Genomic DNA, 53,277 nt, shown 5'->3' on the forward strand with positions numbered 1-53,277 from the left:
AGGCCGTCAACGTCGTCGTCTCCGCGCCGAGCTGGGCCAGCAGCAGGGTGACCGCGAGGGGGTGGGTGATGTACGGCTCGCCGCTCTTGCGCATCTGGCCCCGGTGCGAGGACTCGGCCAGCATGTAGGCCCTGCGCAGCGGCCGCAGGTCGGCCCGCGGGTGGTGTGCTCTGTGCACCTTCGCGACGTGTTCGATGGCATCCGGCAGGGAGTCGCGTGGCGTGGCGCCCAGCAGTGCCGCTCTGCTGAGCTTCCGCAGACTGCGCACCGCGCTCATGGCACCTCCCGCTCCTGCGCACCCCGGGCCGGGGGTGCGATGGTACCGACCCCATCACGTGCCGCCGACCGGGTCCTGTCGAGCGTGAGGGGGATCACCCCATCGTGCGACGCCGGGGCGGGCCGTCAGTACGGCCGGTGCGGTCAGGAGAGCAGTGCCGGGTCGATCGCGCCCGATGCGACGATCTCGGCCGGGCCGGCCATCTCGATCTCCCCGTCGGGCCGCTCGGTGATCTCCAGGCGGCCTCCGGGCACCTCCACCGTGTAGGTCACGGCCACGCCGTCCCGCCGCGGATCGGCACCGTCCCTGCGGGCTGCCGCGACCATCACCGCGCAGGCACCGGTGCCGCAGGACCGGGTCTCGCCCGCACCGCGCTCGTGCACCCGCAGCGCGACATGCCGGGGGCCCCGCGCGACCACGAACTCGACGTTGACGCCGTCCGGGTAGGCGGCGGCAGGCAGCACCTGCGGCGCCTCCTGCAGGGTGCCCGCCTCCGCCAGGTCCGGGACGAACACCACCGCGTGCGGATTCCCCATGCCGACCTTGCGGGCCGGCCAGGTGTGCCCGGGGACACTGACCGTGATCCCGCTCCCGTCGCCGCCCGCCTCGCCGGCCGGTGCCGCCAGTTCGGCCGCGCCCATGCCCACGGTGATGTCACCGCCGTCCTCGGCGATGTGCACCCTGCGCACCCCCGCGCGGGTCGCGACGGGGAGTTCGCCGCTTCCGGCGAGCCCGGCACGCTCCAGGTAGCGCGCGAAGACGCGGGTGCCGTTGCCGCACATCTCCGCGACGGATCCGTCGCCGTTGCGGTAGTCCATGAACCACTCCGCTTCGGCGGCCATGGACGCGGCTTCCGGGTGCGCCGCCGAGCGGACGACGCGCAGCAGGCCGTCCCCGCCGATGCCCGCACGCCGGTCGCACAGCCGGGCCACCGTCTCGGGCGGCAGGTCCAGCAGACCGTCCGGGTCCGGAATGATCACGAAGTCGTTCTCCGTGCCGTGCCCCTTGAGGAACGGCACTCCTGGTGTGCTGATCACGCTGCCGATCGTACGGGAGTCAGGGGCGCACCCCGTCTGCGGGCAGGTCACGGCGGCGGGCAGGTCAGCGGAGCCGGGCCACCCGCCAGACGGCCAGCGCCACGACGGTGCAGACCACCACGGCGTAGAGCAGGACGACCCGCCAGTCGGGGCGTCCGCCGGAGCCGCGGGCCGGGAGCCCCGGCCAGGTGTGCCCCACCCGGCGGGCCGCCATCACGCTCCAGCCGGCCGAGCAGCCGCACAGCAGCAGCCCGAGCATCGCGACCACCGCTCCGGCGCTGTCGCCGGGCTCGAAGGCGAGCGGGAAGGCGAACATCAGCGAGCCGAGAGCACCCAGCACCACGATCGGCGCGAGCTGCCACAGCCGGAGCTTGCGCTGCGGACGCAGCTCGTGCGGCTCCACCGGCGGCCCCTGCTCCGCTCCGGGCTCCTCGGCGACCGGCTCGTCCGGATCCGGGTCCGCCTCCGCGTCCGCCGCGAGCTCGTGCCCCGGGAGCGGCTCACGGTCCCCCGTGACCGCACGCCCCGGCAGCTCGCGCTCCGGCGAGAGCTCCGCGTCCGCGGGAGTGGAATCGTCCCGAGGGCTGGCCTCCATTGCCACGCGCCCTCCCAACTCCGGCTTCACGGCACCCGACGTTGCTCGATGATGGCACGCCGGGGGTGACGGGACGGTCGCTCAGGGCTTCCCGATGCCATCACGTGATCAGGCTGTAACCGCCTCCGTGAGCAACGCCAGCGCCGCCCCCGGCAGTTCCCGCCGGTCGGCGACCGCTCCGCTCAGCCAGTTCACCCGCGGATCGCGGCGGAACCAGGAGTCCTGACGGCGCGCGAAGCGCTTGGTCGCGCGGACGGTCGCCGTGCGGGCCTCGTCCAGCGTGCACTCCCCCGCGAGTGCGGCGAGGACCTGCTGGTATCCGAGGGCGCGGGGGGCCGTGCGCCCCTCCCGCAGCCCCTGCCGCTCCAGCTCCCGGACCTCCTCCACCAGGCCGCCCTCCCACATCCGGTCCACCCGGCGGGAGATCCGCTCGTCCAGTTCGGGCCGTGCCACGTCCACGCCGATCTGCACGGTCTCGTAGACGGCCTCGTGACCTGGCAGGTTCGCGGTGAAGGGCCGCCCCGTGATCTCGATGACCTCCAGGGCCCGTACGACGCGTCTGCCGTTGCTGGGGAGAATCGCCCGGGCCGCCTCCGGGTCGGCTGCCGCGAGCCGCGCGTGCAGCGGGCCGGGGCCGTGCTCCGCCAGCTCCGCCTCCAGCCGGGCGCGCACCTCGGGGTCGGTGCCGGGGAACTCCATGGCGTCCAGTGCGCCGCGGACGTACAGCCCGGAGCCGCCGACCAGTACGGGCACCCTGCCCAGCGCGCGCAGCCTGTCTATCTCCGCGCGGGCCAGCCGCTGGTACTCCGCGACGCTCGCGGCGACGGTGACGTCCCAGATGTCGAGCAGATGGTGCGGGACGCCCTGCCGCTCCTGGACGGTCAGCTTGGCCGTTCCGATGTCCATGCCCCGGTAGAGCTGCATCGAGTCGGCGTTGACGACTTCGCCGCCCAGCTCACGGGCGAGGAATACGCCCAGGTCCGACTTGCCGGCCGCGGTGGGGCCCACCACGGCGACGACCGGCGGGGAATCCGACGGGAGGGGCGGGGAGGCGGCTGCGTCATTCACGGGTCAAGTCTCGCAAACCCGTCGGCGCCTTCTCGAACGAGCGACGTGACGGGGCGCCCATGGGGTCGTTCCCCGTTGCGAGGTTCCGACAGCCGGTTTTCCGCCGGTGCCCAGGGGCGGCGCAATGGGACGCTCCGCGCGGCACGGGATTTCGCCCGCACGAGGAGGATCTGGAGTAATTATGGGCGTTTTTGCCAAACTTTTCGGTCGTTCGTCCAGCACGTCAACGCAGGAGGCCCGTGAGGCCACCCCCGCGGGGGATTCCGAAGCCCGGGAGCTGCCCACCGAGCCGGGCGGCGGATCCGCCGCGGTGCATCCCCAGGGCGGCGAACCGGAGAGCAGCGAACCGGAGGGCGTGGAATCGGGCGGAGCGGGCACCCGGGGCCGTGAGGATGTGTCCTCGGGGGAGGCTCGTGCGGCCGCAGAGGCTCCGGTGGATGCACATGGCTCCGAGGAATCCGAGGGGGCGGCCGACGCCGGGACCGCCGCGGCGGCCGGCAGCGGACCGGGCGAAGCAGGTGTCGGCATCCCCAAGCAACCGTCCGCGGACGAGGCCGCCGACAGCGAGACGGGAGAGAACGCCCGCAAGTAGGCCGTGCGGCGAGGTCCGCTCGGCGTGGGAGAAAGGTGAACCGCGATGGGCTTCATGGACAAGGTCAAGGGCATGCTCGGCCAGCACGGCGACAAGGTCCAGCAGGGTGTGGACAAGGCCGCGCAGGTAGCGGACTCCAAGACCAAGGGCAAGTACAGCGACAAGATCGATTCCGGCGCCCGGAAGGCCAAGGACACCGCTCGGAAGCTGGCCGACGAAGGCCGCGGAGGCAGCGGGTCGGGCGGCGGGCAGTCCGGGGCCGGCCCTGCCGGCGGCAGCGGCACCGGCTCCTGAGCCCTCCGGGCGGGACCGGCTGCCTCCCCCGCGCGGTGGGGCTCGGCCGGCCCCGGGGCAGGCGGCCCTGGGCCGCCGCGGCCGCGTGCCGGACAGCGGCCGGCACGGTCCCGTGACCTTCACCGTCGGACGGCCTCCGGCGGCCCTCCGAGGGCCCCCGGCAGGCGGGCATTCCGCGGCGGCCGCTCCGGCGCCCCGGGCTTTCATCCGGCATGTCCTCGGCGCCCCGCCCGGCAGCCCTGGAAGGCACTCAGTGGGGGTGTACGGCGCGCATCGGCGCCGGACGCCCCCACTGCCGTCCGCCGCAACGGGGGTACACCCGCGGCGCAGTCCGGACGTACGGTCAGGACCAGCTCGCGACCAGGTAGCCCACGCCGTAGGGCGCTTCGTCGTAGAGCAGCTTTCCGGCCAGGTCGCTGCCCTGCCCGGCACCCGCGAGCACCTGCCAGGAGGACCGTCCGGCGGCTTTCAGCTCGTACGCCAGCTCCTCGTCCAGCGCGAGCAGCGCGGCGGTGTCGGCCTCGGACAGCGCGCGGGCGGCCTCCGCGTCGAAGGCCGCGGCCCGCTCGTCGAAATAGCCGGGCGCCTTGAGAGTGCGGCAGTTGCTGCCGTCGCCCATCACCAGCAGCGCCACCCGGTCGGCGCGGGCCGCCAGCTCTCGGCCCGCCTCCTGGCAGCGGTCCCGCGAGAGGGGTTCCCCGATGCCCAGCCCCTCGACCGGGGAGCAGGTCCAGTCCGTGCGTTCCAGGAGCCAGGCGCCGACGGTCAGCGAGGGGGGCAGTTCGCGGCGGGCGGGCTCGCCCTTGCCGAGACTCACCTCGAGGGGCACGCCGAACCCGGCGAGCGTTCCCCGTGCTCCCTGCGAGTGGGGACCGCGTCCGGCCGGTTCCGCGGGGCCGAGCACGCACAACAGGTCCGGGCGGGCGGCCGCCAGGACACCGAGGGCGTCGTAGCAGGCGGCCCGCGCCTGGTCCATCTCGGCGGCGGCTCCGCCCGCGACCTCGGGCACGAGCAGCGGGGGGCAAGGGCATACGGCTGCGGCGACAAGCATGGCGCGCAGCTTAAGTGCCCCGCACGCCACTTCCCACCCTGCCCGCGCCGGGACTCACCCGCCCGTGCGAGATCGGCCGAAACAGGTGACGCCGTCCGGCGACCGCCCGGCCGGCCGGGGAGGGCCGGTGGTTTCCCGGCCCTCCCCGGCACTCGGTATTCGGTGTCCGCTCGGCGCGGGCCGCAGCAGCTCAGCCCAGGCCGCAGCCACCGGTGGCGACCGGAAGCGGATCGGGGGCGCCGACGGTGGGCAGCCCGAGCATGACGCCGTTGCCCTGCTGCTCCTGCGGCGCGGAGGTGCGCCGCTCCCAGGCGTCGCCCGCACGCGTGCGGCGCACGGCCCTGGCGGGTCCCTCGGCGAGCAGATGATGGGGGGCCGCGTAGGTGATGTCGACGGTCACGACGTCTCCGGGCCGCACCGGCTCCTCGGGCCGGGTGAAGTGCACCAGCCGGTTGTCGGGGGCACGTCCGGACAGCCGCCGGGTGGCGTCGTCCTTGCGGCCCTCGCCCTCGGCGACCATCAGCTCCAGCGTGCGGCCGACCTGCTTCTTGTTCTCCTCCCAGGAGATCTCCTCCTGGAGTGCCACCAGGCGCTCGTAGCGCTCCTGCACGACCTTCTTGGGGATCTGGTCGGGCATCTCGGCGGCGGGAGTGCCGGGGCGCTTGCTGTACTGGAAGGTGAACGCCTGCGCGAACCGGGCCTCGCGCACCACGTGCAGCGTCTCGGCGAAGTCCTCCTCGGTCTCGCCGGGGAAGCCGACGATGATGTCGGTCGAGAGCGCGGCCTCCGGAATGGCGGCGCGGACCTTCTCGATGATCCCGAGGAAGCGCTCCTGCCGGTAGGAGCGCCGCATCGCCTTGAGGACGCGGGAGGATCCGGACTGCAGGGGCATGTGCAACTGCGGCATCACGTTGGGCGTCTCCGCCATGGCGGCGATCACGTCGTCGGTGAAGTCGCGGGGGTGGGGCGAGGTGAAGCGGACGCGCTCGAGTCCGTCGATCCGGCCGCACGCGCGCAGCAGCTTGCTGAACGCCTCGCGGTCGCCGATGTCGGAGCCGTAGGCGTTGACGTTCTGGCCGAGCAGGGTGATCTCGCTGACGCCCTCGTCGACCAGCGCTTCGATCTCGGCGAGGATGTCGCCGGGGCGGCGGTCCTTCTCCTTGCCCCGCAGCTGCGGGACGATGCAGAAGGTGCAGGTGTTGTTGCAGCCCACCGAGACCGAGACCCACGCCGCGTAGGCGCTCTCGCGGCGGGTGGGCAGGGTGGAGGGGAATGCCTCCAGCGACTCGGCGATCTCGACCTGCGCCTCGTCCTGCAGCCTGGCGCGCTCCAGCAGCACGGGCAGCTTGCCGACGTTGTGGGTGCCGAAGACGACGTCGACCCAGGGAGCCTTCTCGACGATGGTGTCCCGGTCCTTCTGGGCCAGGCAGCCGCCGACCGCGATCTGCATCCCCGGGCGCGCGGCCTTCTTCGGGGCGAGCTGGCCGAGATTGCCGTAGAGCCGGTTGTCGGCGTTCTCGCGCACGGCGCAGGTGTTGAAGACGACGACGTCCGCCGCGTCGGTGCCCTGGGGGGCGCGGACATATCCGGCACCCTCCAGCAGTCCCGCCATCCGCTCGGAGTCGTGGACGTTCATCTGACACCCGAAGGTGCGTACCTCGTACGTCCCCTTGACGTCCGCTGCCTGACTCCGGTCGCTACTGCTCATGCGACAAGGGTAGGCGTTCGCACGGGCGGCCTCGGCCGCGTGAGGGCACGTCGCAGGCACTGGCCCAGGAGTGTGACGCACCTCACCCTGCGCCGGGTTCGGCAGGGAGGCGAAGCGTCGCCCACACCGCGTTGCCGCCGGTCGCGGACGAGGGCCGCACACCCCAGTCCGCCGCCAGGGCCGCCACGATGCACAGGCCCCGGCCGCCCTCGTCGGCCGCCTCGCTGTTCTTCAACCTCGGGCGGTCGTCACCCTCCGCGTGGTCGTGCACCTCGATCCGCAGCAGCGCGGCAGCGGGCGTCTCCCCGGACGCCAGAGTGGCCCGGCACAGGAGTTCGGCATCGGGCAGGCAGCGGGTGTGCACGACGGCGTTGGTGGTCAGCTCGGACAGCAGCAGCACGGCGTCGTCCGCGGCGTCGGCGGATATCGGCGGGTCCCCCCGCTCCCGCAGCCAGCCGGTGAAGGCCAGGCGCGCGCGGGCGATGTGCTGCTCCCGCGCGGGGAGACGCAACTGCCAGGTCGGATCCTCCACGTGACCGGGTGGCGCCACCGCGGAGGGACTGCCGGCGGACGCTGGAGACGCCGGCGTGGAGGCTGCTGCGGGATCCCTGCGAGCGGGGGCGGCGTACACGTGGAGGCGCCTTCCGTCGAGCTGGTCCCGGCCCCGCGGAAGGGCCGTGACGCGCGTGGTCTGACCGTCACTATGGCCCCTGCAGTTCCACTCAGCAAGCGACAGTGTGAAATTTGCAGTTCGCGAATCGGCGGGTTCGCACACGGCAGTTGGGCCGGGAGGCGGCCCGGGGTGACGCCCGCCACTCCCTTCCCGGCCGCGGGGCTGGCAGTATCCCCTTCCATGGCCAGCCTGCGTCCGCGAACGGTGTCCCGTCCGATGCGCCGCCCGGGCGGCTCCGGCACCGGTCGGCGACGCCTGCTGTGGGCCTCGGCAGCGGTGCTCGTGGTCTGCGGGCTGCTGGTGTGGTGGCTGCGGCCGTCGCCCTCGCCCGCACCCGGCGGAAAGATCACTTTCGCCACCGGGGTGCGCACCGGTGTGTACGAGCGCTACGGCACCCTGTTCAAGAAACGGCTGGACCGGGATCTGCCCCGGGTCGACCTGACGCTGCAGCACAGCGAGGGATCGGTGCAGAACCTCGGCCGGATCGTCTCCGGAGAGGCCGACTTCACGATCACCGCCTCCGACGCGCTCGCCGCCTACCAGGAGAAGGGCGGCAAGGACGCCTCTCACATCCGGGCCTGTGCCCGGCTCTACGACGACTACATGCACCTGGTCGTGCCCCGGGACTCGCCGGTCGACAGCGCCGAGGACCTCAAGGGGCTGCGCGTCGGAGTGGGTGAGAAGCGCTCCGGGGTCGCCCTGGTGACCCGCAGGCTGCTGAAGGCCGCGGGGCTCGACATGGACCACGACGTGCACGCCGTGCGCAAGGGCATCGACCGCATGCCCGACCTGCTCTCCGCGGGCGAGCTGGATGCGTTCTTCTGGTCGGGCGGGCTGCCCACGGGTGCGATCGAGCGCCTGGCGGAGCGGACGGACATCCGGCTGGTGCAGCTCGGCGACCTGCTCCCCCGGCTGCACGAGCAGCGCCCCGACATGCGCTACTACCGTGCGGCCGTGATGGCACCCGACGCCTATCCCACCGTGCAGCGCGGCCGGTCCGTCAAGACGGTGGCCATCGCCAACCTGCTGGTGACCATGGACCGCACCGACGCGGCGCTGACAGAGGGCATCACCCGCTCCGTCATCAAGAGCAGGGACCAGATCGGACGCGAGGTGCACGCGGCGCAGAAGGTCGACCTGCGCACCGCGATCTACACCGACCCCGTGCCGCTGCACGAGGGAGCCCGCCGCTACTACCGCTCGGCCAAACCCTGACCGGAAGTCGCCGCCGGCACCAGGCCCCGACCCCCACCGAGGAGCCGCCCGATGCATGACGACCACCGCACCGTCGAGGACCGGCTGCGCCGGGTGCTGGAGGAGCGCGTACGGCCCGCCGTCCACACCTCCGCACTGCCGCTGACCGTCGCACGCTGGGAGGCGCCGGGAGAGCCGGTGCCCGCGGCGGACGGCGTCTCGGCGCCCTACCGGCCGGCGGCGGTGGGCGAGACCTGGGGACCGGCCTGGGGCACGACATGGTTCCGGGTGACGGGCCGGGTGCCGCACACCTGGGCGGGCCGCACCGTGGAGGCCGTGCTGGATCTGGGCTTCGAGCGGGACATGCCGGGCTTCCAGTGCGAGGGACTGGTGCACCGGGCGGACGGCGAGCCCGTCAAGGGACTGCACCCGCGCAACTCCTGGGTGCGACTGGCGGAGCCGGCAGCCGGCGGTGAGGAGGTCGAGCTGTACATCGAGGCGGCCTCGAATCCGATCCTCAACACGCCGCAGACACCGACCCTCCAGGGCGACGTCCGCACAGCGGACAGCGCCCCGCTGTACCGGCTGGCGCGGATGGACCTCGCGGTCTTCGAGCCGCAGGTGTGGGAGCTGGCCCTGGACCTGGAGGTGGCGGACTCCCTGATGCGCGAGCTGCCGCCGGCGGACGCCCGCCGCTGGGAGCTGCTGCGCGCCCTGGAGCGGGCCCTGGACGCGCTGGACCTCGCCGACGTGCCCGGCAGCGCGGATCGGTCGCGGGAGCGGCTGGTGGCGGCGCTCAGCGCTCCCGCACGGGCCTCGGCGCACCGGATCAGCGCGGTGGGACACGCGCACATCGACTCGGCGTGGCTGTGGCCGCTGCGCGAGACGGTGCGCAAGGTGGCCCGGACCTCCTCCAACATGGTCGCGCTGATGGACGAGCATCCCGACTTCGTCTTCGCCATGTCGCAGGCCCAGCAGTTCGCCTGGCTCAAGGAACACCGGCCCGAGGTGTACGCCAAGGTCGCGCGCAAGGTCGCCGAGGGCCGGTTCGTCCCGGTGGGCGGTATGTGGGTCGAGTCGGACACCAACATGGTGGGCGGGGAGGCGATGGCGCGGCAGCTCGGCTACGGGAAGAAGTTCTTCCTGGAGGAGTTCGGCATCGAGACGAAGGAGGTGTGGCTGCCCGACTCCTTCGGATACACCGCCGCGCTGCCGCAACTGGTGAAGCTCTCCGGTTCCGACTGGTTCCTGACCCAGAAGATCTCCTGGAGCAGCACCAACCCCTTCCCGCACCACACCTTCTGGTGGGAGGGCATCGACGGCACCCGGGTCTTCACCCACTTCCCGCCGGTCGACACCTACAACGCGACGCTCAGCGGCGAGGAGCTGGCGCACGCGGCGCGCAACTTCCGCGAGAAGGGCGCCGCCTCGCGCTCCCTGGTCCCGTTCGGCCACGGCGACGGCGGCGGGGGCGCGACCCGCGAGATGCTGGGGCGCGCGGCGCGTACGCGTGATCTGGACGGCTCACCGCGGGTCACGGTCGAGAAGCCCGCCGCGTTCTTCGAGAAGGCGCGCGAGGAGTATCCGGACGCACCGGTGTGGCAGGGCGAGCTCTATCTGGAGCTGCACCGGGGCACCTACACCTCGCAGGCCGCCACCAAGCAGGGCAACCGGCGTGCGGAGTCCCTGCTGCACGAGGCCGAGCTGTGGGCGGCCACGGCCGCTGTGCGCACCGGGTACGTCTATCCGTACGCGCGGCTGGAGGAACTGTGGAAGACGGTGCTGCTGCACCAGTTCCACGACATCCTGCCGGGATCGTCCATCGCCTGGGTGCACCGCGAGGCCCGCCGGACGTATGCGCGGGTCGCCGGGGAGCTGACGGGGATCGTCGAGGAGGCCCAGCGGGCGCTCGCCGGGCGCGGGGAGCGCGGAGTCGTCTTCAACGGCTCCCCGCACGCCCGCCGCGGCGTCCCGGCGGGCGGCGCCCGGCCGGCCGCCGAGGACAGCGCCGCGCACCGGAACGGCGCCGGGGGCGAGGAGACCGTGACCGTGACCGAGCGGGGGCGCGGAGGCTGGACGCTGGACAACGGGCTGGTGCGGGTGGAGGTGGACGGCCGCGGACTGGTCGTCTCCGCGTACGACCGGCGCGCCCGGCGGGAGGCCGTGGCCCCCGGCTGCCCGGCCAACCTCCTCCAGCTCCACCCCGATCTGCCCAACCACTGGGACGCCTGGGATGTCGACGCGTTCTACCGGCACTCGGCCACCGATCTCACGCACGCCGACGACGTGACCCTCTCCGCGGCGGACGGCCGCAGCGCCACCGTCCGGGCCCGCCGCTCCTTCGGCAGCTCGACCGCGGTGCAGTCGGTGACGCTGCGCGCGGGCAGCCCCCTGCTGCTGATGGAGGCCGACATCGACTGGCACGAGAGCGAGAAGCTGCTCAAGGCGGCGTTCCCGCTGGATGTGAAGGCCGACCGGTCGGCTGCCGAGACCCAGTTCGGGCACGTCTTCCGGCCCACCCACACCAACACCACCTGGGAGGCGGCGAAGTTCGAGATCTGCGCCCACCGCTGGCTGCACGTGGAGGAGCCGGGCTGGGGCGCGGCGCTGGTCAACGACTCCACCTACGGGCACGACGTCACCCGGGACATCCGCGCCGACGGCGGGCAGACCACCACGGTGCGGCTGTCGCTGCTGCGCGCGCCCCGCTATCCGGACCCGGAGACGGACCAGGGGCGCCACCGGATGCGCTACGGGCTGGTGCCGGGCGCGACCCTGGGGGACGCGGTGCGCGAGGGGCACTGGCTCAACCTGCCCGAGCGGAGCGTGCCGGGGGGCGGGAGCCCCGTCGCGCCGCTGGTCGCGCTCGACGGCGGACAGAGCGACCAGATCGTCGCCGAGACGGTGAAACTGGCGGACGACGGCAGCGGCGACGTGGTCGTGCGGCTCTACGAGTCGCTGGGCGGCCGGGCGGCCACGCTGCTGGCGCCCGGCTTCCCCGTCACGTCGGTGACCGAGACGGACCTGCTGGAGCGGCCACTGGCCGAGCCGCGGGCGCACCACACGGTGGAGGAGGCAGGGGTCCGGGTGACACTGCGGCCCTTCCAGATCCTCACGCTGCGTCTGGGGCGTTCCGGGGAACGGTGATCAGCACCCGCAGCCCCCGCGGCTCGTGGTGCGCGAAGGACAGTCCGGCACCGCCCCCGGCGAGCAGGGCGCGGGTGATGGAGAGGCCCAGGCCCGAGCCGGAGACGTTCTGGTGGCGGCCGCTGCGCCAGAAGCGGTCGCCCACGCGCTCCAGCTCCTCGTCGGTCAGGCCGGGACCGCCGTCGGCCGTCTCCACCGTCACGCTGTCGCCCTCCGCGCGGACGGTGACCGTGACGGTGCCGCCTTCCGGGGTGAACTTCACCGCGTTGTCGACCACGGCGTCCAGCCCGCTGGAGAGCGCCACCGGATCGGCCCACCCGGTCGCCGCCGTCTGCCCCTCGAGCCGCAGTTCCACTCCGCTGTGCTCCGCGGTGGGCCGCCAGGCGGCGACCCGCTCGGCAGCGACCTCGGCGACGTCGGTGAGCTGGACATGCGCGCTGCCGGCGTGCTCGGCCAGTGCCAGGTCGAGCAGGTCGTCCAGCACCCGCGCCAGCCGCTTGCCCTCCGCCCGCACGGACGCCATCTCCTCGTTGCCCTCGGGAAGCTCCAGCGCGAGCAGCTCGATACGCAGCAGCAGCGCCGAGAGCGGATTGCGCAACTGGTGCGAGGCGTCGGCGACGAAGGCGCGCTGCTGCTCCAGCACGCTCTCCAGATTGCCGGCCATCTCGTTGAAGGAGTGCGCCAGTCTGCGCAGCTCCGGCGGTCCCACCGAGGCGACGACGCGCGAGGTGAGCTTTCCGGTGGCGATCTCGTGGGCGGCCCGGTCCAGGGTGCGTACCGGCTTGAGCACCCACCCGGTCAGCCGCAGCGCGGCACCGAGGGCCAGCAGCATGGCGGCCGCCTCCCCGACGGCGATGGCCAGCCACCCGCGCAGGGTCCGCGACCGCATCGGTCCGGTGGGCGAGTCGGTCAGCACCACCGCGGCCACGTCGCCGTCCCGGATGACGGGAGAGGCGACAGCGATCCGGCCGTCGCTCTGCCAGGGCCACACCTGCGGCGGGTCGTGGCTGCGGCGCCCGGCCAGTGCCTCGGCGAAGGCGCGTGCGCCGTCGGGTCGCCCCTCCGGCCCGGCCGCCTTGTCCTCGCCGGGTATCCGCCAGCCGGCGGGGGAAGCCGCCATGGTGCGGCCGTCGCGGTAGAAGACGCCGGCACGGATGCCGTAGAGGTCGTGGTAGCGGTCGAGTTCGTGCTGGAGGGTGGCGCGGCGCTCGTCCGGTGCGCTGGTCGCGGTGACGAACTGCGCGAGCGAGGCGAACCGTGCGGTGTCGTCGATCCGGTCGACCACCACCCGCTGCTGCTCGGCCTGCGCCTGGCTCAATGCCAGCGGGAAGCCCAGCGCCAGCAGGACGCCGGCCAGCAGGACGATGAGGAGCGGGAGGAGGCGGGTGCGCACGTCGGGGTTCCGGTCCGGCGGGTCAGTCGGCCCGGGCGGTCATGCGGTAGCCCACCCCGCGCACCGTCTCGATCAGGGTCGGCTGCCGCAGCTTCGAGCGGAGCGAGGCCACATGCACCTCCAGGGTGCGTCCGGTCCCCTCCCAGCTCGTCCGCCAGACCTCGCTGATGATCTGCTCGCGCCGGAAGACGACACCGGGGCGCTGGGCCAGCAGCGCCAGCAGGTCGAACTCCTTGCGGGTGAGCGGTACGGGTGCGCCGTCCACACTGACCTGCCGGGTGGGCAGCTCGATGGTCACCGCACCCAGTCGCAGCGTGCCGCCCGCGTCCGGGCCCTGGGAGACGGTCCGCTCGCCGGGCGGGGGTGCCTCCTCGGCTGCCGTACGGCGGCTGACGGCGTGGATCCGGGCCAGCAGCTCTCCCATGTCGTAGGGCTTGGTCACATAGTCGTCCGCGCCGAGGTTGAGGCCGTGTATGCGGGAGCGCACATCGGCCCGCGCGGTCACCATGATCACGGGAGTGGAGCTGGTCCGGCGGATGCGGCCGCACACCTCGAAGCCGTCCTGGTCGGGCAGGCCCAGGTCGAGCAGGACGACGGCGAAGCCCGGCCCCTCCTGACCGCCCACGAGGAGCTCCTGGAGCGCCTCGGCCCCGCTGCGTACATGGGTGACCTCGAAGCCGTGCCGCGCCAGCACGGCGGAGAGCGCCGCGGCGACGCGGTCGTCGTCCTCGACGAGCAGCAGTCTCACCGGGCACCTCCTGTTCTCCCACCGCCTCCGGCGAACGAGTCCAACAGTGCATCCACGCTGATCGGCGCGGGTGAGTCAAGGGCTCCCCGGGACCGCGCGGGCATCCGTTATACAGCCGGTACGACGACCGTCAGGCGGCCGTCATGCCGGCCGCCGCCGGGACCGCACACCGGCCCCACGCGGACCCGACCGGACCCGGGCGAGCCGCGGAGGGCAGCCGTGGCGAGGCCACGGGAGAACCGATCGGTCCCCCCTTGCCCTCTATACCCACTGTGCCGGGTTGCGGCCGGATCGTTATGCTCAATTTCAGCTCAGATGTAATGACGCTTCTCGCAGCCGCTCACTAAGGTCCTCGCAACCGACGAGGACGGAGCTGGACGTCGATGAGCGAAGTATCGGTGACCAAGGACGCAGGCGGTCCCGAGCCCGCGACCGACAAGCTGGTCGTACTGGACAACATCAACAAGCACTTCGGTGCGCTGCACGTCCTCCAGGACATTGACCTGACCATCGCGCGCGGCGAGGTCGTCGTCGTCATCGGCCCCTCGGGGTCGGGCAAGTCCACCCTGTGCCGCACCATCAACCGGCTGGAGACGGTCGACTCGGGCAGCATCACGATCGACGACAAGCCGCTGCCCGAGGAGGGCAGGGAACTGGCGAAGCTCCGTGCCGACGTCGGCATGGTCTTCCAGTCCTTCAACCTCTTCGCGCACAAGACGGTGCTGGAGAACGTCACGCTGGGCCAGACCAAGGTCCGCAGGACGGACAAGCAGACGGCGGAGCAGAAGGGCCGCGCACTGCTGGACCGGGTCGGCGTCGGCAACCAGGCCGACAAGTACCCCGCGCAGCTCTCCGGCGGCCAGCAGCAGCGCGTCGCGATCGCCCGGGCCCTGGCGATGGACCCGAAGGTCATGCTCTTCGACGAGCCGACCTCGGCCCTCGACCCCGAGATGATCAATGAAGTCCTGGAGGTCATGCAGCAACTGGCCCGGGACGGAATGACCATGGTCGTCGTCACCCATGAGATGGGCTTCGCGCGTTCGGCGGCGAACCGCGTGGTCTTCATGGCGGACGGCCGGATCGTGGAGGAAGCCACCCCGGAGCAGTTCTTCAGCAACCCGCGCAGCGACCGCGCCAAGGACTTCCTCTCGAAGATCCTGCACCACTGAGCTGTCACCGCTTGCCATGTGACCCCGTATGACCCCGTATGACCCTGTATCCACCGCCCGCTCCGGCAGCGCCGCGCAGCCGGACGGGCAGCGCCTCGGCACACCGGGCCAACGACTTCTCGAGCAAGGGATGTTCACCATGAAGTTCCACAAGACCGCCGCGGCCGCAGCCGCCGTCCTGGCCCTCGCCGCCACCGCGGCCTGCGGTGGCAAGGAGGGCTCCGCGGGCGACAAGCCCAAGGACCAGACGGACGAGAAGGCGCTCCCCACCTACGAGGTCGCCAAGGACGTCGACGTCGACTCGGCCGTCCTGAAGAAGGCCCAGAAGCGCGGGAAGATCGTCATCGGCGCCAAGGCCGACCAGCCCTACCTCGGCTTCCAGGACCAGTCGACCAAGAAGTACTCCGGCTTCGACATCGAGATGGCCAAGATGATCGCGGCCGACCTGGGCTTCACGCCCAAGCAGATCGAGTGGAAGACCGTCGACTCCGGCGCCCGCGAGACCACGGTCTCCAAGGGCGACGTCGATCTGATGATCGGCACCTACACGATCAACGACGAGCGCAAGAAGCAGATCGACTTCGCCGGCCCGTACTTCCACGCCGGCGCCTCGCTGCTCGTCCGCAAGGACGAGAAGGAGGTCACCGGACCGGAGTCGGTCAAGGACAAGAAGGTCTGCTCCATCGTCGGCTCGACGCCGCTGCAGGTCATCAAGAAGCCCAAGTACGGCGCCAAGGTCACCGAGCTGAGCAAGTACTCCGAGTGCGTCTCGCAGCTCCTCGACGGCCAGGTCGACGCGGTCACCACGGACGACGCGATCCTCATGGGCTACGCCGCGCAGAACTCCGGCAAGCTCAAGGTCGTCGGCAAGCCCTTCTCCGACGAGCCCTACGGCGTCGGCCTGAAGAAGGGCGACGCGGCACTCCGGAAGGCCGTCGCCGACTCGATCAAGAAGCACGAGGACAACGGCGACTACAAGAAGGCGTACGACGCGACGCTGGGCAAGTCCGGCTCCAAGTTCAAGACGCCGCCCGAGATCACCGAGAAGTGATGCCGCACGCCCCGCTCCCCGGCACCGGTGCCGCGTGGGGCGGGGCGTGGTGTTGCGGGCCCACCGCCCGCCCTTCCCGGTGCCTCGTACCCGGCGGGTGACCGCCGGGTGACCGGTCCGGCCCTTCCCGCCGTCCCTACGCGACTCCTCGCGGAGAATTCATGAACGTACTGCTCGACAACCTGGCGCTGTTCCGCGAGGGATTCCTCGGCACGCTGTGGCTGACGGTCGTCAGCGCGCTGCTCGCCGTGGTACTCGGACTGCTGATCGCGGGCTTCCGGGTCTCGCCGGTTCCTCCGCTGCGCATCTTCGGCACACTCTGGGTGAACGTGCTGCGCAACACCCCGCTGACGCTGTTGTTCCTGGTGGCGTTCTTCGTGGTGCCCAAGGTGCTCTTCCCCGGCGTCGACTCCTTCGTCCTCGCTGTCTGCGCCTGCGGCTTCTACACCTCGTCCTTCGTCGCCGAGGCCGTCCGCTCCGGCATCAACACCGTGCCGATGGGCCAGGCCGAGGCGGCCCGCGCCATCGGTATGACGTTCACCCAGACGATGCGGATCGTGGTGCTCCCCCAGGCCACGCGCTCGGTCATCCCCCCGCTGAGCAGCATATTCATCGCGTTGACGAAGAACACCGCGGTCGCCGGTGCCTTCGACAACGTCGACCTGTTCAACATCCAGAAGACCCTGAGCAACGACGGCTACGACATCGCCGTGATCTTCATCTGGATCACCCTCGGCTATCTGGTCATCACCTACGCCATCAACGGCCTCTTCCGGCTGCTGGAGAAGGGTCTGGAGGTCGCCCGATGAGCGCGAGCGTCCTGTTCGACGCGCCCGGCCCGAAGGCGCGGTTCCGCAACCTCGTCTACTCGGTCGTCGGCAGCATCGGTCTCGCCGCCCTGATCGCCTGGGTCTGCTACCGGCTCTACGACAAGGGGCAGTTCGCGGGCGAGCTGTGGGACATCTTCAACTACGCGGGCATCCGGGAGAACATCCTCGAGGCCCTGCTGTCCACCTTGAAGGTCTTCGCACTGGCGGGCGTCTTCTCCCTGGTCTTCGCGGTGCTGCTGTGCGTGGCCCGGCTTTCCGACCACAAGCCGGTGCGCTGGGTGGCGGTCGTCTTCATCGACCTGTTCCGGTCGATCCCCCTGCTCATCACGATCTTCGCACTGTGGGTGGGCATCCTCGGCCACATGACGCCCATGTGGGCGCTCGTGCTGGGCCTGACCATCTACAACGGCTGCGTCCAGGCCGAAGTGCTGCGGGCCGGAGTCAACTCGGTACCCAAGGGCCAGGTCGAGGCGGCCTACGCCCTGGGACTGCGCAAGACGCAGGTGACCGCCTCGGTGCTGTTCCCGCAGGCCGTACGCGCCATGCTGCCGTCCATCATCAGCCAGTTGGTGGTCACCCTCAAGGACACCTCGCTGGGCTACATCATCCTCTACCCGGAGCTGCTGTACTCGGCCCGGCTGATCGCCAACAACACCCCGGTCGGCGGCGTCTATCCGACGGTGCAGACAGTCATCGTCTTCGGCGCCATCTACATCTCACTGTGTCTCGCCCTGGCGTGGCTCGCGAAGTTCGTCGAGCGGCGCGGCAGCCGCTCCAAGGCGGGCATCGTGCCTGCCGGGGCGAAGGAGCTCGAGGAGGCCGCGGCCCCGGCAGCTCCCGAGACGAAGGGCCCGGGCGGCGCCGCACCGCCGTCGAAGTGACCCGAGGCGCGACCGGCTGATCCGCACGGCGCCGGCACCGGACGGCCTGTGGCAAGGGCACCCGCCCGTGCCACAGGCCGTCCCTGCGTCCCAGGGCCTCACTTGACGCATGCTCAGGCAATGGGTTGCATACCAGCGTGATCGCGCACCAGGCTCCACCATCGGAGAACCCCGGCCCCCGTCAGCACCACCAGGGCAGTGAGGTCTCCGCACCGTGGACCCGGTGATCGTCGTCGGGGCGGGTCCGGCCGGACTCGCCCTGTCCCTCGCCCTCGCCCGGCACGCCGTCCCCTCCGTGGTCCTGGACTCCACCGACGGCGTCCCTGCGGCCCGCGCGGCCCGCACCTGCCTGCTGCGTCCGGACACCGCCGCCGTCCTGCCCGCCCTGCCCGGACTGCGCTGGCGCTCCTGGCGCACCCGGCGCCGTGCGCAGCCGGTCGAGCGGATCGACCTGCCGCCGGAGCAGGCACCGCTGCACATCGAACAGCACGCGCTGGAGCGGACACTGCGCGGCGCGCTGGCGGACGAGAAGCTGGCCCGGATCGTCACCGGCAGCCATGTGGACCTGCTCGAACAGGATGCCGAGGGTGTCACCGCGCACACCCGGGGCCCCTCCGGCACCTGGTGGCGCGGCAGCTACGCCGTGGGCTGCGACGGCGCACGCTCGACCGTCCGCAAGCTGCTCGGGGTGCGCTTCCCAGGACGCACCTCGGTCGAACGGCACGCGGTCGCCGCACTGCGGGTACGACTGCCCTGGGAAGAAGGGACCTACGACGCGGACGGCCGACGCGGCGACGCCGATGTGGGCAGTGCCCTGCTGCACCGCGACCCGGACGGAGCGCCGGGAGAGGTGACCGCCCGCCCGCTCGCCGACGAGAGATGGCGGCTGGACTGGCTGCTGCCGCCGCGCGGCGACCTGGTCACCCCCGAGGAGATGCTGGAGCGGGTGGCGGAGACGCTCGCGATCTGGTCCGAGGAGTCGGTGAGCTCCGCGGCGCCGGCCCGCAGCGGGTCCGCGGGCGGGCGCGGACCCGGTTCCGGACCGCAGGAACCCGCCCCGCGCGGCGGTGTCGGACCGTACGAACTCGTGGACACCGGTGTGCACACCGTCCACCAGCGGCTGGCCCGGCACTGGCGCGTGCAGCGCGTCTTCCTCGCCGGGGACGCCGCCCACCTGACCGGCGCGCTGGGAGTGCAGTCCGTCGACGAGGGGCTGCGGGACGCGGCCAACCTCGCCTGGAAGCTCGCACTGGCCTGGCACCACGGTCACGGCGCGGCGGCGGACACCCTGCTGGACAGCTACGAGTCGGAGCGGCGGGGTGCCGTGGCCGCCCGGCTGCGCGCCGTCGATCAGACGCTGCCCGTGGTACGGCGCGGCGGCGGGCTGCGTGCGCTGCTCCCGGGCGGGGGTGCGCGCTCCCATCTGGGGCTGCTCACCGACGGCCACTTGGGGCGCGGACTGCTGGGCGCGCCCCCCACCTACGCCCGCACGCCGTTGACGTCTCCGCGCCTGAATGCTGAGACGGTGTCGGTCGGAACGGCCCCCGGGGCGCCCGTTTCCGACGTCCCGGTCACGGCCGCGGACGGTTCCCGCGGCGCGCTGCACGAATGGTTGGGCGGGCCCGGCGGCGAGCTGCTGGTGCTGCTGGTGGCCCCGGGCACCGGCGTATGGGACAGCAAGCACTGGCTGACGGCGGGCATGATGCCCGAACTGGCTTCCGCCGTGGCGGAGCTACCGTTGCGCGCGACGCTGCTGGTCGCCGAGAGCTACCCGGAGGCGGCGGCGCACACGGTGCTGGCGATCCGCGCGGACGGCCATCTCGCAGCGGCATTTCCCGCGGGACGCCCGCACGCGCTGCGGGCCTGCGCGGAGGCGGTGCGCGGAGGCGCGCACACCTGAGGCCACGGCCGCTCCTGCGGCGCGGCACCGTGTGGCGCGCGGTGTGCCGCCCGGGCCGGGTGCGGCAGGTTCGGCAGCGCCCGGTTGCGGCGGGCTGCCGGACCGCCGGCCAGGTTGCCGTCCGGCCCGCTCACCGCCGTCACAGGCCATGGAGATACTCGTCGAGCATCTCCGGGTCCTCGCCCTCCTCCTCGAGCGCCCGCCGGACCACCCGGAGCGCGAGGCCCTCGGAGTACCCCTTGCGGGCCAGCATGCCGACGAGCCGCCGAAGGCGCTTCTCCCGGTCGAGGCCCCTGGTGGAGCGCAGTTTGCGCGCCACCAGGGCGCGGGCGGTCTCCTCCTCGGAGTCGGAGTCGAGCCGGCCGACGGCCTCGTCGATCACGGTGGAGTCCACGCCCTTGGTGCGCAGTTCCCGGGCGAGCGCCCTGCGGGCCAGACCTCTGCTGTGGTGGCGGGAGTCCACCCAGGCGGTGGCGAACGCGGCGTCGTCGATGAGACCGACGTCCTCGAATCGGGCCAGCACCTCCTCCGCCGCCTCCTCGGGCACCTCCCGCTTGCGGAGCGCGTCGGCGAGCTGCCGTCGCGTCCGGGGGGTGCCGGTGAGGAGTCGGAGACAGATGGCCCTGGCCCGCTCCACCGGATCCTTCGGCTCGCCCTCCGCCCCGGGGCCCCGCCCCCCGTCCGGGCCCCGCCCCCGGTTCCGGGACGACGCACGCGATGGTCCCGCTTCGGCCCTCGACGGAGCGGGACCATCGCTGTCCTGGATATCCGCCGGCAGGCCGTCGCCCCAGCGGGCGGAGGCCGGCGGCGGCTCCGGGGAAGGCGTGTACTCCGGCCAGTCGCTGCGCCGTGTCACGAACTAGCTCTTGGCTGCGGCGGCCTTGGACGCCTTGCTCGTCCTGGCCGTCTTGGCCGCCGGCGCCGGGACGCTCTTGGCCGGATCCGTGCCGCTGTCCGCGACGGGGGCTGCCGCGCTGCTGTCCGCGGCATCGGTGCCGGGCTCGCCGGCCGGATCCTGCGGCTGCACGCCGATGCCCAGCTTCTCCTTGATCTTCTTTTCGATCTCGTTGGCGAGGTCGGGATTGTCCCGCAGGAAGTTGCGGGCGTTCTCCTTGCCCTGGCCGAGCTGATCGCCCTCGTAGGTGTACCAGGCTCCGGACTTGCGGATGAAGCCGTTCTCCACGCCCATGTCGATCAGGCCGCCCTCGCGGCTGATGCCCATGCCGTAGAGGATGTCGAACTCCGCCTGCTTGAAGGGCGGCGCGACCTTGTTCTTGACGACCTTGACGCGGGTGCGGTTGCCGACGGCGTCGGTGCCGTCCTTCAGGGTCTCGATGCGGCGGATGTCGAGCCGCACCGAGGCGTAGAACTTCAGGGCGCGGCCGCCCGTGGTGGTCTCCGGCGAGCCGAACATCACGCCGACCTTCTCGCGGAGCTGGTTGATGAAGATCGCGGTGGTCTTGGACTGGTTCAGCGCACCGGCGATCTTCCGCAGCGCCTGGCTCATCAGCCGGGCCTGGAGGCCCACGTGGGAGTCGCCCATCTCGCCCTCGATCTCGGCCCGGGGCACCAGTGCCGCGACCGAGTCGACGATGATCAGGTCCAGCGCGCCCGAGCGGATCAGCATGTCGGTGATCTCGAGGGCCTGCTCGCCGTTGTCCGGCTGCGAGAGGATCAGCGCGTCGGTGTCGACGCCGAGGCGCTTGGCGTATTCGGGGTCCAGCGCGTGCTCGGCGTCCACGAAGGCCACCGTGCCGCCTGCCTTCTGCGCATTGGCCACCGCGTGCAGGGTCAGGGTCGTCTTGCCGGAGGACTCCGGGCCGTAGACCTCGACCACACGACCGCGCGGCAGGCCGCCGACGCCGAGTGCCACGTCCAGGGCGGTCGACCCGGTGGGGATGACCTCGATCGGCTCGTTCGGCCGCTCGCCCATGCGCATCACGGCGCCCTTGCCGAATTGCCGTTCAATCTGTGCGAGCGCGGCGTCGAGCGCCTTCTCGCGGTCGGTTCCTGCCATGGGTGCCACCCGGTTGTTTGCTTGAGTCGATCGCTTCACGTCTCACGACGCTAGCGGCTGCCACTGACAATCGGTCCGGACCCGCGCTCACTGGGCCATGGCCTGAGCGGGCGTGCTCACCGGAGCCTCCATAAGAATCGATGTTCGATTTTTGCGTCAAGTCGCCCCGCACGCCTGTGGAAAACCCGCAGAACCGCAGATGAGGGCGCCGAAGCGACGGGGAAGCGGGCCCGGCGCCGCCGAGGATCCGTCTCGCTCACCGGCCGCGGCGCCACCACCGACTGCCCCCCTCGCCCCCCGCACGACCCTTGTGCCCCTCGTGCCTCTTACGTCCCCCACGTCCCCCACGGTCCTTCCGCCGCCGCGGAAGCGGCCCGTCCCCGTCACCCGGTACGTCGTAGCGCTTCACATACGCGCTGAGGAACCCCTGGAGCGTCGCCGTGGCGGGGATCGCGACCAGCGCGCCCACGACCCCCAGCAGCGAGGTCCCGGCGACCACCGAGCCGAAGGCGACGGCCGGGTGGATGTCCACCGTGCGCGCCGTGATGCGCGGCTGCAGGACGTAGTTCTCCAGTTGCTGGTAGAGCACGATGAACACCAGGACCCACAAGGCGGTCCAGGGGTCCACGGTGAACGCGATCAGCAGCGGCAGCGCCCCGCCGATGTAGGTACCGACGGTGGGCACGAACTGCGAGACCACTCCGACCCAGACCGCCAGCGCGGCGGCATAGGGCACGCCGAGCAGTTCGAGGAAGACGTAGTGCGCACCGCCGGAGATCAACGCCATCAGGGCCCGCGAGTAGAGATAGCCTCCGGTCTTGGCCACAGCGATCTCCCAGGCCCGCAGCACCTCCGCCTGCCGCGCGGGCGGCAGCACCGAGCACAGCGCCACCCGCAGGCGGGGCGCCTCGGCGGCGAAGTAGAAGGTGAACAGGGCGACCGTCAGGAGCTGGAAGACCCCGCCCAGCAGGGTGGCGGAGATCCCCCACACGTTCCGCGCCCCACTGCGCAGGAATCCGCGCGCCCAGTCGGAGTGGACGACCCGGGAGCGCAGCCTGTCGACGTCCAGGTCGGTGCGGAAGTGGGCGTTGCTCCAGCGGAGCACGTCGGAGACATAGCGGGGCAGGTTCTCCACGATGTGGCTGACCTGCTCGACGAAGAGCGAGCCGAGCGCCCCGAAGAACCCCGCCGCGACGGCCAGGAGGACGACGGAGACCAGCGCGGTGGCCGGGCCGCGCCGCACGCCGCGCCGGGACAGACCGGCGACGGCGGGTTCCATGGCCAGCGCCAGGAAGAACGCGATCAGCACGTTCAGCAGCAGACCGAGAACACGCAGGAAGGCCCAGCTGAGGATCTGGTAGGCGGCGAGGAGGCCGAGCGCGAGCACGAAGGCACGGGGCAGCCAGCCCGGCATACCGGAGGCCCGCGCTCTGGGGTGCGGTCCGGGCGGCTCCCCCGAGCCGGTCCCCCCGATCGCCGGGCCGCCGCTCCCGGCTCCGCTCCCGGCGCGACCGTCCCGCTGCCCCTCGTCGTCGCCCGGTGCACCCACCAGGCAAGTTTCGCGCCCGCGGAGACGGCGTCCGGTAAACGACTCACCTCTTGTGCGCGGGGACCTCCATGACGTCGCACACCACGCGCCAGATGTCCTTCGCGTCCCAGCCCGCGGCGAGCGCGTCGTGCACCGTCCGGCCGCCCAGACCGGACATCACATGGTCGTGCGCGAAGGAGTCGGCGTACGACTCGCCGAAGTGCTCCGCCATCCGCTGCCAGAAGTCCGTCAACCGCATGACTCCAGTATCCAGCCCTCAGGGGTCGGCTCTCCCCGACCGCCCGGCGCCCGGGGGCGCGCGGGCCTACCGTCGGGGAATGGCTCCCTGTGGATCGGTCCTCTCCCGTGCGGAGAACTTCATCTGGCTGACGGCGCGCGTCCTGGAGCAGCGCCGATTCGCGTACGACTTCCTGGACGGCGATCCGGGCGCCGTCGAGACGGCCCTCGACGCCTACCGCAACAGCGACGGCGGCTACGGCCACGCACTCGACCCCGATCTGCGCGGCCCGGTGAGCCAGCCGCTGCACACCGCCGCCGCCGTGCGGATCCTGGACAGCATCGGGCGCTGTGCCGGGCAGCGGGTGGAGCGCATCGGCCGCTATCTGACAGCGGTCTCCACCCCTGAGGGTGCGCTGCCCGCCGTGCACCCCTCGCTGCGCGGCTGTCCGGCAGCGCCCTGGTTCCCGGTCGTGGACACCCCGCCGGGCGACCTGCTGGCCACCGGCCCGGTGGTCGGCGCCCTGCACCGCAACAACGTGTGGCACGCGTGGCTGTTCCGCGCGACGGACTACTGCTGGAGCGCCGTCGAGTCCCTGGGCAAGACCCATCCGTACGAGGTACGAGCGGCGCTCGCCTTCCTGGAGGGTGTACCCGACCGGCCCCGTGCCGAGGCCGCCGCGGAGCGTCTGGGGACGCTGGTGCGCGAGCAGCGCCTCGTCGTGACCGACCCGGACCGCAGGGCGGACCTCCCGCTCCCCTCGGGGTATGCGCCGGGCGAGTACCACTATCCGACCGACTTCGCGCGTGCTCCCCGCTCGCCCGCCCGCCGCTGGTTCTCCGACGTGGAGCTGGAGCGGGCACTGGACCATCTGGTCGGCCGCCAGCGGGACGACGGCGGCTGGGACCTCGACCGGCACCACTGGGCACCGGGGACTGCGCTGGAGGGACGTCCACGGGTCACGCTGGAGGCGCTGCACACGCTGCGGGCCTACGGCCGGCTGTGAGCACACTCCCGGCGGCTCGTCCTCCGGTGCGGCGCCGCGAGGACGCGGGCCGGATCACGCGGGCCGCCGGGATCCGCGGACGGGGTGCCCTAACCCAGCGCCCGTACGCCTGCCGTGACCAGCACCGCGGCGGCGACGACCACCAGGAACGGCGCCCGCAGCGCCAGCGCGGCAGCGGCAGCGGCGAGCCCGGCGGCGCGGGCGTCGAGCACCAGCGACACCTGGTCGGCGAAGGTCTGCTGCGCGATCAGTGCCGCGAGCAGCGCGACGGGCAGCAGCCCGGCCAGTCGCTGGACCAGGGGCCGCTCCAGCACTCCCGCAGGCACCGAGAGGCCGAGCAGCTTCACCAGGTAGCAGCCGAGGGCTGTGGCCCCTATGGCGATCCACACGCTCACCGTGCCTCCTCGGTCGTGGTCCGCTCCGCTTCCCGCGCCGCCCGCCGACGGGGCAGCGTTCTGCCGTGCACCAGCAGCACGAGGGGTGCCGCCAGCGCGGCGGCCAGCACCGGCACCCCGGCAGGCAGCACCGGCAGCAGCCCGAGTCCCAGGGCGACGGCGAGAGCTGCTGTCGCCCGCTCCGAGCCGGTGCGGAGCATGGGCGCCAGCAGGGCGAGGAAGGCCGCGGGGCCGGCCGCGTCCAGGCCCCAGGTGTCCGTGTCGCCCAAGGCGCCGGCGCCCAGCGCGCCGATCAGGGTGGTGAGGTTCCACAGCACGAACAGCGTCGCCCCGGTGACGGTGAAACCGAGCCGGACCGCGTGCTGTCCGCGCTGCGCCAGGGCGACGGCCGAGGTCTCGTCGATCACCCAGTGCGCGGCGGCCAGTCGCACACTGCCGCGCAGCCCCAGCAGCCGGGAGAGCCGCAGCCCGTAGAAGGCGTTCCGGAAGCTGAGGAAGAAGGCACCGGCAGCGGCGGTCAGGGGCCCGCCTCCGGCGGCGAGCGCGCCGACGAGGGCGAACTGCGAGGCGCCGGTGAAGACGAACAGGCTCAGGGCGCAGGTCTGGGCGAGGGAGACGCCCGCGCCGGCGGCCGTCACGCCGAAGGCGAACCCGGAGAGACCGACCGCGACGCCGACGCCCAGTGCGTCCCGTACGACGGCTCGGTCGTCGCGCCCGCCGTGCGGGCTCTCCGCTGCGGCCTCGCCCGGCGCGCTCGGTATGCCGGTGGTTTCCGGGGGTGCGGAGGCGCCCGGCGCCTCCGGTTGGTCGAGGGTTTCTCTCTGCTGTGGCACGCGGTCACGTTAGGGAACCGGAGTTCATCCGTTCTTGTACGTTCTTGCACGCCCCCGCCGGTAGGCGCCGGGCGGTACGCCGATGATCCGCCCGAAGTGCCGTGTCAGGTGGGACTGGTCGGTGAAGCCGACGGCCGTGGCCGTCTCCGCGAGTGGCAGCCCCGCGTCCAGCAGGGTGCGTGCCCGGTGCACGCGCGCGTCCGTCAGCCAGGTGTGCGGCGGCATCCCGTACATCCGGCGGAAGGCGCGCAGCAGGGCGAAGGGGCTGGTCCCCAGTTCGGCGGCGAGGCTCTCCAGAGTGGGCGGGTCGGCCATCCGCTCTTCCAGCACCGCGCGGGCCCGCAGCGCGTACCGGGCGCCCGCGAGGCGGACCGGGCGTTCGGGCAGCACGCCGCCGTGCAGTGTCAGCAGCCGGGCGACCACCGCGTGCAGGTGGGTGTCGGCGGCGAGCGCGTCGCCCTCGCCGAGCGCCCGGTGCACGGCCCGCACCTGGTGGGCCGAGACCGGGTCGTCGGCAGCCGCGACGGTGAACCCGGGGGTGCCCCGGAGGCTGGTGGTCTCGGCCGCGATCCGGGCGACCAGGGCGGCGTCGGGGTAGAGCACCTCGTAGGACCAGCCCTCGGGCGTCCCGGCGTGCCCGGTGTGCATCGTGTCCGGGTTGATCAGCGCCATTCCTCCGGCGCCCACCCGGTGCACGCGGCCGCCGTGGTGGAACGCCTCCACCCCGTCGGTGATGGCGGCCAGCACATAGGTCTCGTGCGTGTGCCGGGCGAACGTCTTGCGGATGTAGCGCGCCCGCAGCAGGTCCACTCCCGGCAGCTTCGGCGACTGCCAGTAGTGCGCCTTCTCCTCCCGCGTCATGTCCCCCATTGTCCTCCGTTCCGATGCTCCGATGACCGGATGCTCCGATGAGCGGAGGCTGGGTCGGCTTCGGCGCCGCTCTTCCGGGCGCCCCCGGGCGCCCCCCCCCCCCGGAGCCGCCGGGCGCGGTCCCGGGCCGGTGTCAGTGCCGTGCTGCACGATGGGAACCATGGGTCGGACATCGGCGCTGGACGCCTTCTCACCGGCGACCCGTGCATGGTTCACGGGTGCCTTCAGCGAGCCCACCGCCGCGCAGGAGGGCGCCTGGCGTGCGCTGGCTGAGGAGTCGGACGCGCTCGTGGTGGCACCGACCGGCTCGGGCAAGACGCTCGCGGCCTTCCTCGCCTCGCTGGACGCGCTGGCCGCCGCTCCGCCGCCCGCCGACCCGCTCAAGCGCTGCCGTGTGCTGTACGTGTCGCCACTGAAGGCGCTCGCGGTCGATGTCGAACGCAATCTGCGCAGCCCCCTCACGGGTATCCGGCAGGAGTCGCTGCGGCTGGGGCTGCCCGAGCCGGAGATCCGGGTCGGGATCCGTTCCGGCGACACTCCCGCGACCGAGCGCAGAGCGCTCGCCCGGCGCCCGCCGGACATTCTGATCACCACCCCCGAGTCGCTGTTCCTGATGCTGACCTCCGGCGCCCGGGAAACGCTCTCCGGCGTCGGGACGGTGATCCTCGACGAGGTGCACGCGGTGGCGGGCACCAAGCGGGGTGCGCACCTGGCGCTCTCCCTGGAGCGGCTCGACGAACTGCTGGACGCCCCCGCGCGCCGGATCGGCCTGTCGGCCACCGTGCGGCCGGTGGACGAGGTGGCCCGCTTCCTCTCGCCCCGCAGGAACGCCGCGATCGTGCAGCCACCCTCGGGCAAGCGGTTCGACCTCTCGGTCGTGGTGCCCGTCGAGGACATGGGCGAGCTGGGAGGTTCCCCCGCGCAGGACGCCTCCGGAGCCGCGGGCGGTGGCCCCGGGGGCGGGGACACACCGTCGATCTGGCCCTCGGTGGAGGAGCGGATCACCGATCTCATCCAGGAGCACCGCTCCACCATCGTCTTCGCCAACTCACGGCGGCTGGCCGAGCGGCTGTGCAACCGGCTGAACGAGATCGCCTACGAGCGCGCCACGGGCGAGCCCATGCCCGAGGACCACTCGCCGGCCGAGCTGATGGGCAACGCGGGCGCCGTCACCGGAGCACCCGCGCTGCTAGCCCGGGCGCACCACGGCTCGGTCTCCAAGGAGCAGCGCTCCCAGGTCGAGGAGGATCTGAAGGCGGGCAGGCTGCCGGCCGTGGTGGCCACCTCCAGTCTGGAGCTGGGGATCGACATGGGAGCCGTCGATCTCGTGATCCAGGTGGAGTCGCCGCCCTCGGTAGCTTCGGGGCTGCAGCGGGTGGGCCGGGCGGGCCACCAGGTGGGCGCGGTCTCGGCGGGAGTGGTCTTCCCCAAGTACCGGGGCGATCTGGTGCAGTCCGCCGTGGTCACCGAGCGGATGCGCGAGGGCGCCATCGAGGCGCTGCGCATCCCCGCCAACCCCCTGGACGTCCTCGCCCAGCAGATCGTCGCGATGGTCTCGGTGGACACCTGGAACGTGGACGAGCTGCTGGCTCTGGTGCGGCGGGCGGCGCCGTTCGCCGCGCTTCCGGAATCCGCCTACACCTCGGTGCTGGACATGCTGGCGGGGCGGTACCCCTCGGACGCCTTCGCGGAGCTGCGCCCGCGCCTGGTGTGGGACCGGGTGGCGGGGACGCTCAGCGGCCGTCCGGGCGCCCAGCGGCTGGCCGTCACCTCCGGCGGCACCATCCCGGACCGGGGGCTGTTCGGGGTGTTCCTGGCCGGAACCGACCCCAAGAAGGGCGGCGGCCGCGTCGGGGAGCTGGACGAGGAGATGGTCTACGAGTCCCGGGTGGGTGATGTCTTCACCCTCGGGACGACGACCTGGCGGATCGAGGACATCACCCGGGACCGGGTACTCGTCACTCCCGCGCCCGGGGTGCCGGGCCGGCTGCCGTTCTGGCGCGGCGACCAGTTGGGCAGACCGCTGGAGCTGGGCCGGGCGCTGGGCGCCTTCCTGCGGGAGGTCGGCTCGCTCTCCCGCGAGCAGGCGGAGCAGCGGCTGGCGGCCTCCGGGATGGACACGCTGGCGATCGGCAATCTGCTGGCCTACCTGAGCGAGCAGCGCGAGGCCGCGGGGCACGTCCCGGACGACCGGACGATCGTCGTCGAGCGCTTCCGCGACGAGCTGGGCGACTGGCGCATCGTGGTGCACTCGCCGTTCGGCGCCCAGGTGCACGCGCCCTGGGCGCTGGCCATCGGCGCCCGGCTGGCGGAGCGGTACGGCATGGACGCGCAGGTGATGCACGCCGACGACGGCCTGGTGCTGCGGCTGCCGGACGCGGAGCTGATGGACCCCGGCCTGTTCGACGGGGAGGCGCGCCCGCCGCGCACGCCCGCGCAGGAAGCCCCGGCCGACCAGGACGAGCCCCCGCTGGGCGTCGGCGACGTCCTCTTCGACAAGGGCGAGGTCGAGCAGACCGTCACCGACCAGGTGGGCAATTCGGCCCTGTTCGCGGCCCGCTTCCGGGAGTGCGCCTCGCGCGCCCTGCTGCTGCCGCGCCGCAGCCCGGGCAGACGCACGCCCCTGTGGCAGCAGCGCCAGCGGGCGTCCCAACTCCTCCAAGTGGCTGCCGAGTTCGGCTCCTTCCCGATCGTCCTGGAGGCGGTGCGCGAGTGCCTCCAGGACGTGTTCGACGTGCCGGGGCTCACGGAGCTGATGGGCGACATCGAGGCCCGCCGGGTGCGCGTGGTCGAGGTCACCACGCCGGAGCCGTCACCGTTCGCCCGGTCGCTGCTGTTCGGTTACGTCGCCCAGTATCTGTACGAGGGCGACTCGCCGCTGGCCGAGCGGCGGGCCGCCGCGCTCTCCCTGGACTCCCGACTGCTGTCGGAGCTGCTGGGCCAGGCGGAGCTGCGGGAACTGCTGGACGCCGACGTGCTGGTCGAGCTGGAGCGGGAACTCCAGTGGCGTACCGAGGACCGCCGCCTCAAGGACGTGGAGGGTGTGGCCGACCTGCTGCGGCTGCTGGGCCCGCTCACCCCGGACGAGTTGGCGGAACGCGGCGCCGAGCCGGGCTGGGCGGCAGAGTTGGAGAAGGCCCGCCGCGCCGTCCGGGTACGGATCGCGGGCCGGGACCACTGGGCGGCGATCGAGGACGCGGGACGGTTGCGGGACGCGCTCGGGGTGGCACTGCCCGTCGGGGTTCCCGAAGCCTTCACCGAGCCGGTGGCGGACCCGCTGGGCGACCTGCTCTCGCGCTACGCCCGCACGCACGGCCCGTTCACCTCCGCCGCGGCTGCGGACCGCTTCGGGCTCGGGACCGCCGTCGCGGACGGTGCGCTGCACCGGCTGGCGGCCGGTGGCCGGCTGGTGCAGGGCGAGTTCCACCCCTCGGGGATCGGACAGGAGTGGTGCGACGCCGGGGTGCTGCGCAGGCTGCGGCGCCGTTCGCTGGCGGCGCTGCGCCAGGAGTTGGAGCCGGTCGCCCCGCAGTCGCTGGCCGCTTTTCTGCCGCAGTGGCAGCATGTGCGCACCAACAGCCTGCGGGGTGTGGAGGGGCTGCTGCGCACAGTGGAGCAGTTGCAGGGGGCGCCTGTTCCGGCGTCCGCGCTGGAGAAGCTGGTGCTGCCCGGCAGAGTCGCGGACTACGCGCCGCCCATGCTGGACGAGCTGACCGCCTCGGGGGAGGTCGTCTGGGCGGGTGCGGGAGCGCTGCCCGGCAAGGACGGCTGGATCTCGCTGCTGCCGGCCGACGCCGCCCCGCTGCTGCTGCCCACCCCGCATCCGCTGGAACTGACTCCGGTGCACCAGGCGGTGCTGACCGCGCTGGAAGGGGGCTACGGGCTGTTCTTCCGGCAGATCGCCGAGCGCGCGCGGGCCGCCCATCCGGAGTCGACCGATCCACAGCTCACGGAGGCGCTGTGGGATCTCGTGTGGTCGGGGAGGGTCACCGGTGACACGCTCGCACCGCTGCGCGCGCTGCTGGGCTCGGGGCGTACGGCCGGCTCGACGGCGCACCGCGCGAAGCGGCCCACCCCGCGCGGGCGCTACGGCTCGTTCACGGCGGCAGCAATCGCCGCGGGCAGCGGTGCGGGCCGCCGCGGCCCGGGGCGCGCACCGGCAGCCGCGCCACCGACCGTAGCCGGACGCTGGTCGCTGCTGCCCGCCGCGGAGAGCGACCCCACGCACCGGGCGCACGCGCTGGCACGCACCCTGCTGGACCGGCACGGGGTGGTCACGCGGGGCGCGGTGGCCGCCGAGGGCGTCGAGGGCGGGTTCTCGGCCGCGTACCGGGTGCTGTCCGCCTTCGAGGAGAGCGGGCAGGCGCGGCGCGGCTACGTGGTCGAGGGACTGGGCGCCGCGCAGTTCGCCATGGACGGCGCGGTGGACAGACTGCGCGCGGTCAGCACAGCCCGGGAGCGGGAGGGCGGCGTCCCCGGCGCGTACGGCGGCCCGCGCGGAGGCAGTGCCCGTGCGGCATCGGGTGCGCTGGTGCTGGCGGCCGCCGACCCGGCGAACGCCTACGGTGCCGCCCTGCCCTGGCCGCCGCCGCCAGCCGGTGCCACCCACAAGCCAGGACGAAAGGCGGGCGCACTGGTCGTGCTGGTCGACGGCGCGCTGACCCTCTACGTCGAACGCGGCGGGAAGACGCTGCTGGCCTGGGCTCGGGATCCCGCGGCGCCGGAGGGCGCCCCGGGTGAGCCCGCGGGCGCGTCGGCCCCGGAAACCGCGGACCGACCCGACTCCGCGCAGGTGGTGGCGGCCGTCGAGGCGCTCGCCGAGGCAGCGCGCCGGGGCGCGCTCGGTACGGTCACGGTGGAGCGGGTCAACGGCACGGCAGCGCTGTCGTCACCGTTGAGCCCCGCCCTGGAGGCCGCGGGGTTCCATCCGACCCCGCGCGGACTGCGGCTGCGCGCGAGATAGCCGTGCGCCGTCGGCGGGACGACGCTGTCCCACCCGGCCCCTGGTGCCGGCGCCGTCCGCCCCGGAAACCGCGCGGCGGGTGGTCACTCGTCACTCCTGACCGGATGCCCCGGAGGACTCGCTGTCGGAGCGGGTCGCCAGCATGATCTGCCGGAGAAGGCCGGCGAGCAGTCGCTGTTCGTGCCAGTCGAGGACGCCGAACAGGCGACGCTCCTCCTCGGCTGCCGTCTCGATGGCGGCCAGCCACACGGAGCGCCCCTCGTCGGTGAGGACGACTTGCGGGGAGGGGCCACCGGAGGCGGTGCGGGCCACGAGGTCCCGCTGCTCCAGCACGTCCAACAGCTCGGACACGGCGTTGGGCGCCGCGCCGAGATCGACGGCGAGCCCGGTGAGGTCCGCCTGCCCGCTGTTCCCGGCAAGGAGGTGCAGGACTTCGTGCTCCTCCCGCCGCAGTCCGCACTCCGCCAGCGCCCGCTCCCCCGACCGCCGCAGGTGGTCGGCGAGGTACTGCATCCGGGTGACGGCGCCCTCGACATGGCGGTTGAGGTCGGGCAGCACCGGCTGCCAGCGGTCCAGATGGTCCTCGACCCAGTCCCGCGCGCCCTCCAGCGCGTCCCTCTGCTCGGCCTCGGCCTCTCCGTCCACGTCGAGCGCGTCGTGCTGTCGTTGGTATCCCCACTGCCCCATGGCCCTGGATCGTATCCCGTGATCGTCCGGCACTTCCCGCCGCTCTCCCCCGCTTCCGTCGCCGGCTCCTGCAACCATGGGCATATGTCCCAGGGAGCCGGGATGGCGCAGGTTGCCGGAAGGCCGGGAATGTCGTGGAAGCCGTGGAAGCCGCGGAAGGAGTGACGGCCGATGCCCGAGGGGGACACCGTCTGGCGCACCGCGCACGCGCTGCATTCGGCGCTGGCGGGACAGGCGCTGGTCCGCACGGATTTCCGGGTGCCCAGGATGGCGACGGTCGATCTGTCGGGCCGGATGCTGCTGGATGTCACTCCGCGCGGCAAACACCTGCTGATGCGCGTCGAGGGCGGCTTGACGGTGCACTCCCATCTGGGCATGGAGGGTGCGTGGCGGATCAGGGCAGACCCGCCGGGCCACACCGACCCGCTCAGAGGTTTCGGCCCCGGCCACCAGATCCGTGCGCTCCTGGCCACCGGTTCGCACACTGCCGCCGGGATCCGGCTCCCCGTACTGGAACTGGTACGCACCTCGGCGGAGTTCACGGTGGTCGGCCATCTGGGTCCCGATCTGCTCGGCCCCGACTGGGACGCGGCCGAAGCCGAACGGCGGCTGCTCCAGGACCCGGCGCGCCCGCTGGTCGAGGCACTGCTCGACCAGCGCAACCTGGCGGGTGTCGGCAACGTCTACGCGGCCGAGTTGTGCTTTCTCGCCCGCACTTCGCCCTGGACCCCGGTGGGCTCGCTGCCCGCGGGGCTGTCGGCCCGCTTGGTCGGCGCCGCCAAGCGGCTGCTGGAGGCCAACAAGGACCGGCTCCGCCGCCGCACCACCAACAGCCCGCGGCCGGACCGCGGTCTGGCGGTCTACGGCCGCGGGAACCGCCCGTGCCACCGCTGCGGCACCCCGATCCGCACCGGCTCCCACGGACCGCCCGACCGCGTCCGCACCGTCTGGTACTGCCCGCACTGCCAGCCGACGCCCGGGGACGCCGGACAAGGAGCACGATCCAGCGGTACTTGACGTCCCGTCAACTCGCAGGCGACCTCGTCGGACCGCGGGCCTCTGGTACTCGCGGTACCTGATGGACGACCGGAACGGCAGGGCCGCCCTGGGTGACCTCGCTTCCGGCGGCAGCGTCCGCACAGCGCCTCAGCGCACTGTGCGGACCGCGGTGAGAAGGAACGGCGCACACAGCGGAACTGATCACGCAGGAGGGCGGACGGCCCTCGGCACGCCTGGAGGGACTCATCCGACCGCGCGGAGACCACCGAATCCGCGGCGGCAGCTCCACGCCGGCCCCGGAACGGCTTCGCACCGCCGCGCCGTGGGCACACTGCGGCACCGCCGGGAGGTCCGGAGGCACCGGCCCACGTCCTCGCTGCCGGCTTCGGCGGCCTCCGCGCTCCCGCCGCGAAACGGACCGGGGCGGTCGGATCCTGCGCGCGTGCGCCCAGTACGCCGTATCCGGCGTCCGGCCTCTCGCCTGTCACGACCGGGCGGATCCTGCGCTTCCTCGGCCGGGTCGCCCTGCCGGGGCAGCCCGCCGGGCGTCCGCACGCTCCCGAGCCGGGCGCGCTCGCGCCACGTGCACGGGCAGTACGCTCAACCCCCATCCCCCCGCCGTCACCGACGCCTCCACCGGACCGCCCTCCCCTGCGGCCACCCGCCATATCGCGCACAGCCAGCCGAGGGCACAGGCACTCCCGAGTGCCCAGCGACACCGCAGCAACGGGCGCACAGCCGACATGCCGCCACCTCCCGCGACGACGTCCAGGCCGCATGGGGCGGAGTGCCGCGCACAGCGGTGCGGACGGGCCGTCGACGAAATCGAGAACATCGCCCGAGAACATCGCCATCGTCCCGCACCCCGGGCGACCCCGCGACCACAGCACGTCGTCGTACCCGGGAGGCACGATCTCGCAGCGTGCAGCGTGATGCCCGGCAGGAGCCCGCCCCCGGCCCGCTCCGGGCGCGGTACGGGGCCCGGAAGGAGCTGCCCGTGGCTCGGGCCCGGGCGACGGGGACCGCCACGGGCGCGGCCGGCCCCGGTACACACGAAGGCCCCGCCGGAAGAGTCCGGCGGGGCCTGTCGTTCCACATCTCACCCGGCTGCCGCGTCCCGCGCACCGCACGGAACCCCGGCAGCGGCGTACGCAGCCACGATCGCCACCCGGCGTCAGGCAGCGACCACGTCCACGGCCTCTGTCGGCGCCTTGATCGTGACGCGCTCCTCGGGCACCCCGGTGACCGAGGTAACGGACAGCGGGTTGAGCACCGGCCGCATCGGGGCGGGCACGGCGTCGCTCGCCGCGGACTCGGCCAGCTCAGCGAGCGCCAGCTCGTCGCTGACCTCCCGCATCAGCTCGGACATCCGCACATCGAGGGCGTCACAGATCGATGAGAGCAGCTCGGACGAGGCTTCCTTCTGGCCGCGCTCGACCTCGGAGAGGTATCCGAGCGAGACCCTGGCGGACGATGAGACTTCGCGCAGGGTGCGACCCTGGCGTTGGCGCTGCCGACGCAGCACGTCACCCAACAGGCGACGGAGCAGAATCATCGGTGCTCCTCCCTCTCAACGCGCGGCGTCTTCCACAGCCTGTATCGGGACGGCCAGTTGGCCCCGACTCCTTCAGGCTCCACCGTACCGCCTCGGCAGGCGGCCGTGCGGGGAGCGATGTCGTGTTCACTCAGGGCTGCAAACATCCATTCCCCCCGCTCTGTTCCCTATCCTGCCCTCCGGCATTTTCGATCAGTTCGTCGTAGAGCAGCTCCAGCGCTCCTCGAACACTCTCCGTGCGAATCCCGGCACGCTCACGTTCCTCGGCTGTCGCACCGCCGCCGGCGGCCGGCTCACCGCTCCGGCCGACCGCCAACCGCAGCTTCCGCGCCACTGCCGGCGACCCGGGAGCGGCGACGGCGACGTACACCGTTCCGACCGGTTGCCCGTCCTGGGGGTCGGGCCCGGCCACGCCCGTGGTGGCGAGGCCCCAGTCGGCGCCGAGCACCGTGCGTACCCCGTGCGCCATCCGACGCGCGACCTCGGCGTCGACAGCACCCCGCTCCTCAAGGAGTGCCCCGTCCACACCGAGTACATCCCTCTTGAGCGCGGTCGCATACGCGGTCACCGAACCACGGAAGACCCGTGAGGCGCCTGGGACGCCGGTGATCTCGGCCGCGACCAGTCCTCCGGTCAGCGACTCCGCCACTGCGAGCGTCTGGCCCCGCTCGGCGAGCAGCGCCAGCACGCCACCAGCCCGGGAATCCGCCTGCGTCAGGACCGCTCACCTCCGGTGTCTTCTTCGCTGCCGGCATTCTGCGCCTTCCCCGGGTTCCCGGAGCTACCCGCGTCCTCCGCGTCGGCACCCGCTGCGCTCTCACCGTGCGCAGCGTCCTCGCCGTCCTCCGGCCCGCTCCCGGCCGGGGGCGATGCGCTTGCCGCCGGGGACGACGCACTCCCGTCCGCCTCCGCGGCCAGTCCGGCCCGGCGCAGCACGACGGCCTGGCGTACGTAGTCGAGACCGGTGACGACGGTGAGGACGACGGCCACCCCCATCACCCACCAGCGCGCGGTGGCCAGCGGACCGGTCAGCGCCAGCACGTACATGCCGACGGCGACGCCCTGGGCGAGCGTCTTCATCTTGCCGCCGCGGCTGGCCGGGATGACCCCGTGCCTGATCACCCAGAAGCGCATCAGGGTGATGCCCAGCTCGCGGAAGAGGATCACGCCGGTGACCCACCACGGCAGGTCCGAAAGGGCGGAGAGGCAGATCAGCGCCGCTCCCATGATCGCCTTGTCCGCTATGGGATCGGCGATCTTCCCGAAGTCGGTGACGAGGTTGTAGCGGCGCGCCAGCTCCCCGTCGAACAGGTCGGTGATCATGGCGATGGTGAACGCGGCCCAGGCGAACGAGCGCCAGGCCGGGTCGTGACCGCCGTTCGCGACCATGAGCAGCACGAACCCGGGCACCAGCAGGAGCCGCACCATGGTCAGGATGTTCGCGATGTTCCACAGGCTCACAGGGCGTACCGTGCTCGCCGCCGCCGGTTTGGGTACGGTGCCACGCCGGGCCGCGGAGGCCGGGACTCCGGTCATCTGCCGGCCTCCTCCCCGACGGGGAGCAGGCCGGCGCCCGCCGGGCGGGCGGCCGGGGCGGTGCCGTGCCCCGCGGGGGCGGCCGTGAGGGGCTCCGCGACCAGGTCCACGCCCTCGGCCGCGACGACCCGCGCCTCGACCATCCGGCCCACCGGCACCCGGTCCGCCGCCGGGACCGGGCCGGACGCGTCCGGCCGCACCAGACGTACCTGGCCGTCGGTCTCCGGCGCCTGGTGCGCACCGCGCCCGAGCGGCCCGTCCTCCTCGTCGTGGGTCTCGACCAGCACCTGGACGGTCTCCCCCACCCGCTCCTCGGCACGCTGGGCGGTCAGCTCCTCGGCGAGCCTGGACATGCGTGCGAGCCGCTCGGCGACCTCGTCCGGATCCACCTTGTCCGCGTACCCGGCAGCCTCGGTGCCGTCCTCGTCCGAGTACCCGAACACCCCGATCGCGTCGAGACGCGCTTCGGTCAGGAAGCGCTCAAGCTCCGCCACGTCCTGCTCACTCTCGCCGGGGAAGCCGACGATGAAGTTCGACCGGGCACCCGCCTGCGGAGCCCTCGTACGGATCTCCTCCAGCAGCCCGAGGAAGCGCTCGGTGTCGCCGAAGCGCCGCATCGCGCGCAGCACGCCCGGCGCCGAATGCTGGAAGGACAGGTCGAAGTAGGGAGCGACCTTCTCGGTACCGGTGAGCACGTCGATCAGTCCGGGCCGCATCTCGGCCGGCTGGAGGTAGCTCACCCGCACCCGTTCGATGCCCTCGACGGCGGCCAGCTCCAGCAGCAGCGTCTCCAGCAGCCTGATGTCCCCCAGGTCCTTCCCGTAGGAAGTGTTGTTCTCGGAGACCAGCATGATCTCCCGGACACCCTGCTCGGCGAGCCATCTGGTCTCCGTGAGCACGTCCGCCGGGCGGCGCGAGATGAACGAGCCGCGGAAGGACGGAATGGCGCAGAAGGAGCACCGGCGGTCGCAGCCGGAGGCGAGTTTGACGGAGGCGACGGGGCTGCTGCCCAGCCGCCGCCGCAGCGGCGCGCGCGGCCCCGAGGCCGGCGCGACGCCCTCGGGGAGGTCTGTGGGCGCGGACTCGGCAGCCTCGGCGGCGCTCTGCTCCGCGGTCGCTCCGGCGGCTCCCGCGGCCCCGTGCCCGGGCAGTGCGACTGCGGCACCCTGGCGCTCGGCCGGGCTCACGGGCAGCAGCTTGCGCCGGTCGCGCGGGACGTGCGGCGCGTGCACTCCGCCGCCCAGGATGGTGCGGAGCCGGTCGGAGATGTCTGTGTAGTCGTCGAATCCGAGGACCCCGTCCGCCTCGGGCAGCGCCTCGGCCAGCTCCTTGCCGTACCGCTCGGCCATGCAGCCCACGGCCACCACGGCCTGGGTTCTGCCCTCGCCCTCCCTGGCTGCGTTCTTGAGGTCGTTGGCCTCCAGCAGCGCGTCTACGGAGTCCTTCTTGGCGGCCTCGACGAAACCGCAGGTGTTGACGACGGCGACATCGGCGGCGGCGGCATCCTCGACGAGATCCCAGCCATCCGCCGCCAGGCGGCCTGCGAGCTCTTCCGAGTCCACCTCGTTACGGGCGCAGCCGAGAGTGACAAGGGCGACGGTACGGCGTTCGGGCATGGGCTCAGCCTACTTTGTCCCTCCGGCACCATCCGCCGCCAGGTTGCGACCGCGCAGCTCACCGGTACGGGCGCAGCGCCCCACCCGGCGGCGGGCCCGCGCCGGGCCCCGCTGCACGAGCGCTGGTCAGCCCGCTTCGGGGTCGCCCCGGGTGTAGCTGAGCCGCTGCACCTGGCCGACCTCGCCCGCGTGCTCCACCTGCTTGCCGTTGACGTACAGCTTCACGCCTCCGGCGTTGCCCAGCACGAGGTCGAGCCGCTTGTCGTCGGTGAGGGTCTTGGACTGCCCCTCCTTGAGCACGCCTTCGTGGATCAGTCGCCCGTTGTGGTCCTTCGCGGAGACCCAGCTGTTCCCCTTCTCCGCGGTCATCCGGACGGTGACCTTGTCGGCGGGCGCCCCGGCGATGGCACTCTCGGACGGCTTGGGGTCGCTCTTCCTGGAGGGCGAGGGGTCCGCGGAGGGCTTCCCCGACGGTGCCTCCTCCGCGGCCTGCTTGCCGGAGTCCTCGCCACCGCCGCCGCCGACGAGAGTGAAACCGACGAAACCGACCACCGCGACGATGGCGGCGACCATCGCGGCCGTCCAGTTCGGCCTGCGGGGCTCCGGACGGATGCGCTCCGCCTCGAACAGGGTCGCGGGCGGCGTGGGCTCGGGACGGCCGCCGTGTTCCTCGTCGTACTGCGCGACCAGGGCGTCGCCGTCGAGGCCGACCGCGCGTGCCAGGGTACGGAGGTGACCGCGCGCGTACACGTCTCCGCCGCACCGGGAGTAGTCGTCCTGTTCGATCGCCTGCACGATCGGGACACGCACCCGGGTGGCGGTACTGACCTCTTCCACGGTCAGCCGTGCGTCGATGCGGGCCTGCTGGAGGGCTCGACCGACCGGGGGCCGGTCCTCTTCGGGGGAGTTGCCGATGGACACGGGGGCGCCTTTCGAGCGTGTAGCCACCTGCTGGAGGTTCAGTCTAGGGGCGGAGCAAAAGGGTGGGGCAAGCGGGCGGAGCAAGTTTGTACGCCATATGTATGGCGTACGAATGACCGAGCTGCGCCGAGGGGCGCCCGCGCGGAACCGAGTACGCCGACGTCTCTGCCGTCCCTTCCCTCAACTTGACGTGCAGACCACGGAAACGGTTGCCTCGACCGCCCTTTCGAGTGAGCTGTACCCCCGTGCAGCCGGTGTGCGGCGCCCCGGAGGCGCCCTGGAAGCCGTCCGACGGCGGGCAGCGGACCGCCCCGCCCCGGCGAGCGTGCCGAGCGCGGCACGGGGCCTGCGCACGGGGACTACTGCCCGCCGCCTCTGACGACCGTGAGCACCTCGTCCAGCTCATCGGGCTTGACCAGCACGTCCCGCGCTTTGGAGCCCTCGCTGGGCCCCACCACGCCGCGCGACTCCATCAGGTCCATCAGCCGCCCCGCCTTGGCGAAGCCGACCCGCAGCTTGCGCTGGAGCATCGAGGTCGACCCGAACTGGGTGGAGACCACCAGCTCCGCCGCCTGGCAGAGCAGATCCATGTCGTCGCCGATCTCCTCGTCGATCTCCTTCTTCTTGCCCTGCGCCCCGGTCACGTCCTCCCGGAAGACGGGCGTCATCTGCGCCTTGCAGTGCTCGACGACCGCCTGGACCTCCTGCTCATTGACGTAGGCGCCCTGCATCCGGGTCGGTTTGCCCGCACCCATCGGCAGGAACAGCCCGTCGCCCTTGCCGATGAGCTTCTCGGCACCGCCCTGGTCGAGGATGACGCGGCTGTCGGCCAGGGAGGAGGTGGAGAAGCCGAGCCGGGAGGGGACGTTCGCCTTGATGAGGCCGGTGACGACGTCCACCGACGGCCGCTGGGTCGCCAGCACCAGATGGATGCCGGCGGCCCGCGCGAGCTGGGTGATCCGCACGATCGCGTCCTCCACGTCGCGCGGTGCCACCATCATCAGGTCGGCCAGCTCGTCCACGATCACCAGCAGATAGGGGTACGGCGTCAGCTCCCGCTCGCTGCCCTCGGGAGCGGACACCCGTCCGGCCCGTACCGCCTCGTTGAAGTCGTCGATGTGCCGGAACCCGAACGCCGCCAGGTCGTCGTAGCGCAGATCCATCTCGCGCACGACCCACTGGAGGGCTTCGGCGGCCTTCTTGGGGTTGGTGATGATCGGGGTGATCAGGTGGGGGATGCCCTCGTAGGCGGTCAGCTCGACGCGCTTGGGGTCGACGAGCACCATCCGCACCTCCTCCGGCGTGGCACGCGCCATGACCGAGGTGATGAGGCAGTTGATGCAGGAGGACTTGCCGGAGCCGGTGGCGCCCGCGACGAGGATGTGCGGCATCTTCGCGAGGTTGGCCGAGACGTAGCCGCCCTCGACGTCCTTGCCGAGACCCACCAGCAGCGGATGCTCCTCGCCCGAGGCGTCTGCGGAACGCAGCACGTCACCGAGATTGACCATCTCCCGGTCGCTGTTGGGGATCTCGATGCCCACCGCGGACTTGCCGGGAATCGGATTGATGATGCGGACGTCGGGGCTGGCCACGGCGTAGGCGATGTTCTTGGCCAGAGCCGTGATCTTCTCGACCTTCACCCCCGGCCCCAGCTCGACCTCGTAGCGGGTCACCGTCGGGCCGCGGGTGAAACCGGTGACGGCGGCGTTCACCTTGAACTCGGTGAAGACAGTGGTCAGCGACTGCACCACCTGGTCGTTGGCGGCACTGCGGGAACGCCCCGGACCGCCGCGTTCCAGCAGGTCCAGCGACGGCAGCGCGTAGGTGATGTCTCCGGAGAGCGTGAGCTGTTCGGCACGCGCGGGCAGGTCGGCGGGTTCCGACGGCGCCGCGGCCTTGGTCAGGTCGGGAACCGGGGTGCGCTCGGTGACCTCGTCCCCCTGCACAGCCTCGCCCTGGGCAGCGCCCCGGCCCCGTGCGCCCGGCACGGCCGACCCGGTCGCCTCGCCCTTGCGCTTCCCGCCGCGCGACTTGGCGACCGAGGTGGTCAGATCGGCGACCACCGGCGACGGCTGGACCCCGTTGACGACCGCCCCGTCCAGCGAGGCGGCAGCGGCGGCGGCCACATCCACCGCGTCCCGCGTCCGCTCGGTCTCCCCGGCACCCGCGGGGACCGCGCCGACCTCGCCGTCCGCGAACACCTCCCGGGGACCGGCCCGCCGGCGGCGGTCGAGAGCCTCCTTCTCGGCGAGCGCGGGAGCAATCCGGTCCTTGCGCATGCTGTGCGCACGGCGCCCGGTGGCCGGCTGCTCCTCGTCCGGCTCCAGGTCGTAGTCGTAGCCGGCCACCGGCTGGACGACGCCCAGCCTGACCCCGGCGGCCCGGAGCCGTTGCGGGATGGCGTTGACCGGGGTGGCCGTCACCACCAGCAGTCCGAAGACGGTGACGAGGACGAGCAGCGCCACCGCGAGCATGTCCCCCAACGTGAAGATCAGCGGCCGGGAGACCCCCCACCCGACCAGGCCGCCCGCGTCCCGCAGCGCATCGTCGCCCGCGCCCCTGCCGGGTGCGCCGCAGCCGATGTGGACGAGCCCCAGCACTCCGATCAGCAGGGCCGAAAGCCCGATCACGATCCGGCCGTTGGCCTCGGGCTTCTCCGGATGGCGGATCAGCCGCACCGCGATGACGGCCAGCAGTATCGGCACCAGCAGATCCAGCCTGCCGAACGCCCCGGTCACCAGCATCTCCACCAGATCCCCGACCGGCCCCTGGAGGTTGGACCAGGTACCGGCCGCGACGATCAGTGCCAGGCCGATCAGCAGCAGCGCGAGCCCGTCCTTGCGATGCGCCGGATCCAGCGCCTTCCCGCTGCGCCCTATGCCCCGCAGGAGCGCGCCCACAGCGTGCGCCAGGCCGAGCCAGCACGCCTTGAGCACCTTGAGGACACCGCTGGTCGGGGACGGCGCTGCCGTGCCCTTGCCGCCCTTGGCCGCGGGCTTCTTGGCGGGCGCCTTCCTGGCTGCTGCCTTCTTGGGCGGCGCCTTCTTCGCCGGGGCCGCCTTCGCGGACTTCGGGGCAGCCTTCTTGGCGGGTGCTTTCTTGGCAGCCTTTCCTGTTCCCGACGCGCGTGAGGCCATGGGGGTGAGGTTACCTGGGTCGGGCACCCGAGGCACGGAGCCCGGCGCCGCCCGCGCCCCTCCGGGAGGGGCGGAGTCGTCCGGACTCGGCGTCACTTCCGCGCGCGGCAGCGGCCGATGGCGGTGACGGCGCAGCCCGCAGCAGACGTGGTGCGCCGGAGAACTTCTGCCGATGCGTTCCTGACGGCCACCCGGTCAGTTCTGCGAGGACACCTGCGCCGAGGGGTCCCCCTCCGTTCCCGGGCCCAGCGCGTCAAGTGCGCTGCGCAGCCCGGCGAGTTTGCGCTCCAGGTGCGCCGCGGTCGCGGCGGTCGCCCCGTCGGTCGCGCCGCCCAGTTGCTTGGTGAGCGCCTCGGCCTGCTCCTCGACGGCCGCCAGTCGTGCCGACAGTTCGACCAGCAGGCCCTGCGCCTCGTCGCCGTCGCGCGCCGGGTCGGCGCTCCGCTCCCCGCCGCCGCTCTCCAGTTGGAGCCGGAGCAAGGACGCCTGCTCACGCAGCTGCACGTTCTTCATGTAGAGATCCACGAAGACCGAGACCTTCGCCCGCAGCACCCAGGGATCGAACGGCTTGGAGATGTAGTCGACCGCACCGGCCGCGTAACCGCGGAAGGTGTGGTGCGGGCCGTGGTTGATGGCCGTGAGGAAGATGATCGGAATGTCGCGGGTGCGCTCACGGCGCTTGATATGCGCTGCTGTCTCGAAACCGTCCATGCCCGGCATCTGGACATCCAGCAGAATGACCGCGAAGTCGTCGGTCAGCAGCGCCTTGAGCGCTTCCTCCCCTGACGATGCCCGCACCAGCGTCTGATCGAGCGCGGAGAGAATCGCCTCCAGCGCCAGCAGATTCTCCGGCCGGTCATCGACCAGGAGGATCTTGGCCTTCTGCACCATGGCCCGTCCTCCTCGCCCCGGCAGCCTCTCGGACGCCGCCCCTGGGAGCGGCATCCTGTCGCCGCCGCCCGTCCTTGTGCCGGTCATGGTAGCCGCACCCCGCGGTCCGCCACACCCTGTCACCGTGATGTCACTGTGCACGTAGCAGAAACGCCCCAGAGGACCAAAAGGTTCCCGGTTCACCGCGTTTCCACACGCGTTCGACCACACTGCGTCAACGCAAGCCCCTCATCGACACAGTGTCATATTCACCCGCCTTCCATCCACCGCCTCATGACATCCAGCAGATGATCAGTGTCCACCGGCTTGGTGACGTAGTCGGAAGCACCGGATTCGATGCTCTTCTCCCGGTCCCCCTTCATCGCCTTGGCGGTCAGCGCGATGATCGGCAGCCCGGCGAACTGCGGCATCTTGCGGATGGCCGCCGTCGTCGCGTAGCCGTCCATCTCCGGCATCATGATGTCCATCAGCACCACGGCCGCGTCGTCGTGCTGCTCCAGCACCTCGATGCCCTCCCGGCCGTTCTCGGCGTAGAGGACCTGCAGCCCGTGCTGCTCCAGCACGCTGGTGAGCGCGAAGACGTTCCGGATGTCGTCGTCGACGATGAGCACCTTCCGGCCCGCCAGATCGCCCACCGCGCCGGCTCCGGGCGCGTGCAGCTCCCGTTCGTGCCAGGCCGTCGCCCCCTCGTCGGCCACCTCGACGGCGCTGTCGGACACCTCTGCCGCCGCGCCGCCCGGCAGGACCGCCTGAGCAGCCGTGCCGGTGCCCGCGGCCCCGTCGGTCGCCGCCCCGTTCTCGCCCACCGGGGACGACGGACGGGCCTCCGGCGGCAGTTCGGGCTGCGCCTGGCCGCTGGCGTCCCGCAACCGCCGCCGGTCGGCGAGCGAGTTCGCGGCTTCGTCGGCGGTCTGCTCGACGGCGGATCCGCCGGCCCCGCCCGGCGCCGTCTGCGGCGCCGCCGCCAGCTCGCCCGCCGCGGCCGCCGGGACGGCCGCGTGCGCCTCCGGGAGGGCCATCGGAGCGCTGCCCGCGACGAGCTGCGCGTAGCCCTGCGGAGGCAGCTCCGTGGGATGCAGCGGCAGGTAGAGCGTGAAGGTGGAGCCGCGGCCCGGCTCGCTGACCGCGTGGATCTCGCCGCCCAGCAGCCGGGCGATCTCGCGGCTGATGGACAGCCCCAGCCCCGTGCCGCCGTACTTCCGGGACGTGGTGCCGTCGGCCTGCTTGAACGCTTCGAAGATGACCCGCATCTTGCTCTGCGCGATACCGATACCGGTGTCCGTCACGGAGAAGGCGATCAGCTCCGAGTCCGGGTCCCGCAGCGACCCGTGCTCCAGCATCTGCTCACGGATCGCATCGGGAACGTCCGAGCGCGCCGAGCGGATCACCAGCTCGACAGCCCCGCTGTCGGTGAACTTGACGGCGTTCGAGAGCAGGTTGCGCAGCACCTGGAGCAGCCGCTGCTCGTCGGTGTGCAGCGTGGCCGGCAGCTCCGGCGAGACGCTCACCGAGAAGTCCAGCCCCTTCTCGACCGTCAGCGGCCGGAAGGTCGCCTCCACGTAGTCGACCAGTTGCACCAGCGCGATCCGCGTCGGGCTGACGTCCATCTTCCCCGCCTCGACCTTCGACAGGTCGAGGATGTCGTTGATGAGCTGCAGCAGATCGGACCCCGCACCGTGGATCGTCTCGGCGAACTCCACCTGTTTGGGCGACAGGTTGCTCTCGGCGTTGTCCGCCAGCAGCTTGGCCAGGATCAGCAGCGAGTTCAGCGGGGTGCGCAGCTCGTGCGACATGTTGGCCAGGAACTCGGACTTGTAGCGCATCGAGACCGAGAGCTGCTCGGCACGCTCCTCCAGGACCTGCCGGGCCTCTTCGATCTCCCGGTTCTTGATCTCGATGTCGCTGTTGGTCTGGGCGAGCTGCTCGGCCTTCTCCTCCAGCGCCGCGTTGGACTCCTGAAGGGCCTTCTGCCGGTTCTCCAACTCGCCGGAGCGCTCCTTGAGCTGCGCCGTCAGCTCCTGCGACTGCTCCAGCAGCCGCTCGGTACGCATATTGACGCTGATGGTGTTGACGCTCGTCGCGATCATCTCGGCGATCTGGTTGAGGAAGTCCTTCTGGATCTGCCCGAACGGCTGGAAGGACGCCAGCTCGATCACACCGAGCACCGTGCCCTCGAAGATGACCGGCAGCACCACGAGATGCGCCGGCGGCGCCTCGCCCAGCCCCGAGGAGATCTTCAGATAACCGGGCGGGACATTGCCCATCTCGATGGTGCGCTTCTCCTTGGCCGCCGTCCCGACCAGGGACTCACCCGGAAGGAACGACGTGGGCATGCTGTCCGTGCAGTAGCCGTAACTGCCCAGCATCCGCAGTTCGTACCTGCCGTCCTCGCCCGGCCCGGCACCCACACCGACCGCGCTCTCCGGGGTCCCCTCGGGCAGCGAGATGAAGAACGCGCCGTGCTGCGCCGAGACCACCGGGGTCAGCTCGCTCATGATGAGTCCGGCCACGTCCCGCAGGTCGCGGCGGCCCTGCATCAGACCGGAGATCCGCGCCAGGTTGCCCTTGAGCCAGTCCTGCTCCTGGTTGGCCTGCGTGGTGTCCCGCAGGTTCGCGATCATCGTGTTGATGTAGCCCTGCAGCTCCAGGATCTCCCCGGCCGCCTCCACGTCGATGCGGACGTTGTGGTCGCCGCGCGTCACCGCGGTGGCCACCTCGGCGATCGCCCGCACCTGGCGGGTGAGGTTGCCCGCCATCTCGTTGACGGAGTCCGTCAGGTCCTTCCACGTACCCGCGACGCCCGGCACCCGCGCCTGGCCGCCCAACTGGCCCTCGGTGCCCACCTCGCGGGCCACCCTGGTGACCTGCTCGGCGAACGACGAGAGCTGGTCGACCATCGTGTTGATGGTCGTCTTGAGCTGGAGGATCTCGCCGTTGGCCTCGATGTCGATCTTCTTGGTCAGATCGCCCTTGGCGATGGCGGTGGTGACCATCGCGATCTGCCGCACCTGGCCGGTCAGGTTGGACGCCATGGAGTTCACCGACTCCGTCAGGTCCTTCCAGGTACCGGCGACGCCGCGGACCCGCGCCTGGCCGCCCAGCACACCGTCCGTACCCACCTCCCGGGCCACCCTGGTGACCTGCTCCGCGAACGACGAGAGCGTGGTGACCATCGTGTTGACGGTGTCCGCGAGCTGCGCCACCTCACCACTGGCCTCGACGGTGACCTTCTTCGTCAGGTCACCGCCCGCGACCGCGGTGGCCACCTGGGAGATGTTGCGCACCTGGGAGGTGAGGTTGTTGGCCATGATGTTGACGTTGTCGGTCAGGTCCTTCCAGATACCCGACACGTCACGCACCCGTGCCTGCCCGCCGAGGATGCCTTCGGTGCCCACCTCACGGGCGACCCGGGTGACCTGCTCGGCGAACGACGAGAGCGTGTCCACCATCGTGTTGACGGTCGTCACCAGGGCGAGGACCTCGCCCTTGGCGTCGACGGTGATCTTCTTCGAGAGGTCGCCCTGTGCGACGGCGGTGGTGACCTCGGCGATGTTCCGGACCTGGGAGGTCAGGTTGTTCGCCATGAAGTTCACGGACTGCGTGAGGTCCTTCCAGGTGCCCGAGACTCCCTTGACCTCCGCCTGACCGCCCAGGATGCCCTCGGTGCCCACCTCGCGGGCCACCCTGGTGACCTGCTCCGCGAACGAGGAGAGCTGATCGACCATCGTGTTCAGCGTGGTCTTCAGCTCCAGGATCTCGCCCCGCGCGTCCACGTCGATCTTCTGCGACAGGTCGCCGCGCGCCACCGCGGTGGCCACCTGCGAGATGTTGCGCACCTGGGAGGTCAGGTTGCCCGCCATGCCGTTCACGGAGTCGGTCAGATCGCGCCACACACCCGCGACGCCCGGCACCTGGGCCTGGCCGCCCAGCCTGCCCTCCGTGCCGACCTCCCGGGAGACCCGCGTGACCTGGTCGGCGAAGGCGGAGAGCTGATCGACCATCGTGTTGATGGTGTTCTTCAGTTCCAGGATCTCACCGCGCGCGTCGACCTCGATCTTCTGCGACAGGTCACCGCGCGCCACCGCCGTCGTCACCTGGGCGATCTGCCGCACCTGAGAGGTGAGGTTGTTCGCCATGAAGTTGACGGAGTTCGTGAGGTCCTTCCAGGTGCCCGAGACACCGTCCACCCGCGCCTGGCCCCCGAGCCTGCCCTCGGTGCCGACGTCCCGGGCCATCCGGGTCACCTGCTCGGCGAAGGACGACAACTGGTCCACCATCGTGTTGACGGTGTTCTTCAACTGGAGCATCTCTCCGGAGACGTCCACGGTGACCTTCTGCGACAGGTCGCCGTTCGCGACCGCCGTCGTCACCTGCGCGATGTTGCGGACCTGGCCCGTCAGGTTGCGGAACGCGGTGTTGACCGAGTCCGTCAGGTCCTTCCAGGTGCCGGCCGCCCCGGGCACCGCCGCCTGACCGCCCAACTCACCCTCGACACCGATCTCGCGAGCGACCCGCGTCACCTCGGCGCCGAACGCGGAGAGCTGGTCCACCATGGTGTTGACGGTGTTCTTCAACTCCTGCATCTCACCGGAGACGTCCACGGTGACCTTCTGCGACAGGTCACCGTTCGCGACCGCCGTCGTCACCTGCGCGATGTCCCGCACCTGAGCGGTCAGATTGCGGAACGCGGAGTTGACCGAGTCCGTCAGGTCCTTCCAGATACCGGCCGCGCCCGGGACCACGGCCTGGCCGCCCAGCACACCGTCCGTGCCGACCTCGCTCGCCGCCCGTGTCACCTCGTCCGCGAGCGTGCGCAGCGTGTCCGTCATCGCGTTGATCGTCTCGGCGAGCTGTGCCACCTCGCCGCGCGCGTTGACCGTGATCTTCTGTGACAGGTCGCCGTTGGCGACCGCGGTCGTCACCTGGGCGATCTCCCGCACCTGAGAGGTCAGATTGCCCGCCATGAGGTTGACGGAGTCCGTCAGGTCCTTCCACACGCCCGCGACGCCCTGCACCCGCGCCTGGCCACCCAGCTCGCCCTCGGTACCGACCTCGCGCGCGACCCGGGTGACCTCCGACTGGAAGGAGGAGAGCTGGTCGACCATCGTGTTGACGGTGTTCTTCAGCTCCAGCATCTCACCGGCGACATGAACGGTCACCTTGCGTGACAGGTCGCCCTTGGCGACGGCCGTCGTCACCAGCGCGATGTCCCGCACCTGCGCCGTCAGCCGCGACGCCATCGTGTTGACCGAGTCGGTCAGGTCCTTCCAGGAGCCGGACATCCCGCGCACCCGCGCCTGGCCGCCCAGCTTGCCCTCGGTACCGACCTCGCTGGCGACCCGCGTCACCTCGTCCGTGAACGCCGAGAGCTGGTCCACCAGGCCGTTGACCGTGCGGCCGACCTTCAGGAACTCCCCGCGCAGCGGATGCCCGCCGCCCTCGGCCCCCCGGGCGCGCAGATCCATACGCTGCTCCAGGTCGCCGTCGGCGACGGCCGACAGCACTCTGCCCACCTCCGAGACGGGCCACACCAGGTCGTCGACCAACGAGTTCGCCGCGTCGATCGCCGAAGCCCAGGACCCCTCGCAGGTGCCGGTCTGCAGCCGCTCTGTGAGTTTCCCCTCACGTCCGACCACACGCCGCACCCGGGAGAGCTCACCCGTCAGGTGCAGGTTCTGGTCCGCGACCTCGTTGAAGACCGCGGCGATCTCCGCCATCGGACCCTCACCGGTCACAGTGAGCCGCTTGCGGAAGTTGCCGTCCCGCATCGCCGTCAGCCCGGCCAGCAGCTTGTTGACGGCCGCCGCGTCGACCTCGATCGTCCCGCTCCTCCGGGACCGTCCGCCCTTCGCGCGCGTGTTGCCGCTACGCGCGGTTGTGCCAGACTCCACTGCCCCTCCTGCGGGTCGACCTTCCTGCCCGGGCCCTGTACTCCGAGCCTTCCCAGTGTTTCACCCTGCCCGAACCAGGCGATAACAGTTCGGCAGCATGGCATATCACGCTGCGTTCGCGGGCCCGGAGGGAAATCACCCGCATCCGGCGGCCACGCGTCATGGATACGTAAGTAACCTGGCACCCGGCTGTCCGTTCACCCCCATGCCGGCGGGGTGCGCTACCGGGTCCGACGGGTAGGGGCTTCGCAGGGGGCAGCGGTGTGAGTACGAAGGGCGACGGAGGGGCGCTGCGGTGACGCAAGAGCAGAGCGCCGAGCGCGGGGGCGGGGGCCACCCGAGCGCCACGGGCTCACAAGGCCCGAACGAGGAGGCGGGGACCTTCACGGCCCTGACCGCACAGCGCACACCGGTGCGCCCGGCCGACAGGACACCCATGGGGAGACCAGTGATCACCGCACGCGCCGCCGCCACCTTCGAGCCGGTGGGCCGCTCCGTCGCCACCGCGCGCGGCTTCGTGCGCGACACCCTCCAGGGCTGGGGCCTGTCCGAGGTCGTCGACGACGCCGTCGTACTGACCAGCGAACTGGTCACCAACGCCGTGGTGCACGCCGGAACCGCCGCCGAGGTGCTCTGCCTGCGCGACGAGGACGGGATCCGCATCGAGGTCGTCGACCGCTACCCCGAACGGGAACTGCCGCTCCAGGAGGTCAACCCGCAGCCCGCCGGACCCGACCGGGAGGGCGGCCGCGGACTGCTGCTCGCCTCGGCACTGGCCACCCGCTGGGGCGTCGACTACACCGCGTCCGACAAGCGCGTCTGGTTCCGGCTCGACCTCCCCGAACGCCCCGTCGGTACCCGCACGGCCGGTCCCGCACTCCCGGACACGGCGCTGCCGGTCACCGACACCCACATCCGGGTCGCCGTCGTCCAGGTGGACCGCAGCGGATCGATCAGTGCATGGAACGAGGACGCGACCGACCTGTTCGACTACCCGGCCGAACAGGTCGTCGGAAAGCCGCTCACCGACTTCGCCGCCTGGCCGCACACCCCCGGTACCGGAACCGGCGTCGCCGAGGCGCTGCGCCTCTCCCGCTGGGAGGGGTCCTACGGCATGCGCGGCTCGGACGGCCGCACGATCCCGGTCTACGCCTCTCACCTGCGCGTGCGGGACAGCGACGGCGAACCGTCCACGGTCTGCCTGCTGGTGCGCGAGCACGAGCGTGCCGTCCTGCAGTCGCCGCCTCGTGTCCACTCCCACGACAACACCGGCACCGCCACGGACAGCCAGGACCAGTCCGCAGCCGACCCGTTCGAGGTCTTCATCGGCTCACCGGCCCCCGACGACCTCGACGGGCTTCTGCAGCGCACCGTCGAACGCGCCAGGGACATGCTGGAGGGCGATGCGGCGTATCTGCTGCTGGCCACCGACGACGAGACCGAACTCGAGGTCCGCGCCTCGACCGGTCTGCCCTCGGCACGCCAGCGGTTCGCCCGCGTCCCCGTCGAGACCGCCAGCGGGCGCTACGGCTCGGCCCGGATGCCGTCCGTGCACGAGGACCTGACCGTCGTCCCCGGCGCCGTACCGCTCCTCGACGGCACCGGCATGCGCTCGGTGGTCACGGTTCCCCTCAAGGTCGAGGGACGGCTCACCGGCTCCCTCGGAGTGGCCACCGAGACTCCCGGCCGCTACACCAACGAGGAGGCCCTGCGCCTGCAGTTCGCCGCCGACCGCATCGCGCTCGCCGTGGAACGGGCCCGGCTCACCGAACTGGAACGCCTGCGCCGCGGCTCGCTCTCCTTCCTCGTCGAAGCCTCGGATCTGCTCGCCGGCACCCTCGACCGCGACCAGACGCTCGCGCTGATGGCCCAGATGACCGTTCCCACGCTGGCCACCTGGTGCGCCGTCTACACAGTCGCCGACCAGGGCTCCGACCCCCGCCTCTCCTACGTCCTGCACGAGGACGAGGACCGCATCGACAACCTCAAGGCACTGCTCGCCAAGGTCGACCCGCCCGAGCCCGTTCCCACGCCCGGAGCGCGCGTCTGGGCGGCGCCCACCGAGGCGGCGCACTCCGCGGCGTTGCGCACCTCGCTGCGCAACGTCTCGCTGGACGGCGAGGCCCAGCAGCTCTCCCCCGGCACGAGCCTGGCCACCGCGGCCGCGGTCGGCGGCGAGACCGTCGTTCTTCCCCTGGTGGCCCGCAACCGGGTCATCGGCATGCTCACCCTGGGCAAACCGGCGGACGAACGGTTCCGCCAGGAGATCCTGGAACTGGCCGAGGACCTCTCCCGGCGCGCCGCCCTCGCCCTGGACAACGCGCGTCTCTACTCCGAGCGCACCGCCATCAGCCAGTCCCTGCAGCGCAGCCTGCTGCCGCCCGAGCTGCCGGAAGTGGAAGGCGGTGTCGAGGTCGAGGTCATCTACCGCGCTGCGGGCGAGGGCAACGAGGTCGGTGGTGACTTCTACGACCTCTTCGAGATCGACGACGGCACCTACGGCTTCGCCATCGGCGACGTCTGCGGCACGGGCCCGGAGGCCGCGGCGGTCACCGGTCTGGCGCGGCACGCGCTGCGGCTGCTGGCCCGGGAAGGGCTGGGCGGACCCACCGTGCTGGAGCGCCTCAACACCGCCATCCTGGACGAAGGCGCGCGCAGCCGCTTCCTCACGCTCCTGTACGGCGAGATGCGCCCCCAGGAGGACGGCAGCGCCGAGTTGAAGGTCGTCTGCGCGGGCCATCCGCTGCCCCTCAGGCTGCGCCAGGACGGCAGCGTGGAGTCGGCTGCCGATCCCCAGCCGCTGCTCGGCGTCATGGACGATCTGGAACTCTACGAGCAGACCGTCTCACTCGCGCCCGGCGACGTTCTGCTGTGTGTGACGGACGGCGTGACGGAACGCCGCGAGGGCACCCGCATGCTGGGAGACGACGGCCTGGCCGACGTCCTCTCCACCTGCACGGGCCTGAACGCGGGCGCGGTGGCCGCCCGGATCATGCGTGCGGTCGAGCGCTTCGCCAGCGACGCGCCCTCGGACGACATGGCCATCCTGGCGATGCGCGTCCCCGAGTAGCGGCGGGAGCGGCACCCTCGCGCCACACGACGAAGGCCCCCGCCGTACGGCGGGGGCCTTCGATCTGCGTGCGGAGAGCCCCAAAACGGAATCGAACCGTTGACCTTCTCCTTACCATGGAGACGCTCTGCCGACTGAGCTATTGGGGCGCGGCCAGCGGTAAAGATCTTACCCGATCGAAGCGCCGGGATCGAACTGACGCCGGGACAGCTCCCACCAGGTCAGCCGGCCCGCTCCCGCAGCAGTCCTCCGAGCCCGTTGCAGGCCGACACGACACGCTGCAGGTCCTTCTTGGTCATGGCAGCGCTCAGCGGCAGCGAGAGGCACTCGTCAGCGGCCCGCTCGGCCTGCGGCAGCCGTACGGCCGAGGCGTACTCCGGCAGCCGATGGGCCGGCACCCGTACCGGCACTCCGCAGTCGACACCCCGCATGCGCAGCGCCCTGCGGAGGGCGTCACGATCCGGTCGCCCGTTGCCCGGGACCCGGACCACGTACTCCGTGAAGGCGTGCTCGACACCGTCCGGAACCAGCGGCGCGACGACGCCCCTGAGACGCCGGCTCAGCGATGTGGCGTACTGGCGACGACGGACCGCATCGATCGCATCCGTGCGGGGCATGGGCTCCCACTCCACGACGGAGACCCCGTGCCGCTCGCCGACGGCACGCAGTGCGGCCATGTCCGCCCTGTGACCGAAGAGGTGCACGAGAACGAGTGCTGCGGTCCGCCGACCGGCCGCACGGGCCGCGGAGACCGGATCGAGACAGTAGGTGTCGGGATCGATGTCGGCGAAGACGGGTCGCGCCCCGAGCTCCCGCACGGCCTGTGCGACGTCCGCCCCGCCGAACGACGGCACCACGACCTCGTCCCCCGCGCCAACGCCCGCGGTGGTCAGCTGTGTTGTCCCCATGCAGGGATCATGTCCACGCAACATGAACTGCCGGTGACCACGCACAAAAAAGTCGTGGTCCCTGAACAGAAGTCCAGGGACCACGACTTGCACGTTTTGTTCGGCGGCGTCCTACTCTCCCACACGCTCCCGCATGCAGTACCATCGGCGCTGAAAGGCTTAGCTTCCGGGTTCGGAATGTGACCGGGCGTTTCCCTCACGCTATGACCACCGAAACACGGTGAAACACACAACCAGCAGCACAACACACCCACCAAAGGGTGGTGCTTGCACGGTTGTTGTCTCAGAACCGACACAGTGGACGCGAGCCTCTATGGACAAGCCCTCGGCCTATTAGTACCGGTCACCTCCACACGTTACCGTGCTTCCAGATCCGGCCTATCAACCCCGTCATCTCCAGGGAGCCTTAACCCCTCACAGGGGGTGGGAGTCCTCATCTCGAAGCAGGCTTCCCGCTTAGATGCTTTCAGCGGTTATCCTTCCCGAACGTAGCCAACCAGCCATGCCCTTGGCAGAACAACTGGCACACCAGAGGTCCGTCCGTCCCGGTCCTCTCGTACTAGGGACAGCCCTTCTCAAGACTCCTACGCGCGCAGCGGATAGGGACC

General features: G+C 71.9%; 39 protein-coding genes, 1 tRNA gene and 2 rRNA genes (1 of these 42 cut by a window edge). 13 read left to right on the forward strand and 29 right to left on the reverse strand.

All coding sequences use genetic code 11. The features are described from left to right. The 4 genes from BMX65_RS29315 to miaA form a co-directional block, all read right to left on the reverse strand. On the reverse strand, positions 1 to 277 hold the 5' end (the start) of the coding sequence (locus BMX65_RS29315; protein WP_075003381.1) for a RelA/SpoT family protein. 2,006 nt of this gene lie to the left of the window's left edge; only the first 277 of its 2,283 coding nucleotides appear in the window; the start codon lies at positions 275 to 277; its stop codon lies beyond the left edge, outside the window. A gap of 143 nt (positions 278 to 420) precedes the next feature. Further along, positions 421 to 1,311: a diaminopimelate epimerase gene (dapF, locus tag BMX65_RS29320; protein ID WP_075003425.1), complete on the reverse strand. Its 891-nt coding sequence runs from the start codon at positions 1,309 to 1,311 to the stop codon at positions 421 to 423. A gap of 67 nt (positions 1,312 to 1,378) precedes the next feature. Next, positions 1,379 to 1,909: a hypothetical protein gene (locus BMX65_RS29325; RefSeq protein ID WP_075003382.1), complete on the reverse strand. Its 531-nt coding sequence runs from the start codon at positions 1,907 to 1,909 to the stop codon at positions 1,379 to 1,381. Between the two features lie 108 nt (positions 1,910 to 2,017). Next, the gene (miaA, locus tag BMX65_RS29330) at positions 2,018 to 2,977 is read right to left on the reverse strand and encodes a tRNA (adenosine(37)-N6)-dimethylallyltransferase MiaA (RefSeq protein ID WP_075003383.1); all 960 of its coding nucleotides are present in this window, start codon (positions 2,975 to 2,977) and stop codon (positions 2,018 to 2,020) included. A gap of 433 nt (positions 2,978 to 3,410) precedes the next feature. Between miaA and BMX65_RS29335 the strand changes: the two genes are divergently transcribed. Both BMX65_RS29335 and BMX65_RS29340 read left to right on the forward strand, forming a co-directional pair. Further along, entirely contained in the window at positions 3,411 to 3,569 is a 159-nt protein-coding gene (locus BMX65_RS29335) for a gliding motility protein (protein ID WP_239501933.1), read from the forward strand. 45 nt (positions 3,570 to 3,614) lie between these two features. Continuing rightward, positions 3,615 to 3,863, forward strand: coding sequence for an antitoxin (locus BMX65_RS29340; protein ID WP_075003384.1), 249 nt, complete (start codon positions 3,615 to 3,617; stop codon positions 3,861 to 3,863). Between the two features lie 343 nt (positions 3,864 to 4,206). Here the strand turns inward: BMX65_RS29340 and BMX65_RS29345 are convergent, their stop codons facing one another. From BMX65_RS29345 to BMX65_RS29355, 3 genes are all read right to left on the reverse strand, one after another. Next, positions 4,207 to 4,914: a class III extradiol dioxygenase subunit B-like domain-containing protein gene (locus tag BMX65_RS29345; RefSeq protein ID WP_075003385.1), complete on the reverse strand. Its 708-nt coding sequence runs from the start codon at positions 4,912 to 4,914 to the stop codon at positions 4,207 to 4,209. 190 nt (positions 4,915 to 5,104) lie between these two features. Then, complete coding sequence (gene miaB, locus BMX65_RS29350) at positions 5,105 to 6,622, reverse strand: tRNA (N6-isopentenyl adenosine(37)-C2)-methylthiotransferase MiaB (RefSeq protein WP_075003386.1); 1,518 nt, start codon at positions 6,620 to 6,622, stop codon at positions 5,105 to 5,107. Positions 6,623 to 6,704: 82 nt separating this feature from the next. After that, positions 6,705 to 7,172, reverse strand: coding sequence for an ATP-binding protein (locus tag BMX65_RS29355; protein ID WP_075003387.1), 468 nt, complete (start codon positions 7,170 to 7,172; stop codon positions 6,705 to 6,707). A 303-nt stretch (positions 7,173 to 7,475) separates the two neighbouring features. On the opposite strand from BMX65_RS29355, the gene BMX65_RS29360 reads away from it, so the two are divergent. Continuing rightward, positions 7,476 to 8,510: a TAXI family TRAP transporter solute-binding subunit gene (locus BMX65_RS29360; RefSeq protein ID WP_398764147.1), complete on the forward strand. Its 1,035-nt coding sequence runs from the start codon at positions 7,476 to 7,478 to the stop codon at positions 8,508 to 8,510. Positions 8,511 to 8,561: 51 nt separating this feature from the next. Continuing rightward, positions 8,562 to 11,636, forward strand: a complete 3,075-nt coding sequence (locus BMX65_RS29365; RefSeq protein ID WP_075003389.1) for an alpha-mannosidase — start codon at positions 8,562 to 8,564, stop codon at positions 11,634 to 11,636. On the opposite strand, the gene BMX65_RS29370 is transcribed toward BMX65_RS29365, so the two are convergent. Together BMX65_RS29370 and BMX65_RS29375 are read right to left on the reverse strand one after the other, a co-directional pair. After that, positions 11,602 to 13,029 carry a sensor histidine kinase gene (locus BMX65_RS29370; protein WP_075003390.1) on the reverse strand — a complete coding sequence of 476 codons (1,428 nt, stop codon included), beginning with the start codon at positions 13,027 to 13,029 and terminating at the stop codon, positions 11,602 to 11,604. The genes BMX65_RS29365 and BMX65_RS29370 overlap by 35 nt on opposite strands. Before the next feature lie 22 nt (positions 13,030 to 13,051). Beyond that, a complete protein-coding gene (locus tag BMX65_RS29375; RefSeq protein WP_075003391.1) occupies positions 13,052 to 13,777 on the reverse strand; it encodes a response regulator transcription factor in 726 nt (241 codons plus the stop codon). Between the two features lie 383 nt (positions 13,778 to 14,160). Between BMX65_RS29375 and BMX65_RS29380 the strand changes: the two genes are divergently transcribed. The 5 genes from BMX65_RS29380 (at position 14,161) to BMX65_RS29400 (ending at position 19,608) form a co-directional block, all read left to right on the forward strand. Further along, positions 14,161 to 14,946 carry an amino acid ABC transporter ATP-binding protein gene (locus tag BMX65_RS29380; protein WP_075003392.1) on the forward strand — a complete coding sequence of 262 codons (786 nt, stop codon included), beginning with the start codon at positions 14,161 to 14,163 and terminating at the stop codon, positions 14,944 to 14,946. A 139-nt stretch (positions 14,947 to 15,085) separates the two neighbouring features. Next, positions 15,086 to 15,997, forward strand: a complete 912-nt coding sequence (locus BMX65_RS29385) for a glutamate ABC transporter substrate-binding protein (protein ID WP_075003427.1) — start codon at positions 15,086 to 15,088, stop codon at positions 15,995 to 15,997. A 161-nt stretch (positions 15,998 to 16,158) separates the two neighbouring features. After that, a complete protein-coding gene (locus tag BMX65_RS29390; RefSeq protein ID WP_019359926.1) occupies positions 16,159 to 16,806 on the forward strand; it encodes an amino acid ABC transporter permease in 648 nt (215 codons plus the stop codon). Next, positions 16,803 to 17,708, forward strand: coding sequence for an amino acid ABC transporter permease (locus BMX65_RS29395; protein WP_075003393.1), 906 nt, complete (start codon positions 16,803 to 16,805; stop codon positions 17,706 to 17,708). Before BMX65_RS29390 ends, BMX65_RS29395 begins: the two co-directional genes overlap by 4 nt. Positions 17,709 to 17,922: 214 nt before the next feature. After that, positions 17,923 to 19,608, forward strand: a complete 1,686-nt coding sequence (locus BMX65_RS29400; RefSeq protein ID WP_075003394.1) for an FAD-dependent monooxygenase — start codon at positions 17,923 to 17,925, stop codon at positions 19,606 to 19,608. Positions 19,609 to 19,747: 139 nt separating this feature from the next. On the opposite strand, the gene recX is transcribed toward BMX65_RS29400, so the two are convergent. The 4 genes from recX to BMX65_RS29420 all read right to left on the reverse strand — a co-directional run bounded on the left by recX (position 19,748) and on the right by BMX65_RS29420 (position 23,412). Then, positions 19,748 to 20,374, reverse strand: a complete 627-nt coding sequence (gene recX / locus BMX65_RS29405) for a recombination regulator RecX (RefSeq protein ID WP_398764275.1) — start codon at positions 20,372 to 20,374, stop codon at positions 19,748 to 19,750. A 93-nt stretch (positions 20,375 to 20,467) separates the two neighbouring features. Continuing rightward, positions 20,468 to 21,625, reverse strand: coding sequence for a recombinase RecA (gene recA, locus BMX65_RS29410; RefSeq protein ID WP_075003395.1), 1,158 nt, complete (start codon positions 21,623 to 21,625; stop codon positions 20,468 to 20,470). A gap of 256 nt (positions 21,626 to 21,881) precedes the next feature. Further along, complete coding sequence (locus BMX65_RS29415; RefSeq protein ID WP_420856803.1) at positions 21,882 to 23,174, reverse strand: AI-2E family transporter; 1,293 nt, start codon at positions 23,172 to 23,174, stop codon at positions 21,882 to 21,884. Positions 23,175 to 23,217: 43 nt separating this feature from the next. After that, the gene (locus tag BMX65_RS29420; RefSeq protein ID WP_075003397.1) at positions 23,218 to 23,412 is read right to left on the reverse strand and encodes a DUF3046 domain-containing protein; all 195 of its coding nucleotides are present in this window, start codon (positions 23,410 to 23,412) and stop codon (positions 23,218 to 23,220) included. A 79-nt stretch (positions 23,413 to 23,491) separates the two neighbouring features. On the opposite strand from BMX65_RS29420, the gene BMX65_RS29425 reads away from it, so the two are divergent. Next, entirely contained in the window at positions 23,492 to 24,397 is a 906-nt protein-coding gene (locus BMX65_RS29425) for a hypothetical protein (RefSeq protein ID WP_075003398.1), read from the forward strand. Positions 24,398 to 24,486: 89 nt separating this feature from the next. Here the strand turns inward: BMX65_RS29425 and BMX65_RS29430 are convergent, their stop codons facing one another. Genes BMX65_RS29430 through BMX65_RS29440 form a run of 3 tightly spaced genes read right to left on the reverse strand, consistent with a single transcriptional unit; the run spans position 24,487 to position 26,495 of the window. Next, the gene (locus tag BMX65_RS29430; RefSeq protein ID WP_075003399.1) at positions 24,487 to 24,792 is read right to left on the reverse strand and encodes an AzlD domain-containing protein; all 306 of its coding nucleotides are present in this window, start codon (positions 24,790 to 24,792) and stop codon (positions 24,487 to 24,489) included. After that, the gene (locus tag BMX65_RS29435) at positions 24,789 to 25,625 is read right to left on the reverse strand and encodes an AzlC family ABC transporter permease (RefSeq protein ID WP_107437616.1); all 837 of its coding nucleotides are present in this window, start codon (positions 25,623 to 25,625) and stop codon (positions 24,789 to 24,791) included. Before BMX65_RS29435 ends, BMX65_RS29430 begins: the two co-directional genes overlap by 4 nt. Before the next feature lie 24 nt (positions 25,626 to 25,649). Next, entirely contained in the window at positions 25,650 to 26,495 is an 846-nt protein-coding gene (locus BMX65_RS29440; protein WP_075003400.1) for an AraC family transcriptional regulator, read from the reverse strand. A 160-nt stretch (positions 26,496 to 26,655) separates the two neighbouring features. Between BMX65_RS29440 and BMX65_RS29445 the strand changes: the two genes are divergently transcribed. After that, positions 26,656 to 31,458, forward strand: a complete 4,803-nt coding sequence (locus BMX65_RS29445; RefSeq protein ID WP_239501930.1) for an Lhr family ATP-dependent helicase — start codon at positions 26,656 to 26,658, stop codon at positions 31,456 to 31,458. 90 nt (positions 31,459 to 31,548) lie between these two features. Here BMX65_RS29445 and BMX65_RS29450 read toward each other — a convergent pair whose 3' ends face one another. Continuing rightward, entirely contained in the window at positions 31,549 to 32,145 is a 597-nt protein-coding gene (locus tag BMX65_RS29450; RefSeq protein WP_079172139.1) for a MarR family winged helix-turn-helix transcriptional regulator, read from the reverse strand. Positions 32,146 to 32,316: 171 nt separating this feature from the next. On the opposite strand from BMX65_RS29450, the gene BMX65_RS29455 reads away from it, so the two are divergent. After that, complete coding sequence (locus tag BMX65_RS29455; RefSeq protein ID WP_075003402.1) at positions 32,317 to 33,162, forward strand: DNA-formamidopyrimidine glycosylase family protein; 846 nt, start codon at positions 32,317 to 32,319, stop codon at positions 33,160 to 33,162. 1,156 nt (positions 33,163 to 34,318) lie between these two features. On the opposite strand, the gene BMX65_RS29465 is transcribed toward BMX65_RS29455, so the two are convergent. The 8 genes from BMX65_RS29465 to BMX65_RS29500 form a co-directional block, all read right to left on the reverse strand. After that, on the reverse strand, positions 34,319 to 34,699 hold the full coding sequence (locus BMX65_RS29465; protein WP_019360111.1) for a helix-turn-helix domain-containing protein: 381 nt from the start codon (positions 34,697 to 34,699) through the stop codon (positions 34,319 to 34,321). Positions 34,700 to 34,829: 130 nt separating this feature from the next. Next, on the reverse strand, positions 34,830 to 35,417 hold the full coding sequence (locus BMX65_RS29470) for a CinA family protein (protein WP_075003404.1): 588 nt from the start codon (positions 35,415 to 35,417) through the stop codon (positions 34,830 to 34,832). Continuing rightward, positions 35,414 to 36,235: a CDP-diacylglycerol--glycerol-3-phosphate 3-phosphatidyltransferase gene (gene pgsA, locus BMX65_RS29475; protein WP_079172140.1), complete on the reverse strand. Its 822-nt coding sequence runs from the start codon at positions 36,233 to 36,235 to the stop codon at positions 35,414 to 35,416. Before pgsA ends, BMX65_RS29470 begins: the two co-directional genes overlap by 4 nt. Then, entirely contained in the window at positions 36,232 to 37,851 is a 1,620-nt protein-coding gene (gene rimO, locus BMX65_RS29480; protein ID WP_075003405.1) for a 30S ribosomal protein S12 methylthiotransferase RimO, read from the reverse strand. The genes pgsA and rimO overlap by 4 nt, the downstream gene beginning before the upstream one ends. Positions 37,852 to 37,977: 126 nt before the next feature. Then, entirely contained in the window at positions 37,978 to 38,772 is a 795-nt protein-coding gene (locus BMX65_RS29485) for a helix-turn-helix domain-containing protein (protein ID WP_075003406.1), read from the reverse strand. Positions 38,773 to 39,131: 359 nt separating this feature from the next. Next, positions 39,132 to 41,909 (reverse strand): FtsK/SpoIIIE family DNA translocase, encoded by a 2,778-nt coding sequence (locus BMX65_RS29490; RefSeq protein ID WP_075003407.1) that lies wholly within the window; start codon positions 41,907 to 41,909, stop codon positions 39,132 to 39,134. Between the two features lie 195 nt (positions 41,910 to 42,104). Further along, positions 42,105 to 42,800 (reverse strand): response regulator, encoded by a 696-nt coding sequence (locus BMX65_RS29495; protein ID WP_075003408.1) that lies wholly within the window; start codon positions 42,798 to 42,800, stop codon positions 42,105 to 42,107. Between the two features lie 248 nt (positions 42,801 to 43,048). After that, positions 43,049 to 48,691, reverse strand: coding sequence for a HAMP domain-containing protein (locus BMX65_RS29500; RefSeq protein ID WP_075003409.1), 5,643 nt, complete (start codon positions 48,689 to 48,691; stop codon positions 43,049 to 43,051). 436 nt (positions 48,692 to 49,127) lie between these two features. Here BMX65_RS29500 and BMX65_RS29505 point away from each other — a divergent pair, with 436 nt between their 5' ends. Next, entirely contained in the window at positions 49,128 to 51,761 is a 2,634-nt protein-coding gene (locus BMX65_RS29505; RefSeq protein WP_239501929.1) for a SpoIIE family protein phosphatase, read from the forward strand. A 76-nt stretch (positions 51,762 to 51,837) separates the two neighbouring features. On the opposite strand, the gene BMX65_RS29510 is transcribed toward BMX65_RS29505, so the two are convergent. The 4 genes from BMX65_RS29510 to BMX65_RS29525 all read right to left on the reverse strand — a co-directional run. Next, positions 51,838 to 51,910, reverse strand: a tRNA-Thr gene (locus BMX65_RS29510). A gap of 72 nt (positions 51,911 to 51,982) precedes the next feature. Next, positions 51,983 to 52,669, reverse strand: a complete 687-nt coding sequence (locus tag BMX65_RS29515; RefSeq protein ID WP_075003411.1) for a DegT/DnrJ/EryC1/StrS family aminotransferase — start codon at positions 52,667 to 52,669, stop codon at positions 51,983 to 51,985. 98 nt (positions 52,670 to 52,767) lie between these two features. Continuing rightward, positions 52,768 to 52,884, reverse strand: a 5S ribosomal RNA gene (rrf, locus tag BMX65_RS29520). Positions 52,885 to 52,982: 98 nt separating this feature from the next. Further along, a 23S ribosomal RNA gene (locus BMX65_RS29525) occupies positions 52,983 to 53,277 on the reverse strand; the annotation flags it as partial.

The sequence above is a fragment of the Streptomyces qinglanensis genome (assembly GCF_900111245.1).
In the GTDB taxonomy this organism is placed as follows: Bacteria; Actinomycetota; Actinomycetes; order Streptomycetales; family Streptomycetaceae; genus Streptomyces; species Streptomyces qinglanensis.

Bases quoted from the DNA above. Each gene is read 5' to 3' on its own strand.
- BMX65_RS29450 (WP_079172139.1), bottom strand. From the start codon at position 32,145: ATGGGGCAGTGGGGATACCAACGACAGCACGACGCGCTCGACGTGGAC.
- BMX65_RS29420 (WP_075003397.1), bottom strand. From the start codon at position 23,412: ATGCGGTTGACGGACTTCTGGCAGCGGATGGCGGAGCACTTCGGCGAG.
- BMX65_RS29445 (WP_239501930.1), top strand. From the start codon at position 26,656: ATGGGTCGGACATCGGCGCTGGACGCCTTCTCACCGGCGACCCGTGCA.
- BMX65_RS29495 (WP_075003408.1), bottom strand. From the start codon at position 42,800: ATGGTGCAGAAGGCCAAGATCCTCCTGGTCGATGACCGGCCGGAGAAT.
- BMX65_RS29390 (WP_019359926.1), top strand. From the start codon at position 16,159: ATGAACGTACTGCTCGACAACCTGGCGCTGTTCCGCGAGGGATTCCTC.
- BMX65_RS29455 (WP_075003402.1), top strand. From the start codon at position 32,317: ATGCCCGAGGGGGACACCGTCTGGCGCACCGCGCACGCGCTGCATTCG.
- BMX65_RS29340 (WP_075003384.1), top strand. From the start codon at position 3,615: ATGGGCTTCATGGACAAGGTCAAGGGCATGCTCGGCCAGCACGGCGAC.
- pgsA (WP_079172140.1), bottom strand. From the start codon at position 36,235: ATGACCGGAGTCCCGGCCTCCGCGGCCCGGCGTGGCACCGTACCCAAA.
- BMX65_RS29345 (WP_075003385.1), bottom strand. From the start codon at position 4,914: ATGCTTGTCGCCGCAGCCGTATGCCCTTGCCCCCCGCTGCTCGTGCCC.
- BMX65_RS29440 (WP_075003400.1), bottom strand. From the start codon at position 26,495: ATGGGGGACATGACGCGGGAGGAGAAGGCGCACTACTGGCAGTCGCCG.
- recA (WP_075003395.1), bottom strand. From the start codon at position 21,625: ATGGCAGGAACCGACCGCGAGAAGGCGCTCGACGCCGCGCTCGCACAG.
- BMX65_RS29465 (WP_019360111.1), bottom strand. From the start codon at position 34,699: ATGATTCTGCTCCGTCGCCTGTTGGGTGACGTGCTGCGTCGGCAGCGC.
- BMX65_RS29505 (WP_239501929.1), top strand. From the start codon at position 49,128: ATGGGGAGACCAGTGATCACCGCACGCGCCGCCGCCACCTTCGAGCCG.
- BMX65_RS29395 (WP_075003393.1), top strand. From the start codon at position 16,803: ATGAGCGCGAGCGTCCTGTTCGACGCGCCCGGCCCGAAGGCGCGGTTC.
- BMX65_RS29365 (WP_075003389.1), top strand. From the start codon at position 8,562: ATGCATGACGACCACCGCACCGTCGAGGACCGGCTGCGCCGGGTGCTG.
- BMX65_RS29380 (WP_075003392.1), top strand. From the start codon at position 14,161: ATGAGCGAAGTATCGGTGACCAAGGACGCAGGCGGTCCCGAGCCCGCG.
- BMX65_RS29325 (WP_075003382.1), bottom strand. From the start codon at position 1,909: ATGGAGGCCAGCCCTCGGGACGATTCCACTCCCGCGGACGCGGAGCTC.
- rimO (WP_075003405.1), bottom strand. From the start codon at position 37,851: ATGCCCGAACGCCGTACCGTCGCCCTTGTCACTCTCGGCTGCGCCCGT.
- BMX65_RS29425 (WP_075003398.1), top strand. From the start codon at position 23,492: ATGGCTCCCTGTGGATCGGTCCTCTCCCGTGCGGAGAACTTCATCTGG.
- BMX65_RS29360 (WP_398764147.1), top strand. From the start codon at position 7,476: ATGGCCAGCCTGCGTCCGCGAACGGTGTCCCGTCCGATGCGCCGCCCG.
- BMX65_RS29385 (WP_075003427.1), top strand. From the start codon at position 15,086: ATGAAGTTCCACAAGACCGCCGCGGCCGCAGCCGCCGTCCTGGCCCTC.
- miaB (WP_075003386.1), bottom strand. From the start codon at position 6,622: ATGAGCAGTAGCGACCGGAGTCAGGCAGCGGACGTCAAGGGGACGTAC.
- BMX65_RS29515 (WP_075003411.1), bottom strand. From the start codon at position 52,669: ATGGGGACAACACAGCTGACCACCGCGGGCGTTGGCGCGGGGGACGAG.
- BMX65_RS29490 (WP_075003407.1), bottom strand. From the start codon at position 41,909: ATGGCCTCACGCGCGTCGGGAACAGGAAAGGCTGCCAAGAAAGCACCC.